Genomic DNA, 57,671 nt, shown 5'->3' with positions numbered 1-57,671 from the left:
TACCGCACGACCGCCGACCGGCTCGACGCCTTGGCGGCGGCCCTGGAGGAGCGCCAGCAGGTGCTGGCGAGCCTGCTCGCCACCGCGGGCCGCACCTTCGAGGAGCTCGCCGGTGCCGTGGCCGACGGTGCCGGTGAGGTCTTCGACGTCGCCGAGGGCTTCGCGCGCGACGTGGCCGGCGCGGGTCGCGACGTGCTCGACTGGGCGGGACTGTGAGGACGCTCGACGAGGCGGCCTGGACCGACCTCGTGCGGGCCACGGGTCTCGACGTCACGACCGCGCCGCTGCGCCCCCTCGGCGACCACACGACAGGCGCCGACCACCCCGAGCCCGCCCTGGTCGAGGCGGCGGCGCTGGCGCTCGGCCGAGCCGACGTGGGGATCACGCTGATGTCCGGCGCGGGGGACCGCGGGGTGCTCGCGCAGCTCGGCTCCGACCGCCAGACGATGGGTGCTGCCGTCAGGGCCGTCGTGCCCGGCGACGCCGGTCCGCTCCCCGTGCCGGGGGTGCGACTCGGCGCCCACCCGTCGAGCGGACTCGTGGACCAGGTCATGCGGCTCGTGCCGCCCGGTGGCGAGGAGCGAGGGCTGCCGCGTGCGCCGGTCGCGCTCGACCAGGAGACGGCCCTCGTGATCGCGCGCACCGCGACCGGCGACCTCGACGTCGCCCTCGCGGCTGCTCGACGAGCGGGACTCGACGACGTCCCGCCCGTTCTGCAGGCCCTGGCGCGCGGCACGTCGGCGAGCGTCACGATGACCGTGTCGACGTCCGCACAGCCGTTGCACGCGGTGCGGCAGTGGCTCCTGACCGACCAGGGCTGGGTCAGCCTCACGGTCCGCGGCAGCCGGGTCGTGCACACCGCGTGCAGCCGCGCCGAGCTGGCAGCGGCCACCACCTCGATGGTCGCCGGTGCGTGGGACGCGGCGCTGGCGGCGCAGGGGCGGGCGTCGTGACCGGCGGCATCGAGGTCTCCGGCGGTGCCGGCGGGGTCGCGGCGAGCTACGAGGACATGCTCTCGCAGGCCGACGTGCTGGACCTGGCCGGCGACGACCTCCGCGACGTCGGCTCGCGGCTCGCGGGGATGATCGGCGAGGGCGACCTGTGGCAGGCGGCTCTCCTGTGCCCCGGCGAGGTCGCGGCCGTGCAGGTGTCGGTCGCCCGTGCGTCGAGCGGCCCCGACGGCGCGCTGTGGGCCGGCGGCGAGGTCGAGATCACGGCGCGCTACCTGCGCGTCGCGGTCGACGTCTACCGGTTCACCGACGCCACGCTCGCGGCCGGCGAGGAGGCCCTATGGACCGTGGGCGGCTGGACGTTCGGGGCGGTGCTGCCGGTCGCCGCAGTCGGTGCCGCGGGGGTGCTGATCACGAACCCGGCCCTGATGGTCCTGCTGCTCGGCGACAAGGACGACCTCCTGAACGAGGTCGAGGAGCTCGTCTACGACGATCCCTGGCTGCTCGAGGCGTTCACCCGGCTCGCGCCGGGAGCGGTGCAGGGCACGAGCTTCACGCTGGCAGCCCTGATTCCCCTCGGCCCGCTCGCGCTCATGGGGCTCACACGCGGCAAGTGGCCGAGTGGCGACTACGAGACCTCCGTCGCCGGGCTGGCGGCGCTGGCCCGCAACCTCGGGCACCTGCGCGACACGGGCGACTTCGGGGTCACGGCGGTCGACGACCCGCTGGGCATCCGGATCGCCCAGGAGCACGCGGTCGAGACGATCTTCGACCAGCAGGGCGTCACGTCGACCCACGACGGTCGGGTGCAGATCATCACGGTGGGAGGTGACTCGCCGTCCTACATCGTGCAGGTCCCCGGCACCCAGGACTGGTCCACGCAGCGCGGCGACAACCCTGTCGACCTCACGACCAACATCGCCCTGATGGCCGGCGACGACACCGTGATGGCCGATCTCGTGGCGGACGCGATGCGCGAGGCCGGCATCCCGCCGGGCGCTCCCGTGATGCTCACGGGGCACAGCCAGGGTGGGATCACCGCCATGGCGATGGCCGCCGACCCCGACCTGCAGCGCGAGTTCTCGATCACGAGCGTCGTGACGGGCGGGTCGCCGGTCGGACGGATCGACGTGCCCGAGGGCGTGTCGGTCCTGTCGCTCGAGCACACCCAGGACGTCGTGCCGATGCTCGACGGCGCCGACAACCCCGACCGGCCGGAGTGGACCACGGTGCGGCGGGAGCTGAGCGACGCCGAGGGCGGCGGAGGGTCCGCGGCCGACCGTGGTCCGGGCGGCGCGCACTCGATCGACAACTACGCCCAGACCGGGGCCGCCGCCGACTCCTCCCACGACTCCTCCCTCGAGCGGTGGCGCGAGAACAACAGCAGCTTCTTCGGCTCCGGGCAGGCCCAGCAGTACCAGATCGGGGCCCTGGCCGGCGGGTGACGCGGGCGGCCGGCCGCGGCGGTCGTCAGGCCCCGCCGACCTCGTCGAGCCACGTGGCGATCGCCCGCCCGATCGCGGGGCCGGCGTCCTCCTGGAGGAAGTGGCCGGCGTTCTCCACGACCTGCAACGGCTGACGCAGCGGCAGGAGCTGCTCCATCTGGCGTCCGGTCGCCTCCAGCGGGAGCACGGCGTCCTGGTCGGCCCACAGCAGCAGGACCGGGCGGGTGTCGGCGCTGAGCGCCTCGACCGCCGCGCGCCCCTCGGCCGCGCCCGGGGCGTCGGGTGTCTGGGGGATCAGCCCGGGGAGAGACCGTGCGCCGCCCTTGGCCTCGACGCTGTCGAACGGGGCCTCGTAGGCGGCCACGACGGCATCAGTCATGGGGGTCGCGACGGCTCCGGTGATGAGCATCCCGATGGGCAGGTCGGGCGTCGCGTCGACGAAGTCGCGGAACGCCTGCCAGGCCGAGCCCATCCGCTGGTGGCCCGTGAACAGCCCCGAGTCCATGACGACCAGCCGCGAGATGCGCTCCGGGATCTCGGTCGTGGCGACCCGAAGGCCCACCGGTCCGCCCCAGTCGTGCACCACGAGCGTCACGTCGCGCAGGTCGAGCTCCTCGAACAGCGACACGACTGAGGCGACCAGCCGGTCGTACGTGAACCAGTCGTCGGACGGCTTGTCCGAGCGGCCGAACCCCGGCAGGTCGGGGGCGATGCACCGGTGCCCGGCCCCGGTCAGCTCGGCGATGACGTGGCGCCACAAGAACGACCACGTCGGCTCGCCGTGCAGCAGCACGATCGGCGACCCGTCGCCCACGTCGACGTGGGCCAGGCGCAGGCCCTCCCAGGTCCGGTAGTGCGGTGGGTGGTCGAAGTCGGGGAGGCCGGTGAAGCGGGCGTCCGGGGTGCGGTGGACGCCGGGCAGCGGGCCGGAGCCGTGGTCGGTGCTCACCGGGTGCTGCTCGACGAGGGGGTCCGTGCGGGGCTGTGCATGCGTCACAAACTAGGTGGGCCGCTCGTCGATGTCGAGGGTTCCGGACGGTCGCGGGGTGGTCAGGGCAGGGCGCGCAGGACCCGCACGTGGCACGTGGCCGGGTCGCCCTGGGCCGACAGGCCGCTGACCGCCAGCGGTGCCGAACCGCCGGGCTGCACGTTCTCGAGCTCGGTGCGGTTCACGGGTCGCTCCTGGCCGTCGGCCGGCCCCACGTAGACGTCGACCGAGAACGACTCGGCCTCGTCGCTGGTGTTCGTGATGGTGCCGCTGGCCGACCACAGGCCGTCTTGCCCCGGGGCGCACGTGAACTCCGACAGGGCCTCCGGCGCCGCTGCGGCGGTGGCCTCGGTGGACGGTGCGGCCGACGGGTCGGGGTCGCTGTCGGACGAACCGCCGCACCCACCCACGCCGACGGCGAGGCCGAGCACCAGGGGAAGCAGGACCGAGCGACGCATGGGCCCATCCCATCACGCGGCGCGTCGGTCCGGGGTGCGCCACGGCCGGTTCGGTCCGGCATGAGAACATGAGGGAAACCTCATGAACGGGAGTCAGCATGTCGGTCGAGCGCGTCGGAGTCATCGGTGGAGGCCTCATGGGCTCCGGGATCGTGGAGGTCAACGCGCGCGCGGGGATCGACGTGGTGCTCGTGGAGGTGTCGGCCGACGCGGCGAAGGCCGCCGAGTCGCGGGTGACGTCGTCGCTCGAGCGGGCGCTGGGTCGCGGCAAGATCTCGCAGGAGGACTTCGACGCCACCGTGGGTCGGATCCGGTTCACCGACGACCTCGAGCAGCTGGCCGACCGCCAGCTCGTGATCGAGGCCGCGAGCGAGCGTGAGGACATCAAGCTCGACCTGTTCCGTCGCTTGGGCCAGATCGTGACCGACGAGTCCGCGATCCTCGCGTCCAACACCTCGTCGATCCCGATCGTGAAGCTCGGCGCCGTCTCAGGCCGTGCGGATCGGGTCATGGGCGTGCACTTCTTCAACCCGGCGCCGGTCATGAAGCTCGTCGAGCTCATCCCGTCGCTGACCTCCAGTCCCGAGACCCTCGAGCGGATGCGCGGGTACGTGACCGGCGGCCTGGGCAAGGAGCCGATCGAGGCCACCGACCGCGCCGGCTTCGTGGTCAACAGCCTGCTCGTGCCATACCTGCTCTCGGCGATCCGCATGTACGAGGCGGGCTACGCCTCGGCGGCCGACATCGATCAGGGCATGGTCCTGGGCTGCGGCCACCCCATGGGCCCGCTGGCGCTGTCGGACCTGATCGGCCTCGACACGATCCGCGCGATCGGCCAGTCGATGTACGAGGAGTTCAAGGAGCCGCTCTACTCGCCGCCGCCGCTGCTGGACCGCATGGTCGACGCCGGGCTGCTCGGCAAGAAGTCCGGCCACGGCTTCTACCCCTACAGCTGACCCCGCGAGGGGCGGTGAGTGTTCCACGTGTGGCCCCGGGGCGGTGAGTGTTCCACCGCACCAAGGTTCAGGCGGTGGATGACTCACCGCCCCACTGGCCGGACATGGCTGTGGGTGGATGACTCACCGCCCAACCCGGGCGACGGAACTCAGCGACGACGGCGACGCAGCATGCTGATCGCGACCGCGGTGCCGACCACCAGCACGGCCGTCGCGACCACGATGATCACCACGGTCGTGTAGTCGCGGTCGGACTCGTTCTCGGGGTCGGCCGGCGTGACGTCGGTGCCTTGGTCCTCGGCCGTGTCGGGGCTGGGCTCGCCCGCGGCGGGCCCGTTGTACGTGAAGTTGACCGACCCCTCGATCGGGTGGCCGTCGGACGACGTGACGCGGTACGAGGCGGTGTAGGTGCCGGGAGCGTCGGCCGCGAACTCGCGCGACACGGTGTCGCCGGCCACCGTGGGGTCGCCGACCGAGACGTCCGCGCCGGAGGGGTCGACCACGGAGATGAACGCGGCTTCCGGGAAGATCTCGCCGCTGAAGCGGAAGGCCGCGAACGGCGGGTCGTCGGGTCCGAGGGCGGACCCCTGTGACGGAGTGGCCTCGATCATCTCGTCGTGGGCCGACGCCGGGAGCGGGCTCAGGGTCAGCAGCAGGACGAGGCCGGAGGCGACGGTCAGGGCAGCAGTGCGGAGGATCGACACGGTTTTCACTGTACGAGGGGGCCCCGCGTCGCCGAGAGGGTGTCCTGCGTCACCCGGCCCCAGTTTGACCTCAACCACGGTTGAGGTCCTAACGTCGGGGCACATGGACGAGGTGACACACGTGAGGGCGCCCGCGCCCGGAGCCGCCTGGCTGCGGCAGGCCTTCCGCCTGTACCCGTCGGGTGTGGCGATCGTGACGGCCATGACCCCGGCCGGCCCGGTGGGCCTGACGGTGTCGAGCCTCGCGTCGGTCTCGGCCGAGCCGCCGGTCGTCTCGTTCTCGGTCTCCACGGCCACTCGGTCGGCCGGAGCACTTCTGGCGGCCTCCGAGGTGGCGGTGCATGTGCTGCCGCTGGATCGGTCGCCGCTGGCTGACGCGTTCGCGCGCAGCGGTGCCCCGCGCTTCACGCCCGAGCAGGGCTGGGTCGTGGCCGCCGACTCGCCGCCCCTACTGCCTGACGCCGTCGTGAGTCTGGTCGGTCCCGTCCGCCAGACCGTCCCGATCGTGGGGTCGACCCTCGTGCTGGTCGACGTCGCGACCACCAGGATCGGCCCGCCGGCCGAGCCGCTGCTGCACCTCGACCGCGCCTACCGCGCGGTCGGGCCCGCGATCGATCGAGAGGATCGACCCCGATGACCTACGTGATCGCCCAGCCGTGCGTGGACGTGAAGGATCGCGCCTGCGTCGACGAGTGTCCGGTCGACTGCATCTACGAGGGCAAGCGCATGCTCTACATCCACCCCGACGAGTGCGTCGACTGTGGTGCGTGCGAGCCGGTCTGCCCGCCGGAGGCGATCTTCTACGAGGACGACACTCCCCAGGAGTGGGCCTCGTACTACGACGCCAACGTGCACTTCTTCGACGAGCTCGGCTCGCCCGGCGGCGCGGCCAAGCTCGGTGTGATCGATCTCGACCACCCGATCATCGCCGAGCTCCCGCCCCAGAACCAGGGCTGACCCGGGGAGCGGTGAGCCAGCAACCTCTCGCACCCTGCTGAAGGTTGCCTGCTCACCGCTGCCCCCTCAGGGCGGTGGGCCAGCAACCTTTTGACCAAGCGGTGAGGTTGCCTGCTCACCGCCTCTCGGTGTCAGCCGTCCGTGCGGCGGCCGAGGCCCTGGTCGGGGCGCAGCCGCAGGAAGAGGGCGTCGGCCTCCGCGCACACGGTCGATCCGTGGCGGATCTCGCCGCGCACGAAGATCTTGCGGTCCTCCACGCGGTCGATCCACGCGGAGACGGCCAGCTCGGTGTCGATCGGCGTGAGGGCGCGGAAGTCGGTGTTCAGGTAGGCCGTGCGCGTGATCGCCTTGGCACTGGCCGAGGCGAGGATGCCGAGCGCCTCGTCGAACAGCAGCGCCACCGCTCCGCCATGGGCCGCCATGCCGCCGCCCATGAACCAGCGGCCGAACGTCACGGTGCCGTCGACGCGCCCGCCGCCGGCGGAGGACACCCGGAACTCGGGCACCATCGCCTGTCCGCGGACCGGCAGGCTGGGGACGCGGCCGTTGGTCTGCTCGGTCTCGGGCCCGGACAGGGGCGCCAGGCGCTTGGTCCACTCCGCGAGGTCGTCGGCGAGCGCGTCGACCGTCTCGCGATCGAAGCGCATCGACGCCACGAGGTCCTGCGCGTCCCGGAGGTTGCGGACCAGGTTCCCGTACGCCGCGGCGTCGTCGGCGTCGAGATTGCTGCTGAAGATCGTCTCCCAGGACATGCCCCGCACCGTACCGACCGCTCGGTGCAGTCCCGCACCCGCTCACCGAACTGGACTGAGGGTTGGGCTGCAACGTGCAGGCAGCCGTCGGCAGGATAGGAATGACGTGAGCCACGCCACTCCCGGAGGTGCCCGTGTTCTACCCCTTGACGATCAGTGACTTCCTCGACCGTGCCGTCACGGTCTACCCCGACCGGATCGCGGTGGTCGACGAGCCGGTGCAGCCGGCGGATTCGTGGGGCGAGATCACGTATGCCGAGCTCGGCCGGCGCGCCCGCGCGCAGGCGGCCACGCTCGACGAGCTCGGGGTGCCGGTCGGCGGGCGCGTCGCGATCGTCTCGCAGAACTCGGCCCGCATGCTGTGCTCGTTCTACGGCGTCTCCGGCTGGGGTCGGGTGCTCGTGCCGGTCAACTTCCGCCTCGCCGTGGCCGAGATCCAGTACATCGTGGAGCACTCCGGAGCCCAGGTCGTGATGGTCGATCCCGACCTGCGCCACCTCAAGGACGAGCTCCGTGTTGGCCAGAGCGGGGTCGACCACGTCTTCGTGCTCGGCGAGGACGACGACAAGATCTGGGGCTCGAAGGCGGATCCGCAGCCGTGGGAGGCCGACGCCGTGGAGAAGGAGAACGCGACCGCCACGATCAACTACACGTCGGGCACCACCGCCCGGCCCAAGGGCGTGCAGCTCACGCACCGCAACAACTGGCTCAACGCCACGGTCTTCGGGTGGCAGGCCAGCGTCAACGATCGCGACGTCTACCTCCACACCCTGCCGATGTTCCCCGCCAACGGCTGGGGCCACCCGTTCGCCGCGACCGGAATGGGGGTGAAGCACGTCGTGATCCGGCAGATCGACGGTGGCGAGATCCTGCGCCGCATCCAGGAGCACGGCGTCACGTACCTCTGCGCGGCCCCGGCCGTGGTGGCCGCCGCCCTGGATGCCGCGAAGGACTGGGACGGCGAGATCCCCGGCCGCGACACCGTGCGCATCATCGTCGCCGGTGCCCCGCCGCCCACGCGCACGATCGAGCGGGTCCGCGAGGAGCTGGGCTGGGAGTTCATCCAGATCTACGGCCTCACCGAGACCTCCCCGCTGCTCACGATGTCGCGCATGCGCGAGGAGTGGGACGACCTGGAGGCCACCGAGCAGGCCCGCCTCCTGGGTCGTGCTGGAGCTCCCGCCGTGGGCGTGCGGGTCATGGTCGACGAGACCGGCGAGGTGCTCGCGCAGTCCAACCACAACCTCGCGTCGTACTGGGAGAACCCCGAGGCCACCGAGGAGGCGCAGAAGGGTGGCTGGTTCCACACCGGCGACGGCGGCACGTTCGAGGACGGCTACGTCACGATCGCCGACCGCAAGAAGGACGTCATCATCACCGGCGGCGAGAACGTCTCCTCGATCGAGGTCGAGGACGCGCTGATGTCGCACGACGCGGTGCGCGAGGTCGCGGTCATCGGCATCCCCGACGAGAAGTGGGGCGAGATGGTCACCGCCTTGGTGGTGCTCGACCCGGACGTCGACGCCCCCTCGCAGGAGGATCTCATCACGCACTGCCGTCAGCACCTCGCCGGCTACAAGTGCCCCAAGCGCATCGAGTTCCGCGAGGAGCTCGTGCGCACCGCCACCGGCAAGCTCCAGAAGTTCAAGCTCCGTCAGGAGTTCTGGAAGGACACCGGCCGCCAGATCAACTAGCCAGCCGCTCCTCGGTCGGCTGATCGAGTCGGTCACGCCGGGAAGGCTTCGAGGCTCACGCCCCAGAGGGCGTTCGCACCTCAACCACCGGTAGTTGAGGTGCGAGGAGCCCTCGGCGACGAGCCTCGAAACCTGGGTCACCTGATGGGTCGCGGTACCCCTTTCGAGGCTCCTCGTTCCTCGTCGCACCTCAAGGGGCGGGGCTTCGCCCGCTCCCGGTGGTTGAGGTGCGAGGAGCCCTCGGCGACGAGCCTCGAAACCTGGGTCACCTGACGGGTCGCGGTACTCCTAGACGTCGCAGCTCGTGGTGGTGCCGTCGTCGTACTCGAGCTCGACCTCGGCATCCGGCGGCAGGCCGGTCGACCCGGCGACCGTCTCGATGATCAGGCACTCCGACGACAGGTACTCGTCGTAGTCATCGTTGATCTGGATCCGCAGGGTCGAGCCGTCGACCTCGTAGCCGTCGACGTTGCCCATCGCCGCCTCGATCGCGTACCCCAGGGTGTCCAGTCCGATCTCGACGTCGGAGAGGGAAGCAGTGTCGGATCCCGAGTCGCCGCCAGACCCGGTCCCGGACTGGGGCGATGAGCCACCCCCCGCGTCGTCGTCACCTCCGCACCCGGCGAGGACGAGCGCGGTCAGGGCAGCGGCGATGCCGAGGGTCGTGCGTTGGAGCGTACGGGTCATGGTGGTGCCTTTCGCGGTGGGTCGAGGATCAGGAGACGGAGTGGGTGGTGCCACGCCGGCGCAGGAGCACGCCGCCGGCGCCGGCGGCCAGGAGGGCGACGACGATTCCGATCAGGTTCGGAGCGGCGCCGACCACGGGAAGCGTGGCGGCGCCCGGCGAGCTGCCGTGGCCCACGCCGTTGCCGGACGTCCCGGCGGCGGGGCCGGTGCCCCGCGACCACTGGGCCGTGGCGAGCACGGGGGAGCTGGCCAAGGGGGCCAGCGCAGCGTCGGCGGTGAGCGGACCGGCAGCGGTCAGCCACCCGCTGAACGTGAACCCGGTGCGGCTCGAGGTGGGCAGGGGCCCGCGGTAGCCGGTGTCCCACGTCGGCGCGAAGACCCGCGTGCTCGCTACCGGCGTGCCTCCGGCGGCGTCGAAGCGGACGTCGAAGTTGTTCGTCGTGACCTCGATCGTGTTGCCGCCCAGCACGAGGTCCTCGGTGAGGGCGATAACGCCCTGGTTCTCGATCCACCCGTCCCCGACGAGCTGGGCGCCCGTGGTCGGGTCGGCCTCGGTGCCAAGGATGCGACCGCCGTGCTCGACCAGGACGTGCGGGACGCCGGGCACGTCGTCGTCGCTCCGCGGGAGCAGCAGCTGTCCCTGCGGAAGGTGGAGCGTCCCGGCGACCTCGAGGATGCCGAAGGGGCCCTCGGGCCAGGCCGATCCGAGCACCGACGGCGATCCGGCTCCGCCGATCGCGGTGACTGTGCTGCCGGCCAGGATCGCGATCTCTCCGCCGATCCCGTCCAGCCCACCACCGATGGCCGTGGCGCCGGCGCCGCCCGTGGCGTGGACGACGTTGCCGCCGGTGCCGACGACGAGGGTCCCACCGGGGCTGTCGCTGCCCCCGCCGATGCCGGACGCGCGGTCCCCACCGACAGCGGTGACGGTGGACGGTCCGAACCCTCCGAGCTCCGGGCCCAGGATCTGGACGTCCCACGCCGTCCCGTTCGGATTGCTGCCGCCGATTCCGGCGCCGTCGCGTCCGCCGTGGGCGACGACGACCGAGTCGTTGACGCTGAGCGGGCCCTGGATGCCGCTGCCGTTCACGCCCCCGGTCGCGTTCAAACTCGTGCTCTCGATCATGATCGCGGGGCCGTAGCGGCCCCCGACCCCGGGATGTCCGCCCCCGCCGTTCGCGGTGACCGTCGCGCCGAGCAGCTCGATGCGGCCACCCACGCCGTCCAAGCGCGGCCCGATCCCCGCGCCGGAGTCCCCGCCCGTGGCCGTGATCGTGCCGCGGTCGACGATGATCAGGCCGGAGTTGTGCGTGGTCCCCGCTCCGATGCCGGATCCGTGCTCGCTGCCGAAGGCGGTGACCCGCGCGTCGTCGACGTAGAACGTGCCGAGGACGTCGACCCCGGCGAGCGGATCGGTCGAGGAGCGCGCGTCGGCGTGCAGCTGCCCGGCGTTGCCGGGACTGGAGTCGGTGAGCGTGAACTGGGTCCCGCTCGCGATGCGCACGCTCTGGACACGGAGCTCGTGGCCCGCGAGGTCGATCCGTGCATCACAGCCGCTGGGGATCACCAGGTCGGCCCCGCCGGAGTCGATGTCGGCGGTGAGGGTCGTCCCGAGAGCGGCCGGAGCGCACGCGGCGAAGCCCGTGCTGAGCGTGGCCCAGTCCGCGACGTCGTCGGCGCCTGCGGGCTGAGCGCTCAGCGCGAGCCCCACGACGGTGGTGGAGGCGACGCCGACGAGTCCTCGGAGGCGGGCGGGGCGCTGGGTCATGAGGGGTCCGTTCGAAAAGAGGATCGGGTCGGGGCGGCGGGGTCAGCCGACGCGGCGGAAGGCCACGTCGGGCGCCTCGGGGTCGTCGGCCGGGTTGGTGACGAACCCGTCGGTGTCGCACGTGACGGTGAGGGTGTCGGACCACGGGCTGCCACTGACGGGCAGCATGTCCGTCGGCAGCGGGTTGCCGTCGATGCTGATCTCCTGGTCGGCCGCCAGCCGACCTCCGTCGCCCGCGGTCAGCGTCAGCGCGGAAGCCGTGGACTCCCAGGTGCCGGACTCAGAGCCGTCGAACGTCATGAACCAGAGCAGCTGGCCGCCAGGGCTCGATCCGCTCGAGGTCGTGCGCTGGTCCTCGCCGGTGACGACGTAGCCGCCGTCGGACTCGAGCGTCACCGTCACGCGTCCGGTCACGTCGACCTGGACGCCGGAGAGGTCCGACGCCGTCAGCACGTCGCCGATGCCGGTGACCCAGACGTCGTCGTCGAGCACGAACTCGCCCACCAGGCAGCCCTGGGTGCGCAGCGCTGGGTCGCTCTCGTCCTGCCAGTCCGCGTCCTCGCCGGAGCTCGCGGACTCCTGCGACGGCGCGGTGGTGGTGTCAGCACCGCTCGACGAGGCCTCGGTCGAGTCATCGCCGCCGCAGGCTGACAGGCAGAGGGCGAGCGCGGCGAGCGCGCTCGGGGCGGACGTCTTCACGGGAGCTCCTCGAGATCGGGTGCGCTCAGGATGGCCAGATCCGAGCGGTGACCCCGTGAGTAGCGACTACTCACACCTGCGTGAGCGGCAGTTCCCCCTCGAGCACGAGCGCCTCCCGCAGGTCGTCACGACCCGAGACGCCGAGCTTGCGGTACACGCGAGCGAGGTGGTTGTCGACGGTGCGCACCGACAGCCCGAGCCGTTCGGCGATCTCCCGGCTGCGAGCACGCCCGGCGGCCAGGCGAGCGACGTCCAGCTCGCGCGGCGTGAGCGCACGGATGCCGTCGACGACCGGCCAGCGTGCGGCCCCGTGGTCCGAGCCCAGGAGCACCGCCCGCTGACGCCACGCGCGCGCCTCGTCCGGGGTTCCGGCAGCGCCGAGCTGTCGAGCGATCACGCCGGCGACGTGGGAGGCGCGACCCACGAAGCCGATGGCCAGAAGTCGGTCGACCCACTCCTCGAGCCGGTCGGTCGAGCCCTCCAGGAGCGCGCCGGCTCGCGCCGCGAGCAGCTGCCCGAGCCCACTCGGCCCGCCTGCGACGGCGAGCTGGGCGAGCTGGTCGACGCGTTGCGGCGTCGGCTCGATCATGACGGCCTCGTCGAGAGCCATGATCGCGAGCTGGCGGTGCATCTGGCCGGCCGCCGACACTGCAGCCTGGGTCAGCGCCGTGGCCGCGGCGGAGGGGTCGCCGGCGCGCAGCAGCGACTCGGCGTCCACCCGAGCAACGTGCAGGGCCACCTTCGGATCGAGCCGCTGTGGCTCGGTGAGGGCCGCGACCACCTGCGCGGCGGCGGAGCTGCGTCCGGCCCGCGCGTGCGCCACGGCGACGAGTGCCGCAGCCGTGGGTCGCAGGCCCGTGAAGTCCCGCCACGCCAGGTGTCGCACGGCGCGCCGGGCGAGCGTGTCCATCTGGCGGGCCTCCCCCCGGTGCAGCGCGGTCTCGGCCGCGGCGTACTCCCACATGCCGAGCGCCGGTGAGGCCGTCGATGCTGCCGCGTCGCGGTGGGCCAGGGCCTCGGCCTCGGCGGCGAGGACGTCCCCGTCGAAGGCGCGCCCCAGGTAGTCCGACAGGCTCAGCAGGTCGGCCACCCATGGCTCGACGTCCGGCACGTCCGGCAGGCAGGCGCGACCGGCCGAGACCGCCGACCTCACCTGCGCGGCAGTGCCGTCCATCGACCCGATCATGGCGGCGATCACGGCCTCGGTCAGTCGCGCTCGCGCCGTGACTCCGGGGTCCGAGGCCAGGCCGGGTGTCTCCTGCCCGGCCATCAACCGCCACTTCACGAGATCGGCCTCCAGGACGCGTCGCTCGTCGGGATCGGTGATGTGCCCCAGCAGACCGGTCACCTCGGTCACGGCCGTCGCCGGGTCCATGCGTCGCACGGCGTGCAGCAGGCCGAGCTCCTGGCCCAGCTGTCGCCGTGCAGCATCGTCGAGGGTCGTCTCGTCGGTGGCGGCCGCGAAGCAGGCCGCTGCCTCGTCCAGCTCGCCGCGGGCGGAGGCGATGCGCCCGCGGAGCAGACTGGTCCGCGGGGTGTCCTCGCCCAGCAGGCCACGGACGATCTCAGCGGCGCGGTCGGCGTCCCCGGTGGCGAGGCACGCCTCGGCGGCCCGGACGACGGTCTCGGCGTCGACCGTGCCGCCGCTCGCGAGGAGCAGGAGTGTCGAGGTCGGCAGCCACTCGGGGTGCGCACGGAGGGCGAGACCGAGGCGCCGGCGGGAGTCGGCGAGCTCGGTCGGTGGCAGGTCGGCGGTGAGCACCAGGGCGTCGAGGCGCCGCGTCGGGCGCACGCCCTCGCCGACCGTCACGTGGCCAGCGACCCGGAGCTCGTGGAGTCCCGTCGGGTCGAGCGCGTCCTCGGGAAGGGCTCCGGCCACGCTGACGTCGCGAAGCACACCCCGAGCGGCGTCGCTGAGGTCCGTCAGGCGTTCGTGCGCCGCGGCCCGGGACCGGTGGCCGGGGCGGAGGTCGACCAGGTCGACCCCGGCGGGACCCGCGGCGTTCGTCGACGCCCGCAGGAGATCGACGACGAGCGCTGGACTTCCCTCGCACAGGCCGATGAGCTGGGCCGCGGACGCCGACGCGAGCTCGTCACCGACCACGCTCGAGGCCAGGGCCAGGACGTCGTCGGGTGCCAGTGGCGTGACGGAGACGGTCACGGAGCGCCGAGCCGCCAGCTCGTCGCGGACCGATCGGCTGATGTCGGCGGGGTCCCGGCAGACCAGCACGACCGCGACCTCGGCGCGGGCAGCCTGTCCCAGCAGGACCCCGGTGGCGCGGTCCAGGTCGGCCACGTCGTCGACGACCAGCACGGCACGACGCTCGCGCAGGATCGCGGGGAGTCGGGAGTAGACCCCGAGGGCGTCAGCGCCCGCGAGACCGACGTCGGCCAGCAGCGGCGCCACCGGTGCCAGGGGAACCCCGGCGACCGCGTCGCCGCCGCGCACGAGGTGTACCGATCGCATCTCCTGGGCCAGCGCCTCCACGACGTCCTCGGCGAGCCGGGTGCGCCCGGAACCGGCGGGCCCCACCACCACGACAGGGCGCCCGGTCCGCACGGCCTCGAGCACGGAGGTCCGAAGACTGCGGCGTCCGCTCAGGTCCATGAGGGGACGGTAGCGGCGGACGATGCGTCCTGGCAGGTGTATTCCGCCCGGATCCTCACGGGCGGGGCGCGGTGAAGGGTCCTGAGTAGAAGTTGCTCAAGGCGCCGGGGTGGCGCAGCGACTTGTCTGGAGCCCCCTGTCGAGAGGAAGCCTCGTGAACCCCATCCGCCGCTGGTCGGCCGTCGTCGTGATCGGCCTCGCCCTGTTCGTCTCGTCCGCCTGTGGATCCGACGGAGTCACCATCCCCACGTCCGACGGCGACGTCACGATCGATCAGGACGAGGGGCAGGTCTCGCTCGACGACGGCGAGGGCAACAGCTTCAGCACCTCCGCCGAGCTGCCCGACGGGTTCCCGGAGGACGACGTCCCGATCGTCGAGGGCACGATCGTCCAAGGTGTGGCGGTCGACCAGGACGGCAGCGCCGGCTTCTCGGTCACGCTGGAGGTCGACGGGTCCGTGGCGGAGGTGTACGACGAGGCCAAGGGTCTCCTGGAGGACGCCGGGTTCACGTCGTCGCTGGACTCCAGTGGCCAGGGTTTCGCGACCGCGGGCTACGACGACGGGACCTGGACCGTGCTGGTCAACGTCGGTGAGATCGGCGACACCTCGAGCGTCTCCTACACCGTGGCGAAGTCAGGCCAGTTCTGAGGGCACTCCCGCTGGTTGAGCCGGCGCGCTCGTTCCTCGCGCTCGCTTCTGCAACTCGCTAGAGCGAGTGGCAGGCGGCTCAGCCTCGCTTCGCTCGGCACGTGGTGACCACCGGTGGTTGAGGTGTGAGTGCCGCCTGCGGCGCGAGCCTCGAAACCTCGGTCGGGTGACGGTGGCGGGGGCCTACCGATCGTCGGGGGAGGGGGCGACGCGCCAGAGCTGCTCGATCGTCGCGAAGCCCTTGAGCCGCGCTTCGCGCACGTCGTCGAAGACGAACTCGGTGGAGTCGATGAGTGCCTCGCGCAGGTCGTTGCTCACGAGCACCTCGCCGCCGGAGGCCTCCGACGCGACCCGCGCGGCGAGCGCGACGTTGCGTCCGAAGTAGTCACCGTCACGCGCCACGACCGCGCCGCGGTGCACGCCGATCCGCACGCGCACGGCGTGGGTGCGCAGGCGCCCGCGGTCGGCCGCGAGCCGGTCCTGGACGTCGAGCGCGGCGCGCAGCGCGTCGGCGGGCCAGCGGAACACGACCATGAAGCCGTCGCCCTGGGTCTTCACGACCTCGCCGTGGTGCTGCTGGATCGTCGAGCGCATGACCTCGTCGTGCCGGGCGAGCACCTTGACGAAGGCGCGGTCACCCAGGGCCACGTTGAGCTCGGTCGAGCTCTCGATGTCGGAGAAGAACATCGTGACGGTGCCGTCCGGCGCGGTGGCGCGCTCCACGACGGCGCGGTCCGCGCGCAGCCACTCGGTGAGGTCCTCGATCGAGCTCGCCACGAGGGCCTGCATACCGTGCGTGCGGAGCAGGTCGGCGGTCTCGGCGACGGCCTTGACGGCGTGCGACGCGCGGCGCAGCGCCCGCGGCGGACGTCGACGGTTCGGGGGAGCCGACACGATGAGCCGCTGCTCCTCGAGCTGCGCGATCGCCTCGCGAGCGTTGCGCAGCCCGGCCCGCATCACGATCGTGACGACGCCGAGCCCGATCGTGCTGGCCACGAAGAGGCCGAGCAGCACCGCGAGCCAGATCACCCGCGCATCGTAGCCCCCCACCCGCCCGACCCAGATTTGCGCTGAGTTGTGCGAAATCGCGCCACGGGTTCTGCGCAACTCGGCGCAAATCTGGGGAGGTCGAGGGTGTTCGAGGTCAGCCGGTATTGCGGAGGCCGGCGGCGATGCCGTTGACCGTCATGAGCAGCGCCCGGCGGAGGGCGTCGTCCATCGAGTCCGGGTCCTTGCGCGAACGGGCCAGGAGGTCGACCTGGGCGTACGACAGCGGCTGGAGGTAGGCGTCGCGCACCTCCAGCGTGCGGCGCAGCGCCGGCTGGTGGTCGAGGAGTCGCTTCGAGCCGGTGATCCGCAGCACCTCCTCGACGGTCACGGAGTGCTCGGCGCGGATCACGTCGAACAGTGGCTGCAGCTCGGTGGGCACGAGCTCGGAGACGTAGTGGCCCGCGATGTCGAGGTCGGTCTTGGCCAGCGTCATCTCGACGTTGGACATGAACGTCGCGAAGAAGTGCCAGTCGGTCAGCATCTCCTTCAGGCGGTCGCCGTGGCCGGCCTTCCGCGCCGCGCGCAGCCCGCTGCCCACGCCGAACCAGCCGGGCACGACCTGGCGCGACTGCGTCCACCCGAAGACCCACGGGATCGCGCGCAGCGCCGTGATGTCGCCGCCCTGGCCCGGACGCTTCGACGGCCGCGAGCCGATGTTGAGGTCGCCCAGCTGCTCGACCGGCGTCGAGTGCACGAAGTAGTCGAACAGGCTCGGGTCCTCCACGAGCTTGCGGTAGGCCGCGTAGGCGGAGTCGCTGACGAGCTCCATCGTGGCGTCCCACTCGGCGAGCTGGTCCGGGCCCTGTCGCGCCTTCGTGTGCAGCGTCGAGGCGGTCAGCACGGCCGCCATCGACAGCTCGAGGTTCTCGCGCGCCAGCACCGGCAGGGCGTACTTGTCGCTGATGACCTCGCCCTGCTCGGTGAACTTGATGTCGCCCGTGAGCACGCCGAACGGCTGGGCGAGGATCGCGTCGTACGTGGGTCCGCCACCGCGACCGACCGTGCCGCCGCGGCCGTGGAACAGCCGCAGTCGCACGCCGTGCCGGGCCGCGACGTCGCGCAGCGCCCGCTGGGCCTGGTGCAGTTCCCACTGGCTCGTCGTGATGCCGCCGGCCTTGTTGGAGTCGGAGTAGCCGAGCATGACCTCCTGCACGTCACCGCGCAGCGCCACGACCTGGCGGTAGCTCGGGTCGCTCAGCAGCTCGTCGAGCACGGTGCCGGCGCGGCGGATCTCCTCGATCGTCTCCAGCAGCGGCGCGAAGTCGAGCCGGGAGAAGGGTTCGGCGCCGTGCAGCTCGACCAGACCGGCCTCGCGGGCGAGCACCACCAGGGCGAGCAGGTCGTCGGCGCCGGTCGTCATCGAGACGATGTAGGTCTCGACGACCTCGGGCCCGTAGGTCGCGTGCAGCTCGCGCACGACCTCGAGCACGCCGTAGGTCTTCGCCCCGTCCTCGTCGAGCACGGGTGGCTGCGGGCTGAGCGGGCGCCGCGACGCGAGCTCGGTCGAGAGCAGCGTGAGCCGTGCGGCGCGGTCGAGCTCGGCGTACGGCCCGGGCTGCTCGCCCACGCGGTCGACGAGCTGGGCCACGGCGTGGTGGTGCGCGTCGGCGTGCTCGCGGATGTCGAGGCTCGCCAGGTGGATGCCGACGAGCGAGACGGTGCGCACGGTGTCGGCGAGCATGCGGTCGGCGATGATCTCGCCGCCGTGCGCGCGCAGCGAGGCGTCGAGCAGGGCGAGGTCGGCCAGGATCTCGGCCCGGTCGGCGTAGTCGTGGCCGGGCCGATGCGGACGGCCGGCGACGATCCGCTGCGCGGTGTGCTCCACCTTGAGCCGCATGCACGAGAGCTTCAGGCGGTAGGGCTCGGCGGCGTTGACCGTCAGCACCCGCGGGTCGAGGTCGGGCAGGGCCTCGCGGTCGGTCTCGAGCGACGCCATGAGCTCCTCGCTCGCGCCCACGAGGTCGGCCGAGATCGACAGCTCGCGGATCACGACGTCGAGGCTCGCGAGCACGAGCCGGGTGGCCACGCGGTTCTGCAGGCGCAGCACCTCGCGCGTCACCTCGGGCGTGACGTTGGGGTTGCCGTCGCGGTCGCCACCGATCCAGGAGCCGAAGGTCAGGGGCCGGGTCGTGGCCGAGGGGCGGACGCCGTGGTCGGCCAGGCTGTCGGCGAGATCGGCCGACAGCGCCGGCATCGTCTCGGTGAGGATGTCGCCGAGGTAGTACACCGCGTGCCGCGCCTCGTCGAGCGGCGTCGGCTTGTTGCGGCGCACCGGATCGGTCTGCCACACCAGGTCGATGAGCTGCGACAGGTTGGCGTCCTGGCGTCGTCGCAGCGGACCCTCGTCGACCGTGGGCTCGGCCAGGATGTCGGCGATCCGGCGCAGCTTGGTCAGCGTCGAGCGACGGCTCACCTCGGTGGGGTGGGCCGTGAAGACGGTGCGGACGTTGAGCGCCTCGATCGCCTCCGCGAGGGCCTCCGGACCCTGCTGGTCGACGATGTCGGCGATCGCCTCGTCGAGCCAGCCCTCGCCGTACGGCCGGGCCTCGACCTCGCGCATGCGGGCGACCTGCTCGGCCATGTTGGCGAGGTTGAAGTACACGCTGAACGCGCGCACGAGCGCGGCGACGGTGTGCGCGGGCTGCTCGTCGAGCAGCGTGCTCACCTCGGCGCGCGCGGCGGCCCGGTCGTCGGCCTCGCCCGACTCGGTGCTGGTGCCCGCGAGCGAGCGGACGCGCTCCACGAGCTCGAGCAGCTCGGCTCCCTCTTGGCGGACGAGGGTCTCGCCGAGCAGGTCGGCGACGCGTCGGACGTCGTGGTGCAGCTGGTCCTCGGTCGAGTCGTTCAACGGGGCCTCCGGAGCAGGATCGGGAACCGGCGCCGTTGCCGTGGTGCCCACCCTACGACCAACCACCGGTGGTTGAGGTGTGAGGAGCGCCAGCGACGAGCCTCGAAGCCTCGGTCACGCTTGGGGGCTGAGGTACCCCTTTCGAGGCTCCTCGTTCCTCGTCGCACCTCAAGGGGCGGACGGATCCCCCGGTGGTTGAGGTGTGAGTGCCGCCTGCGGCGCGAGCCTCGAAACCGTGGTCAGGTGGTGGGTGGGCGGTACCCCTTTTGAGGGGCGGGGCTGCGTCCGCGCCCCCGGTGGTTGAGGTGTGAGTGCCGCCTGCGGCGCGAGCCTCGAAACCGTGGTCAGGTGGTGGGTGGCGGTACCCCTTTCGAGGCTCCTCGTTCCTCGTCGCACCTCAAGGGGCGGGGCTGCGCCCTCAGCCGTGCCTGGTCAGGGCGTGGTGGAGCTCGGGGACGTTGGTCGTGCCGTTGACCTCGAGCTCGGTCAGCGCCCGGCGGGTGCGGCGCATCGTGTGCACGAGGTCGCGGCCACGGAAGGTGAGCGCCGCGACGAGGCGCGAGGTCGAGCGGTGGTGGTCCCCGTCGATGCGCACGCCCGGACCGCCCGGCACCTGCCACCGCGTCCCGGGGCGCCCGGAGTCGGCCGTGACGCGGCACTGGATCGCGTAGCCGCGCACGATGATCGACTCCTGCGTGAGCCCGAGATCGACCAAGCGGGCCCCGTGGGCCAGGTGCAGCTGGGCCTGCACGAGGTCGAGGTTCGTGACCTCCTCCGTCGCGGTGTGCCCGAGCTGCAGACCGGGCAGCACGGCGACGGCGGCGAACGCATCACCGTCGACCTCGAACCGCACCGTGACCGCGCCCGCGAGCCCCAGCTTCTCGACGAGCCGCACGGCCTCCCGGCACAGCCCGTGGCGCACGGCTGTGGCGAGTCGTGGCGCGGGCGCCATGACGACGGCGTCGTCGCCGCCGGTCACCTCGCGCTCGCGCAGGTGCACGACCTCTCCGCCGAGGTCGGCGAGCAGCTGGACGTCGATGCGGCGTCCGTCGCCCGGGTCGGTCACCGCGATGCCGGCGTCGGCGGCCACGGCCTTCCACCGCTCCGGGTCGACGACTGCGGCGAGCGCCTCCACCGAGGCGCCCACGAACCGCAGCCCCATCGCGAGGCAGCCGCGGGCCACCGTCAGCTGCGTCGCCGCGTCGGCGTCGAGGAGGTGGATCGCGTCGGCTCCCGCGTCGAGCGCGTCGCCGAGCGGGTCGCGGGCCGAGACGAACGTCGTCACGACGCCCAGCTCGTGGGCGGCCACGGCGACGCGGCGGGTCAGCGGGCCGTCGTCGACCACGGCGAGAGAGGTGAACATCATCGCGACGCTAGCCACGGGTGGTGTCCTGCAGGTGACGCTCACACGAACGCCCCAGACACCACCCGCGACCAGCCGGGGGTAGGCGGCACCGAGCCGCCCCCACGGTGGTTCGGTGCCTGCGAGAACCGTAGGCCGGGGCGGCGAGGCTGCACAGGGACCGAAACGAGATCGGGACACCTGGACCGTTTTCTTGTCACCCACGTCACAAGAAATCCTTCTGGCACCACCTGGGCCACCCGATTCGCTTGTCCCCGGCTCGGTGCTCGTGGCTGAATCACCATGTCGCCCCCACGACGCACGCAGACCCGGTCTCGGCCGGGTCGACCTGACGGCCCTTGAGGTCGTGGACGGAGGGGACCCATGACGGCAGACCAGCTGTTGCGGCCGGACCACACGGGAGTCTCGGCCGCGTTCGGCCACTCGGGCACCATGGCGCACGGACGCATCGTCCGCGCCATCTCCCGCGTCACCGACGCCCCGATCGACCTGCGCACCCGCAGCCTCGTGGCCGCGTGCTTCGACGAGTTCCTGCGCGCCGAGTGCCGCCCGCGCATCGCCCTGCGCGCCACCGCCCAGCTGATGGACGAGCTCGGCGCCGCTCGCGCCCAGGTGGGCGTCTCGCGCCGCGACATCGACGCCACCTTCGTGCAGGTGCACGACATCGTCATGGGGTCGCTGACCCAGTTCACCCGCGGGCAGGTCGTCGGTGAGCCGATGCTGCGCCTGCGCCGCGACGTCAAGCACTACCTCGGCGGCCTGCACCGCCAGCTCCTCGCGGCGGTCGCCCGCGAGGAGGTGCGCCAGGACCGCGATCAGGCCGAGCGTGCCGCGCTGCAGGGCGGTGTCACCGCTCCCGTGGCCGACGGCCGGGTCCGGATGATCGTCGCGGTCGTCGACGAGCTGCCGCACGAGCTGCTCGGAGACGCTCGCCTCCTGCCGGGACGCTCCTGCTTCGAGGTGCTGGTGCCGGAGGGGGTCGACCCCGCCGAGCTGGAGCGCGTCGTCGGTGGTCAGGTCGTGGTCGGTCCGCTCGTGAGTGGCGCGGAGCTCGAGGACTCCTCGGCCATGGTGTGGCGGGCCGCGGCGCTCCTGCGGGAGGGTCGCGCGGCCGACCAGCGCCGACTCGTCCCGTTCTCCGACCTGCTGGGTGTGCTGCTGATCTGCGGCAACCCGGTCATGGCACGGCTGCTGGCCGACAAGCACCTGGCCCCGCTCGCCCGCCTCACGCCGCACCGTCGCCGCGAGCTCGCCTCGACCCTGCTGGCCTGGCTCGAGCGGGGGGTGGCCGGCAACGTGCTCGCGCGCGAGATCGGGGTGCGCCGCCGCAGACGGTGCACCACCGCCTCAAGCAGTGCCGCGACATCTTCGGCACGGTGCTCGACGAGCCCACCCAGCGGCTCGAGCTCATCGTCGCCCTGCGCGCCTCCCAGCCCGAGTGGGCCGGTCGTCCCCAGGCCTGACCCCACCCCCGGTGGTTGAGGTGTGAGTGCGCTCTGGCGCGCGAGCCTCGAAACCTTGGCCACCTGTGGACACGACTCACCACCCGGTGCCGATCTGCGGTGTCATGCAGCCATGCCTGCCGTCTACATCCTCCGCTGCTCCGACGGGACCTACTACGTCGGCAGCACCCGCAACCTGCAGCATCGGCTCGACCAACACGCTGCCGGACGCGGAGCCGAGTACACCCGGATGCGGCTGCCGGTCGAGCTCGCCTGGGCTCAGGAGACCGGAAGCGTGCGCGAGGCGTATGGCTGGGAGCGCAGGATCCACGGCTGGTCACGGGCCAAGCGTGAGGCGTTGATGCGTGGTGACTTCGAGCTGCTGCCGGAGCTGTCGAGCAGGCGTGCCGGCCGTCCGAGGGAGGACACCTGACCAGGGTTTCGAGGCTCGCGCCGCAGGCGGCACTCGCACCTCAACCACCGGAGCTTTCCGCCCCTTGAGGTGCGAGGAACGAGCCTCGAAAGGGGTACCCCAGCCCGTCGCCTGACCAGGGTTTCGAGGCTCGCGCCGCAGGCGGCACTCGCACCTCAACCACCGGAGCTTTCCGCCCCTTGAGGTGCGAGGAACGAGCCTCGAAAGGGTACCCCAGCCCGTCGCCTGACCAGGGTTTCGAGGCTCGCGCCGCAGGCGGCACTCGCACCTCAACCACCGGGGCTTTCCGCCCCTTGAGGTGCGAGGAACGAGCCTCGAAAGGGGTACCCCAGCCCGTCGGCTGACCAGGGTTTCGAGGCTCGCGCCGCAGGCGGCACTCACACCTCAACCACCGGGGAGTCTGCACCCCCGTGGGCTGCTCGAAACCTCGGTCGGCTCAGGTGCCCGGAGTGGGCGCCGTGGTGGGTAGGTTGCCGGGATGGCGCTGACGATCACCGACGACTTCCGCCGGGCGCTGGAGCTCCTCGAGGCCGGCGAGCACCTCTTCCTCACGGGAAAGGCCGGCACCGGCAAGTCGACGCTCGTCCGCCACTTCCTGGAGACCACCGACCGCCGCGTCGTGGTGGCGGCGCCCACGGGCATCGCGGCGCTCAACGTCGAGGGCTACACGATCCACCGCCTCTTCGGCTTCCAGTCCACGACGCACCTCGACGACGTCCGCTCCGGCACCTACCGCCCGGGCCGGTTCATGAAGACGATCCGGTCGCTCCAGACGCTCGTGATCGACGAGGCGTCGATGGTGCGCGCCGACGTGTTCGACATGGTCGCGGCGGCACTCGAACGCTTCGGCCCGCGCCAGGGGGAGCCGTTCGGTGGCGTGCAGGTCGTGCTCGTGGGTGACCTGCTGCAGCTGCCGCCGGTCGTCGAGGACCGCGCGGCCGAGCACTTCACGACCCACTACGAGACGCCGTACTTCTTCTCGGCCCACGCGTTCGACCGTGAGCGCTTCCCGACCGTCGCGCTCACCACGGTGTTCCGCCAGCTCGGCGACGACCGCCTCACGTCGCTGCTCAACGCCGTGCGCGAGGGCGTGCTGCTCGAGCACGCGCAGGCCGAGCTCAACGCCCGCGTCGATCCCGACTTCGAGCCGCCGGAGGACGAGCTCTGGCTGACCCTCGCGCCGTCGAACACGATCGTCACGGCCCGCAACCGGCAGCGGCTCGAGCGGCTCGAGGGCGAGCTCGTCGAGGTGCACGCGGTCGAGTCCGGCGACGTGTCGGGATTCGACCCGCCCACCGACGCCGTCCTGCGGGTCAAGGTGGGCGCGCAGATCATGATGCTGTCGAACGACCAGGCCGACCGGTGGGTCAACGGCAGCCTGGCCCGCATCACGGCTCTGCGCCCCGACCCGCACACCGGCGAGATCGAGGTCGACGCCGAGCTGGCCGAAGGCTCGCTCGTCACGTTCGGCCCCCACACCTGGGACGTCACCGAGACCGTGGTCGAGGGCGGGTCGCTGCGTCGCGAGGTCGTGGGCCGGTACACGCAGCTGCCGTTCAAGCTGGCGTGGGCGATCACGATCCACAAGAGCCAGGGCCAGACGCTCGACCGGTTGGTCGTCGACCTGACGGGCGGCGTGTTCGCCACGGGCCAGGTCTACGTCGCGCTGAGCCGGGCCACGTCGATGGCGGGCCTGGTGCTCAAGCGCGCCGTGGAGCCGAGGCATCTGCGCACCGACCGCCGCATCCTTCGCTTCCTGCAGGAGGCTGAGGCGGGCTCGGGGGCCGAACGGCACTGCGCGATCGGGGTCGCCTTCGTGGGTGACGAGGGCACGTTCTCACGCCCGCGACCGGTCGAGCTGGCCGTGGTGTTCGACGACGGCACCGAGCTCAGCACCCTGGTCAATCCCGAGCGCGACCTTGCCGACGCCCGAACCGCGTTCGGCATCTCGGCCGACGACGTGCTGCTCGCCCCGACGCTGCCGGCCGCGTGGGCCGTGCTCGCGCCGTTGCTGGCCGGCGCCGTGCCGGTGGGGGTGGGGGTCGACGAGCTGCTGGGCAAGGTCGACTTCGAGCTCAAACGACTCCGACAGGTCGTGGCCGTGCCGCTCGGCGTCGAGATCGGCGCGCGCCGACTGACTCCGGCCGAGCGCGAGGGCCTCCGGGCGCGCACCGCGATCGAACGCGCCCGCGCCGCGATGTCGGCCTTCCAACGCCTGCGCGACGACCTTCCGCCCGGCACGCCCTTCGACGTCCCCGACGGCGAGGTCGAGCCCGCCTATCTCCTCACTCGCGACACCTACGTCCCTGGCCCCGCGGCCGATCGACACCCCACGCTGGCGGCGATCGCTCGCGCCAGCGCCACGATGAGCCAGCTCCTGCTCGGCGACGACCCGGGTGGGGTGGGCGACGAGGTCTCGGCGGTCGCGGCCGCTGCCGTCACGAGCCGTCTTGCGAACGTGGCCACCAAGTCGGCGCGACTTTCACCCGCGCTGGTCGACCGCCTGCGCCTGGTCGAGACCCACCTCGGCACGAGCTTCGTCGACGACGTGCTGGCCGAGCTCGGCGCCGCCGTGCCGCTGATCGACGAGGTGTTCGTGCCCGGCGCGCGCGTGTGCTTCACCGGCACCGCGATGTCGCCGTCCGGTCGCCTGTACGGGCGCGACGAGATGGAGCGCCTCGCCGTCGGGGCAGGGCTGACGCCGGTCGCCAACGTCACCAAGACCCGCTGTGACGTATTGGTGGTGGCCGAGATCGGCACCCAGTCGGGCAAGGCGCGCAAGGCCCGCGACTACAGCAAGCCCGTGCTGACGGCCGAGGAGTTCTTCGCCTGGGTCGGCGTCACCTGACCTATCCGTTGGCTGTCCCCCTACGACTTCGTCGTGGGAGGTGCCCCCAGTGCGAGCGAGGAACGAGCGAGCCTCGAAGCCTCTTGTCCCGTGACAACGCCCTCGGGGTCAGACCTCCATGTCCACCGCGTCGAGCAGGTGGGGGATGCGGCGTTCGAGCGCGGCAAAGACCAAGCGGTCGTCAACCTTGTCCTAGTCGCTGGCGTTGGTCACAGACCCACGATCTCGGTGAGCCCGTGTGTGGTGACCGGTCCTCGAGCGCGGGAGTCGGCCAGGTCCACGGGGAAGGTCAGGAGCGTCTCGAGCTCTTGCTGCAGGGTCAGCAGATCGACGATGTCGTGATGGTCGGAGAACTCGACCAGGAGATCGATGTCGGAGTCGGGTCGGTCGGTCCCTCGTGCGACAGAGCCGAACACCCGCGGCTCGGGCAGGCCGGCACGATCGAACAGGTCACGCACTTCGTGACGCCGAGCCGCCAACGCCGTCGATGGCTGCGTCGTCAGCGCCTGGTCGAGCGCTGCCCGGGCCGAGGCCGAGGGCGTCCGCTTCCCGGACTCGATGGCAGCGATCGTGGGTTGCTTGACCCCGGCGAGGTCAGCGAGTGCCCCTTGCGACAGGCTCAAGATCGAACGCCTGCCCCGCAGGAAGTCCGCGTAGGTGTTGGTCATGACTGGCGTCGTGCGATGACCTGACGGTCAATCGCGGGACCGGGGAACGATGAGTGGGCCGGTCGACTGTCGGGTGGCCAGCGTGTAGACGCGATCGTCGAGCCGGTCGACCACGGTTCGCATCTGGGCGATGTCACTTTTGATCTCGGTGCGCAGGCTGCGGATCGCTGCGAGGATCAGGCCGGCGAGCGACAGGCTGACACCGATCAGGGCCCCGATCGACACCCACGTCTCCAGCGGCACGGTGATCACCTGTCCATTCTCGTCCGCGTCCTCTGACGCTGCAAGCAGCCTAGGCAGCAGCGCCGACATGCGCCACGGCCGAGTCGCCGACCTGTGGATGTGCGGGAGACGCCGACGGCGGACGATCGTTCGATATTCACCCCGTCGGGCTCAGCAGAGCGTGTGACGTGCCAGGACGGACATGGCTCCGATGGTCGAGTCTGAAGGCGGCCGCGATCGAACCAGCGCGTTCACGACGTGCTGTCACGGCGGTCGAGCTCCTGGACGAGTGACTCCACCGCGTGGGTCAGGTGAGAGATCTGGACTTGGAGCTTGCGTAGTCCGTGAGGAATGGGCGGCCTCTCGATCTCCGGGATGGAGGTCATGGCAGTGGCGTCGCCGTTGAACGCAGCGTGGCGGTTCTGAAGGTGGCGGTGGGCGTCGTCCAAGGTCATGGTGGTGGTCCGTCCGGTGGGTCGTGAGTGGGACGGGATCGAACGTAGAACGGACCTCTGACACGCCCCGCCCAGCGCCGCGGCCGTTCCGCCAACCTGTGGACGGCCGGGAAACGCCAATGCGGCTCGCCCTCGAAGAGTGGAAGGTGACTGGGCGGCGGAGGGAGCCCGCCCTCACCCCCAGCGCGCGAGGGGTGCCGTGAGGGCGATGGGCAGCGCGAGCACGGTGATGGTCGTGGCGGCGATGTCAGGCGGGCCGGTCGGCGTGACGATCAGCGCGATGAACCCGACCGCTGCCACGAGCACGATGGCGCGACGCATCGCTCGGAGGCGGCCATGGGCCCCGCGCAGCAGGCGCAGCACCGCGGCGACGTGGTGGATCGCGACGTCGGACATCTCGACGCCGGCGGCGTCGCTCGCCAGCTCGTCGCTGACCATCGGGGTGGCGGCGGCCGAGGTGAACACGGCGGCGCGTCCGCGGCCGACCGCACCGATGTGGCGGCCGTCGCCGAGCAGTTCCTCCACGACCTCGGCGGTGGACCTCTCGGTGGTCGACACGACGGTGGCGTCGGGGACCGCGCCGGCGAGGTGGCGCGCCGCGGCCTCGCCCGGAGCGGTCAGGACAATCTGGTAGCCGTCGCCGACGAGCGCCGTGACAGTGGTGGGTGCCTGCTCGCGCACCGCGTCGGCGACGGTGATCCGCCCCATCGCGCGCCCGTCGACCTCGACGGCGAGGATCTTGCCCCAGCCGTCGTCCTCGGCCTCGACGCCGATCCACTCCGGCGAACCGACGCGCACCGGGTGCCGGTCGACCGTGCCCAGCACGCCCATCCCGGGCAGGCGTTGCACGTTCGTCGCACCGCCGCGCGCGGCGAGCCGGGAGACGGCCTTGGCCACAGGATCGTCCTCGCCGTGCTGGAGTGCTCCGGCGAACCAGCGCAGGCTGCGGTCGTGCTCGGGGTCGATTGGCTCGACCCCCACGACGCGCGGCTCACCGTCGGTGATCGATCCGATCGGGTCGATCACGAGCGTGTCGAGCCGCTCGAACGCTTCAAGAGCGCCCCGGCCGCGCACTCGGGCCTGGTTCTCACCCGACCGCCGAAGGGCCGAGCCGACCACCAGGGGCCGCGCCGACCACCACGCGGCCGCGGCGGCGAGCACGATGACGGCGGCGCCGAGGCTCCCGGTCAGGCTGACGACGTCGTTCATGCGCCGGCCGCCGTCTGGAAGCGTTCGAAGTCGGACTGGTCGCCGGCCTTCCACAGCGGCACGCTGGCCTTGAGGACCATCGTGATCTGCACGATGAACTCCGGTTCGCGCAGCGCGTCGCCGAACAGCTCGTTGATCCGCTTCCAGCGGTAGCGCACCGTCTGCGGGTGGATGCCGAGCTGCGCCGCGATGGCCGGTGCGCTGTCGCGGGTCTCGAGCCAGACGAGGAGCGTCTCGGAGAGGATCTCGCGCGAGTTCGGCGACTCAGCCAGCAGCGGTGCGAGCAGCGACTGCACCAGGGACTGGCGCAGGGCGGGCTCGGCGTGCAACCAGATCTGGGTCAGGTGGCCGGACGCATCGACGACCCGTTGATCGGGGATCACCCCGCGCTGCACGAGGGTCAGCACGCGTCCGCTCCAGCGGAACGCCGCAGGAATCGTTGCCGACGCACTGGCCGTGGCGAGTCCGACCCGCCCGGTGCCGGCTTCCAGCACGGCCTCGAGCACCTCGTCGCGTCGGGCGGCATCGGTGAGGATCACCAGTCGCTGCCCGTGGCGCACGATGAGGCTGGTGCGGGCCACGGCCGAGAGATCCGGGCGCTCGTCGCCGGGCAGCTCGACGACCAGGACGAGCACGACCTCCGGGACGGTCCACCCCGCCGTGTCGAGGTCGGAGAGGGGGGGCCCGCCGAGGAGACTCTCGGCGAGGCGGGCGCGAGCACGCATCGGGTCGTCAGCACGTCGCTGGAGGCCCTCGGCGTGGCCGGCGTCGGCCTCGGCGATGAGGTGGTCGGCGAAGGCGAACACCGCGTCGGCCAGCCCGCTGCGCACCGGGCCGTCGGAGGTGGCCGAGGTGTCGGAGTGCCGCAGGAACTGCCACGAGGCCGAGATGGCGATGTGGACGGCGGCCCGCAGGTCCGACGGCGAGTGGCCCGATCGGGCCTCCGTGCGGCCGAGGGAGCGGAAGAGCTCCTCGACCCCGCGGTCGCGGTGGGGCGCGCCGTCCACGGCGTCCAGGAACCGGTGGATCGCCGTGGACACGGCCTCGTCGATGACGCTCCGCACGGCGGGCGCGTCGTACCTGGGGATGCGGGTGCGCACGGCGAGCGCGATCTCGCTGGCGACCTTCGGGACGTCGCGTCGGACGGCACGGGCTCGTTCGGCCACGAGCTCGGGCGTCGTGCGTGGGGTGGGCGTCACGGTCATGGCGCCTCGCGCCAGGTCGCGCCACTTCTCATGCCCTGCCCCCCAGGTCGACGACGTGTCGTGGGTCACATCATCCACCCCCGGACCGGGGGGTGGTCAATGGCGGGGTCGACGGCAGGAAGGTTTACCGGGAGGCGGGGGCGCGTCATGTTCGCCACCACCCTGCTTCGACGGGATGTCGTGGCGCAGGTGGACGTGCCGCGAGGAGGCCGTTTCGGCCGAAGATTGTCACCCGCATGACAAGTTTCAGGGCGACCCGGGGGTCGTGATCGCCCCGCCCCCGCGCATCTCGTGCGTGCGAGCTCAGGCGGCGTCAGAGCGCCAGCCTGGCGTGACCGACTCGAGGGCCGTGAGCAGGGCCACTGTCTCCGACGGGTCCGAGAGGCGGTCGCCGAACAGCTCCTTGATCCGCCGCAGGCGGTGGCGCACGGTCTGCTGGTGGACGCCCAGGCGGTCGGCGATGGCGGGCACGCTCTCACGGGTCTGGAGCCACATGAGCATGGTGTCGGCCAGGGCTGAGCGACGCTTGGGGGTCTCGGTGAGCAGGGGCGCCAGGACCTCCCGGTCGGTGCAGCGGCGCAGGATGGGGTCGGCGTGCAGGCACAGCTTGGCGCGGTGATCGCCGCACCGGAGAACGCCGTCGGCGGGTGGGGCCACCTGCCCGCTGGCGGCGAGACGGAACAGACGGGCCGACCAGCGTGCGGCATGGTGCACCTCGTCGGGGGTGACACCCCAGCTGAGGGTGACGGGGTCGCTGACCTGCCGTGCGAGGTGCTCGGCGAGCCGCGGTGCGGCTCCGGTGTCGACGATGACGACCAGACGCTTGCCGTTCGAGCCCGCGAGTGCCCCGGTGGTGGCCCCCACGACGGCGCGGGCCTGCGCGCTCATCGTGGTCGTCATGACGGAGACCGATTCCGGCACGGGCCAGCTGACGGTGCTGGCGAGCTCCTCGATGCGGTCGGGACACTCGCCGCGGAGCAGCGCCTCGATCAGCAGCGACCGGGGGCTGTTCCGTGCGCCGCCCCGACGTGCGCGAACCAGGGTGAACCCCTGCGTCGCGTGCTGGAGCAGCTGGTTCTGGAAGTTGAGCAAGGCGTTGGCGAGCTGGCCGACCGCCGTGGCGGGCAGCTCGAGCTCGTGCGAGGCCTCGCGGAGCTCGCTCCAGGTCTCCTGCGTCGCGATCTGGTGGGCGGCGCGCATGGCGTCGAGGTCGTGACCGGCGGCCGCCTCCACGCGTCCGAGCCAGCGGAAGAAGTCGCCCACGGCACGGCCGCGGGTGGGTGCCCCGGCGAGGGCGTCGATGAAGAAGCCCACGGACATCTCGATCGCCTCGGTGATGACGGCGTGCATCGACGGGTCGGCGAACGCAGCGACCTCTGCGTGGATGCGGCCCGAGATCCGGGCGCTCAGACGGTCGGCGCGTTGGCGACAGGCGGCGATGACGTCGTCGTCGAGTGGCGGAAGTGCGTCGAGCAGGGGCGGCGAGGAAGGGCCGGCCGTCTCGGAGGAGCCTGCGGGTCTGGCCGCTCGTGCTCGTTCGATGTCGCCGATCGCTGTTGGCATGCCGAACCTCCCCACCAGTAGAACGCACGCCCGATGTCTCAGGCATGCTCCCTCGAGCGTGAGTCAACGACGAATGCTCACGAAGGTCGAGCCTGGAGCGGTGATCGAACCCGGATCGGGTCGATTCTTGTGATCCGCGTGACAACTTTTGCGCCCGCGTTCGGGCGGGGCTGTGTCAGTCGTGCAGGAGGTCGAGCGGGTCGACGCCAAGGCGTGCCGCGAGCTGCTCGACCGACGCGAGCGTCAGGTTGCGCTCGCCGCGCTCCACCGATCCCAGGTAGGTGCGATGGAATCCGAGGTCGTCGGCGAGGCGTTCCTGACTGAGTCCGAGACGGGTGCGGTGCTCGCGGAGCTTGCGTCCGACGACGACCTGGAGGTGGGAGGGCACGCCCGCACCTTCTCGATCGGACACTCATGGGTCTACAGACTTATCCGTAGCGTCCGCCGATCCCCAGGAGCGTGGCGGTCCGAGACGCATCAGTGGCCCTGGCGGGGGCGTGGAGCGAGAAATTGTCACGTGGGTGACAGGTTTCGGTCTCGTTTCGCCCAATTCGCCATCGACCCCTTGCGGCGCACCAGGGAACTAGCCCGTAATGACCACATCGCCGCGATCGTGTTCCGGGTCACACCGGCTCGGATCGCATCCACATTCGTCATCGCTTAGGGGAATCTCGTGAAAACACTCTCGTCGACCGGCCGCCGGAGCCGCATGTTCCTGGGCGCCGCCGCCCTGTCCCTGTTGGCCCTCACCGCGGCCCCCGCGGTGCAGGCCCAGGAGCCGAACCCCACGCTGACCGTCAAGTACGACGCGGTGGGCTCCAGCTACATCGGCTCGCAGGTCGACTCCACGCTGCCGCTCGGTCCGTCCGAGCTCACGACGACCCTTGACCTCGTCACGGGTGACATCGTCGGCGGCACGCTGCCGATCCCGACCCAGCAGTTGCAGTTCGACGTGTTCGGGATTCCCGCTCGCGCCAACGTCACGCTGACGCAGGTCGGCCAGCTCACCGGTGCGCTGCAGCAGACCGAGGAGCTCGGCAAGGCCCGCCTTGTCTCGAACGTCGCCTACGACATCAAGATCAGCAGCGTCGAGGCCAAGGTCTTCGGCGTCTGGTTCCCGCTGGCGGTCGGCAACAACTGCCACACGATCAGCCCGGCGAACATCACCGCCAGCACGCCCGAGGGTGAGTTCTTCACCGTCAACGAGGGTGGCCGCGTCACGTCGACCTACACGATCGGCAAGTTCACGGGCTGCACGCCGCTGAACTTCTTCAACATCCCGGGCTTCTTCCCGTGGTTCGGCTCGGTGCCGATCAACGCCCTGGTGCCCGGCAGCAACAACACGCTCGACCTGACGATCTCCAACCCGCGCTACGGCGGCTGAGCTCGACGCCGCTCTGCGGGGCGCACCCCGTGCGCCCCGCAGAGCCGGCAGGAGCTCGCGCTCCCCCCATCACGTGTGACCACTGACCATCGCCGCAGGAACACCCCGAAAGGACGCACCGTGAAGACTCTCGCCAAGCGACTCGCCAGCTCCATGATCGCCTTCACCGCGACCCTCGCCCTGGCAGTGGCCATGTCCTCCCCGGCCTCCGCGGCCACGACCTACACGCCCGGCGGTGGTCCGAACGTCAACTTCGTCGGCTCGAACGTCAGTTTCACGTTCATCCAGGCGAATCAGACGTGGACGTGCCAGACGTTCAATCTGGCGGGAAGTATCGCGAGTCCTGGATTGAGTCGAGCGATTGGCTGGAACGCGGCGAACGTCGGAACTCTGACCTCTGCTGGCTGTTCGAACGTCATCATGGGCCCAACCACGATCACGCCAACTGGCACTTGGGGCATGACGGTCACGGGTGACGCCCTGGGGTCGACGTGGCCCGTGCGGATCACGAACGTGAATGCGACCTTCTCGATGAATGGATGCTCCTTCCAGATCGGGGGCGTCGCCAATGGCACCTTCGACGTCGCGACCCAGCGGTTCACCCCAGTTGGGCCTGCCTCGGGACTCAAGATCGTGAGCACTCCGGCGGGCTTCATCTGCCCGATTATCGGCGTGGCCAAGGATCAGGACATCAAGATCGGGGGCACGTGGACCAACACGCCTCCGGCCGGCAGCGGCCCGCTCACGATTGCGGTCCCGTGACCATCGCGCCGCTCGGGTACCGAGCCTTCTCGCAGCGCCTCGCGCGCATCCTTCGGTCGCCGATGGCGACCGACCCTCAGACCCCTGGCCGTGGGGCTCGTTCGATCCGAGCCCCGCGACCAGAGGAAGCAGTATCCCACCCGGTGGCTCTCGCCGCCATTGACATCCCTGAAGGGGGAATCATGAAGTTGTTCAACAAGCGCAAGACGTCCGGCCTGGTCGCCGCTGCGGCACTCGTCCTCACCACCCTGGCCATGGGCTCGCCGGCTCACGCCGCCACGACCTTCACGCCGAGCGGTGGACCGAACGTCAACTTCGTCGGCAGCAGCGTCAGCTTCAAGGCCATCCAGGCCAACCAGACGCTCACGTGTTCGACGTTCAACCTCGCCGGTTCTGTCGTGAACCCGGGCACCAGCCGCGCCATCGGCGCCAACGCAGGCAACCTGGGCTCGCTGACGTCCAGCGGTTGCACCAACCCGATCGCCGGTGCCACCACGGTCACCCCGACCGGCACGTGGGGTGTCACGATCACGGGCGACGAGGTCAGCTCGGTGTCGCCCGCGCGTCTCACCAGCGTTGCGGCGACGGTGACGGCCGCCGGCTGCACGTTCCCGGTGGGCGGCACGGTTGCCGGTACCTTCAACGACTCGACCCAGAAGTTCACCCCGGCCACCGGCGCCTCGGGCCTGAAGATCACCGGTGTTCCCTCCGGTTTCCTCTGCGGGATCCTGGGTCTGGCCAACGGCCAGGACATCGAGGTCGGCGGTTCGTGGACCAACACCCCGCCCGCGGGCAGCACGAACCTCCTCATCGCAACTGCGTGATGCTCGAGGTATGACGGACCTCTGTGCCGGTGACGCTTCAGTGTCGCCGGCACAGAGCCGTGTCAAGATCAGCGCATGTGAGAGGAACCACCGTGGTGCCCAGTCCGTTCAGTCGATTCGCTGCAGACGCCAGACGGGTAGCGGCTGTACTTGCCGTGCTCGTCGGCACCGCAGTCGTGATGCCTGCGAGCGCTGATCCTGGGGCGAGAGGTGTCGCTCAGGGTGCGGAAGAGTTGCCGAGTGGATCGGGGTACGAGACCTCCGGTGTGGTCATGGCGACCCAGGGGCTTGTTGCGCGATCATCGAAGATGTACATCACGATCGGGCCCGACAATCCCATCATCGCCGCACTCCGGTACGGGCGGGCTAACGAACCGATCGAGAACCCCACCGGGTACTCCGCGGCGAACCGCGTGGCGTGGCCGTTCGACGCGCCTGCGTGCGCCACGGTGCCTCCAGACGAATTCGGTCTCGTGCAGTACGTGCTCTCGGACTTCACAGCCTTGTCGATCACGCCAGATGGCAAGCTCGACGAGGTCGGCGTGCTGCCAAGCGTGCGCGTTAACCTGCTGGCCTTCGGTAGCCTGCCGGCGACCGCGACGATCAGTCTGGCGATGACGCGGTCTGGCGGCGAGGTGACTCCCTGGGCGGTCCACGTGTGGGCTCCGGGATCGTCGGACATCCCAGGCTGCGCGAACGGGACGGAATTCTACCGTGCGATGGTCGAGGGTCAGGCGGACGTTCGAATCCACGACCTCGAGATCGACGGGGTGCCGGTCGACCTCGGACCGAGTTGTCAGACGGAACGCCCTGTCGATCTTCGGCTCTGGGGCGAGGAGGGTTACCAGGCCCTGCGCACGGGCAATCTTGCTCAGTTCGACGGCCTGGCGACCGGCACCCGAATCCCGCTCGACTCGCCCTACTACTTCGAGCACAACGGCCGCGGACTGATCCCCGACTCGACGGGCGTGGACATCCCACCCTTCGTTGGCTGTGCGTCCGAGGGCGACGACCTGAGTTCCATCGTCACGGCGATGGCCTCGGGCCCGAACAATCCCGTGCGCGTCAGCCAGGCGCAGCCGATGTACAGCGGGGTTGACCCGGACGACATCTTCAAGTGCGACGCTCCCGGTTTCTGCCCGGCTCCGCCGACGTCCGCGCCGCCCATGCCGCCGCTGCCGGAGGGTGAGGCGCCCTGAGGACACCTCGGGTGCAGCACGTATTCACCCTGCTGACGATGACACCGCACAACTCGATCTGATTCGAAAGGTCCCTACGTCATGGGACTTCTGCAAATCGTCCTGGCTGCTCTGCTCACCGCGGGTGGCCTGGGCACAACGACTGCGGCTTCCGGTACCTTCACCCCGGGCGGTGGCCCGGCAGTGAACTTCGTCGGGAGCGACATCAGCTTCACGGACGTTCAGGCGAACCAGACGTTGACCTGTGCGCAGGTGAACTTCGCCGGCACGGTCATCGATCCCGCGTCGAGCCGAGCTCTGGGCGAGAACGCGGGAACCCTGGACAACCTGAGCACCAGCAACTGCACCAACCCCCTTGGCGGCCTGACGAACGTCACGCTGCTGGGCACTCCCAAGGTCTCGATCACCGGGCAACCCGCTGGCACGCGGTGGCCGGCGGAGCTGGCGGACGTCTCCGCCCAGATCACGGTCGCGGGCTGTTCATTCACGGTGGAGGGTGACGTCACCGGTGTCTTCGACACCGCCACCCAGACAGTCACTCCGACGGCGAACAGCCTGAAGATCATCGGCGATCCAGTGGGCTACTTGTGCCCGATCCCCGGACTCGCGAAGGACCAGACGTTCAGGGTGAGCGGTTCGTGGACCAACGTTCCACCGGCGGGCAGTGACCCTCTCACCTTCACCAGCCCCTGAATTCGCCACCCGATCGAGCGCTGACTCGGCGGGTGCCACCTGACGTTGTCGGCCTGGCGCAAGCGAAGCGGGCGCCGTGTCCTCTGCGCACCTTCGATGTTGCACGACGTCGCGCGGGATGGGACCTCGGAGAAAAGTTGTCAGGTGGGTGACAAGAAATCACCCCAAGTCGTCGAAATCGCTCCTGTTTCCGCCATGTTGCTGGCGGGGTGACGTGGGTTACACCTAGCGTCGCCGCATCGCCGGGATCTGGGCTGTCGCCCGTCCGGTGCAGAACCCCCCGATTCTCGAGGAGCCATTCATGAAGCATCTCCGCCGTTCTCCGCGCCGACGTGGCAGGAGGGTCGCCGCCGGTCTGGTAGCGGGTGTGCTGGTCAGTGGCCTGATCTCCATGGCCAACACCGCCACCGCTGCGGAACCCATCACGGACGGGCAGATCTACGGCTGGGGTATGAGCGGCACGTACGACCCGATCGTGCCGTTCACTTTGAACTTTCCCCAGGATCAGGCGCCCTTCGTGGATGTCGCCGTTGCGGGGAGCGGGGGTACGGGTCACACCACGTTGGGTGTGGCCGCGAATGGTGCTCTTGTGACGCAGGGCAACGCCGGCGGCATCGTGTCCTTGATCCCGTCCTCGCTGAAGACCAAGCGTGTGGCGGCCGTCGAGACGTACAGCGGCATGGCGGCCGCTGTGACGGATCTCGGTGAGATCGTCACCTGGGCGAATGCGCCGGCGGCCCCCGCTGCGTACCGAAGCCCGGCGGTAGCGACCGGCGTGGTCGATGTGCAGCTGGGCGGGCGGAACGCTTCAACGGCCTTCGGTGTCCTGCTGAAGAGTGACGGGACGATTGAGTCCTGGGGCCTCGACGGGTTCGCCGCCAACACCCCGGACCTCGACGACGTGGTGCAGATCGAGGCCAACGCCGCGATGGCCGTGGCTCGCACCGCTGACGGGAATCTGCACTTCTGGGATGACAACTCGAGCAACCGTGTCCAGTTCAACTTCGACGCTGTCCGCGACGCGTCGATCGTGGACGTTTCGCTGACGCAGCGCGCCCACTACGCGCTCACGGACGAGGGAGAGGTGCTTGCCTTTGGTGCCGACGACCGCGGCATCCCTGAGGGACAACAGGTCCCTGCGGACGTAGCGTCCGAGCGGGTGGTGGCCCTGTCGTCCAGCAACGGTCTCGGCGACGAGGGGCAGGTGGCCTTGAAGGCGAATGGTGAGTTCGCGACCTGGGGCTACTCCTTCCTGTCGTTTAACACCCTGATGAATCCGCCGCCGGTGGACCTGGAGGGCCATGAGGTCGTCGCGATGGAGACGGGGCCGAACACCCACACGGCGATGATCTTTGGTCCGGAGGATGCGGGGCCGGAGCCCGGCGTGGTGAGCCCGCCGCAGGTCGAGGGTCTGCCGGTCGTCGGCACGTCCGTGACGGGTACGGCTGCCGAGTTCAACTTCGAGACCACGTCCGAGACCAGCGCGTGGTACCGCGCACCGTCGGCGGACACGCCGGCTGCCGAGTGGACGCTGATCGGTGACACGAACCCGTTGCCGCTGACTGCTGAGCTCCAGGGTCAGTACGTCGCCTACCGCACGACGGTGGAGGACGCCGAAGGCACCACGTGGACCGCCGACTCCAACCTGGTCGGACCGATCGACTCCGGCTCGACCGGTGTCGTGGAGGCAGCGAAGATCGAAGGCGTCCCGGTGCTGAACTCCGACGTCATCGGCATCGCGGCGCAGTTCAGCTTCACGCCCGAGACCGAGTCGAGCGCCTGGTACCGGGCCGACACGGCCGACGCGCCTGCTGACAGCTACGAGCTGGTCAGCGACGCGAACCCGTTGACGCTGGGTGCGGAGAACGAGGGCAAGTTCCTCGTGTACCGCTCGACGGCGACCGACGAGGAAGGTGCGACGTTCACCTCGGACTCCACTCCGATCGGTCCGGTCGTGCAGTTCAGCTCGACGGCCTCGAGCATTACGGGCGATCCGGTGGTGGGTGGCACCCTGACTGGCGTCCCAGGTGACTTCTCGTACCCGCCGGAGACGGTGACGTACTTCTGGCTCGTCGGGTCGAGCGGAGTCATCCCGGTCCCGCCGGGCGGTTCCCTGGACCTGCCGGTGCTTGACGCGTATGTCGGCCAGACCGTGCAGTTCTTCGCGCGGGGCGATGTCGCAGGTCAGTCCTCGACCTCGATCGCGCCGGCCGTCGGGCCTGTCACCACCCCGCCTCTGGTCGCTTCCGAAGCGCCTCAGGTGGAGGGCGTACCGGTGCTGAACTCGGACGTGATCGGCATCCCGGCGGTATTCAACCGGGCCCCGGAGTCCGAGACGAGTGCCTGGTACCGGGCCGACACGGCCGATGCGCCGGCGGAGAGCTACGAGCTCGTCACTGACGCGAACCCGTTGACGCTGGGTGCGGAGAACGAGGGCAAGTTCCTCGTGTACCGCACGACGGCAACCGACGAGACGGGTGCGACGGTCACGTCGGACTCGGCACCCATCGGCCCGATCGTCCAGTTCGCCGCGACGCCGGCGACCATCACGGGCGACCTGCTCGTGGGCAGCACGATCACCGGCGTTCCGGGCACGTTCTCGTACCCGCCGGAGTCCGTGATCTACGCGTTCCTGATCGGCTCGCGATACGTCGCGATCCCGCCAGGTGGGGTTCCGGAGGTCACCCTGCTCGCCGAGGACCTCGGACAGACGGTGCGATTCTTCGCGACCGGCAACGTCGCGGGGCAGTTCGCGAACTCGGCGTCCGAGAACCTCGGACCGATCGAGATGCCGCCGCTGGAGATCGTCGGTCAGCCGACCGTCACGGGTCAGCCGTTCATCGGCCAGACGCTGACGGCCACCCCGGTGGCGGACCCCGAGGGCGTCACGTCGACGCTCCAGTGGTTCGCCGGGAGCGGTGAGACCTTCACCGCGATCGAGGGTGCGACCGGCGGGACGCTGGAGCTCACCGAGGCGCAGCGCGGTCAGCAGGTCAAGGTCGTCCAGACCGCGACCCGCGCCATCGACGAGGCGACGGACACGGCTGAGTCGGTGCCCACGGGCGCCGTCACGGACGCCCCGGTCGACCTGGTCGTCACGACCGAGGCCACCCTCACGGGCACCCCGCGGGTTGGGCAGACGCTGACCGGCACGCCGGCGACCTTCTCGACCACCGAGGACGTCACGATCGCCAACTACTGGTTGATCGGCGGCCAGGAGGTCGTGGCCGAGGGCACCACCCTGGTGCTCACGACCGATCACGTCGGCCAGAACATCCAGTTCAAGTCCGTCGCCACCCGTGGCGAGGAGGCCGTCCCGTCGGTCTCGACCGCGGTCGGACCGGTGCTCGTGGTCCTCGCGGCCACGACCGAGCCGACGGTCACCGGCACCCCCAAGGTCGGGCAGACGCTCACCGGCACGCCGGCGACGTTCAACGACACCCAGGGCGTTACGGTCGTCAACCAGTGGCTGGCCGACGGTGAGCCGATCGAGGGAGCGACGACCACGTCCCTCGCGCTGACCGAGGACCACCTCGGCGCCGAGATCTCGTTCGCCTCGACCGCCACGCGTGGCGATGAGGCGGCTGTGGTCTCGAAGTCCGATCCGACGGCTCCGGTGGGTCCGAAGGACACGACCCCGCCGACCGGTGAGGTCATCATCGACCTCGACGGTCCGACCGCACCCGGCGCGACCATCACGGTGCAGGTGGGGACGGCGTTCGCCGGCCAGGAGGTGCAGGTCTACCTGTCGAACCTGGATCGCCTGCTCGCCCCGGCCACGGTGGCTGCGGACGGGACCATCCAGGTCCTGGTCCCCGGTGACATCCCGCTCGGCACGCACCGCCTCGCGGTGTACTCCGGTGGGTCGTTGGTCGGTTGGGACGACTTCGCGGTGACGCTGGTCCGCCCGGAGGACCCGGCGTTCAAGGACCTGATCTCGGTCAGCCCGAACCCGGTCAAGGCCGGCGACCAGGTCACGATCCAGGTCGGCGCCGACCGTGTGGGTCAGCGGGTGCGAGTCGTGCTGTTCTCGTCGCCGCGTGACCTCGGGTTCGTCACCGTCGCCGCGGACGGGACCGTCAAGGTCACCATCCCGGCAGACATGGCAGCAGGGGTGCACCGTGTCGCGATCTACGACGAGGCCGGCGCCCTGATCGGCTGGCAGGACATCACTGTCGCCGGTGACGGGGCGAATGGCAGCGGCGGCCGCAACGGGATCCTTCCGGGTACCGGCGCGGGCGACGTGGGACCGATGATCCCGCTGGGTCTGACGTTCCTGCTCGCCGGCCTGGGGCTGCTCGCCTACCGAGCGCGAGGACGCCACCAGCTGAGCTGACGCTCAGCGGCTGAACGACGGTGGGTGGGGAGCCGACAGGCTCCCCACCCACCGTCGTCGTGTGGAGCCAGGTCGATGCTCAGCGGCTCGGCGGCACCAGCAGCTCGAGCACATCGACGCCGAGGCGCTCAGCCAGGGCCACGACGGTGTCGAGCGTCAGATTGCGCTCGCCGCGCTCGAGCGACCCGATGTAGGTGCGGTCGAAGCCGAGCTCATCGGCGAACGCCTGCTGACTCAGACCGCGCGCCCGACGGATCTCGCGGATCTTGAGACCGATGGTCTCCCTCGGGTGCTGAGCCACTCGTGCACTCTCGCTCGATGCTACGGATAAGTCGACGGACTCATCAGTAGCATCGATGCAGTTCAACCGCTGCCGGACGCGAGTCGCAGGATCTCGTGGGCCACGCGGACGGCACCCTCACGGCTCAGCGACAGGTGGTGGCCATCGCGCTCGGGCTGGCCGACGAACACCCACTCGCCGGCGTCGCCGGACCGGCGCGACATGAGGATCAGGAGCTCGGTGGTGGCCTGCTCGCCCTCGAGTGGCCCGCCCAGCACCGCTGGCGTGTAACGGCCCGCACTGTCGTGGACGCGGTCGGCAAGCAGGTCGGCCTCGTCGTGCTCGACGACGCACCACGCGGGGCACGGATCGTGCTGCCACGGCGGGCGAGAACGGGAGGGATCGATCATGGGCACCTTTCCGAGAGGTGGGCGAGACCGACCGTAGGTCGACCCTCTGACGCCCTCCGGATCTCGTCGACGAGCCTGTGGACGACCAGGTTCGCGAGGGAGCGGATGCGCGACCCCGGCGCCTCGGGGCCGCGCCTCCACGGTCGTCTTCCGCGACAGGGGTGCGTGGCGCAACCGGCTCGCACCGGTCCGCGCCCCCGCGTGGTCGATCAAGACGACACGGCTGCCGAGAGCGGGCGGGGAATCGGTGCCCGTCCCGGCCTCTCCAGCATGCTACTGATCCGTCTCATTGGCGATGCTCCTCGGCAACTATCGGCAGAAGTTGTGAGGCAGGTGACAAAAAACCGTCCAGATCGACGACATCGCTCCTTGGGGGTAGCGCCGTGACGTGGGGCACACCTAGGTTCACGGTGGCGCCGACCACTCGGGGGTCGTGCGCCGCGTCAGGCCGACGGAGTCGGCGGACCACGGAGGAGGGCACCGCATGGGCGGCACGGTCGAGGTCGAGGGCCTCAGCAAGACGTACGGCAGCCAGAACATCTGGAACGACGTCACGCTGACGCTTCCCGCCGGCGAGATCACTGCACTGCTGGGCCCCTCGGGCACCGGCAAGTCGGTGTTCCTGAAGTCGGTCATGGGCCTCGTGCAGCCGGAGGCGGGCTCGATCCTGATCGACGGCACCGACATGGTGCGCGCCACCGAGGCCATGCGCCTGGAGATGCGCAAGCGCTTCGGCGTGCTGTTCCAGGACGGCGCGCTCTTCGGCTCGATGAATGTCTACGACAACGTCGCCTTCCCGCTGCGCGAGCACACCCGCAAGAACGAGAACGAGATCCGCGAGATCGTCATGGAGAAGCTCGACATGGTCGGGCTCGTGGGCCAGGAGCACAAGGTGCCCGGCGAGATCTCCGGCGGCATGAAGAAGCGCGCCGGCCTGGCCCGTTCGCTCGTGACTGATCCCGAGATCATCCTGATCGACGAGCCGGACTCCGGCCTCGACCCCGTGCGCACCTCGAACCTCGCCCAGCTGCTCGTGGAGGTCAACGCCGCCACCGACGCCACGATGCTGGTGGTCACCCACAACATCGAGCTCGCCCGCACGATGCCCGACAACCTCGGCATGCTCTACCGCCGCGAGCTCGTGATGTTCGGCCCGCGCGAGGACTTCCTGCTCACCGACCACCCCGTCGTCAGCCAGTTCATGAGCGGCGACCCCGAGGGGCCCATCGGCATGAGCGAGGAGACCGACCACCGCCGCGAGCAGCCGGTCGAGCTTGACCCGGTCTACCCCGGCGGCACCTCGGTGCTCTCGCGTCACGCCGGTGCCCGGCCGGTCGAGGTGCTGCCGCGCCAGCTGATGCCCAAGTCGGGGCAGCCCCGCGCGGCCAACGAGCGGCACCGCCAGCGGGTCGCCAGTGGGGCGGCGCAGCTCTACATCGCGCCCGACGACGAAGCTGATCGAGCACGTCCCCTTCCCAAGCGCGGGATCGCCACGCGGGCCCTGACCTCGGTCGGCGACCTCATGGCGCTGGGCCTGGACGCCGTCCGCTCGACCTTCCGCCGGCCGTTCGCCTGGCGCGAGGTGCTGGAGCAGTTCTGGTTCGTCGTCAGCGTCAGCTGGGTGCCGGCGATGCTCGTGGCCATCCCGTTCGGCGCGGTCATCGCGCTGCAGCTCGGCACCCTCACGGTGCAGGTCGGTGCCCAGTCGTTCACGGGTGCCGCCAGCGTCCTGGCCGTCGTGCAACAGGCGGCACCCATCGTCACCACGCTCGTCATCGCTGGCGCCGGTGGTGCGGCGATCTGTGCCGACCTCGGCTCACGCCGCATCAAGGACGAGATCGACGCGATGCGCGTCATGGGCATCGACCCCGTGCGGCGGCTCGTCGTGCCACGCGTCATCGCCTGTGTCATGGCCGCGGTGCTGCTGAACGGCCTCGTCTCGGTCGTCGGCGTGATCGGCGGCTACGTCTTCAACGTCATCGTGCAGGGCGGAACGCCGGGCGCCTACCTCGCCTCGTTCACGGCCCTCGCGCAGATCTCCGACCTCTGGGTCGGCGAGATCAAGGCCGTCGTGTTCGGCTTCGTGGCCGGTGTCATCGCCTGCTACCGCGGGCTCAACACCGCGCCCGGCCCGAAGGGCGTGGGCGACGCGGTCAACCAGTCGGTCGTCGTGACGTTCCTGATGCTCTTCTTCGTCAACTTCGTGATCACCACGCTGTACCTCCAGCTCGTCCCGGGCAAGGGAGCCTGACATGAACGAGCGAAGCGAGAGAAACATGGGAGTTGTCATGTCGGCACCGCCTACCGTGCGTTCTTCAAAGGCGGTGTCGTCATGACTGCCACCCAACCCCAGCCGCAGCCGCACGCGCAGCCGCAGTTTCCGCCGCCCGCGCGGCCGAAGCGCGACTCGATCGCCAAGCGCGCCGCGAAGGCGCCGGCCGACCGGCTCGCCAGCCTCGGCGCCGGCCTGCGCTTCCACATCGGCGTGCTCACGGCGATCCCCCAGGCGATCCGCTTCCACCCCAAGGAGATCGCGCGACTGCTGTCCGAGGTCAGCTTCGGCACCGGTGCCCTGGCGGTCATCGGCGGCACGATCGGCGTGATGCTCGGCATGACCCTGTTCGTCGGCACCGTGGTCGGCATGCAGGGCTACGCCGCCCTCGACCAGATCGGCACCGCCACCCTCAACGGCTTCATCTCGGCGTACTTCAACACCCGCGAGATCGCGCCCCTGGTGGCGGCACTCGCACTGTCAGCCACGGTCGGCTCGGGCTTCACCGCCCAGCTCGGCGCGATGCGCATCAACGAGGAGGTCGACGCCCTCGACGTCATGGCCGTGGCCAGCCGCCGCTACCTCGTCACGACGCGCGTCGTCGCCGGATTCGTCGCGATCATCCCGCTGTACGTGATCGGCCTGCTCACCTCGTACGCCGGCTCCCGCATCGTCACGGTCTACTTCTACGGCCAGTCCGCGGGAACCTACGACCACTACTTCACGCTGTTCCTGCCGCCGATCGACATCCTGCTGTCGTTCGTCAAGGTGCTCGTGTTCGCCGTCATCATCATCCTGATCCACTGCCGCCTCGGCTTCACCGCGCACGGCGGCCCGGCGGGCGTCGGCATCGCGGTCGGCACGGCCGTGCGGCGCAGCATCGTCACTGTCGCGGTGCTCGACCTCGTGCTCTCGCTCGCCCTGTGGGGCACGAGCACGACCGTCAGGATCGCCGGATGAGCGGGCCCGTGGTGGTGCGGAGCACCCGTCCCCTCGACCTGGTGTTCGGTGTCGTGTTCATCGGCATCATCGTCACCGGCCTGATCGTCGCGGTGCTGATGTACAACAAGGCGTTCTCGCCCCGCACCGAGATCCAGCTCACGACCGGCAGCGTCGGCAACGCGATGCAGCCCGGCTCCGACGTCAAGCTCAACGGCGTCCCGGTCGGCGAGGTCAAGCGCATCGAGTCCACCGACGACGGCGCCGTGCTCACGCTGGCGCTCAAGCCGGGCATCGCCGAGCGTCTGCCGTCCGACACCGTCGCGCGGCTCCTGCCCAAGACCCTGTTCGGCGAGCGCTACGTGCAGCTGCAGGCCGACGGCGCCACGAGCGGCGACGGGCTCGAGGCCGGCGCCACGATCCGCCAGGACGCCTCCGACGAGGCCGTCGAGCTCGAGGAGGTCCTCGACGAGATGCTGCCCGTGCTCGAGGCCCTGCAGCCCGACAAGCTCGCGGCCGCGCTCGGCGAGCTCAGCCTGATGCTCTCGGGCCGCGGCGACGACATCGGCGTGGCCATGGAGGAGTGGGGCACCTACCTCACCCAGCTCCAGCCGTACGTGCCGCAGATGGCCGACGACCTGGTCAAGCTCGGCGAGGTCGCCCGCACCTACGACGTCGCAGCACCCGACCTTCTGGACGCGCTCGACGACCTCACGGTCACGGCCGACACGATCGTGGCCGAGAGCCAGACGCTCACCAACCTGTTCGCCACGGTCATCACGACCTCGAACACGACGCAGGCGTTCCTGGAGGCCAACCAGGGCAACATCATCACGCTCTCGGCGGCCAGCCGCGACGCCCTCGGCGCCGCTGCGCCGTACGCCACGCAGTTCCCGTGCCTGTTCAAGGCCGTCAGCGACTTCATCCCGGTCATGGACGAGGTGCTCGGCGCCAACTCGGGCGAGCCCGGCATCCACGTCACGCTGAACGTCGTGCCGAGCCGCGGCGCCTACCAGTACGGCACCGACAGCCCGCAGTTCCAGTCCGGTGGCGGACCCCGCTGCCCGTACCAGACCGGTGCGGTCACGAACCCGGCCTCCGCCGACACGCCCCCGGTCGTCGCGCCCCCGCCGAGCCCGCTCGTCGCGGCGCAGCTCAGCGACGCCATGGGCCTGGGTGAGGTCAACTCCCCGGCCGAGAACCAGCTCATCGCCGAGCTGATGGCAGGGGGCCAGAACCTCCCGCCCGACGAGTACCCGGCCTGGTCCAGCCTGCTGCTCGGCCCCACGCTCCGCGGAACGGTGGTGACGGTCCAGTGAGGATCATCCTGATCAAGAGCATCGCGTTCACGCTCCTGACGGTGCTCGCCACGGCGGCCCTCGCCGCCACGATCCGGAACTCCAGCGGACCGGGCGAGACGTACACGGCCGTGTACACCGACGCCACGAGCCTCAACAAGGGCGACGACGTGCGCATGGCCGGCGTCAAGGTCGGCACGGTCGCGAAGATCGGACTCGACGACGACGCCAACGCGGTCGTGGAGTTCACGGTGGCCGACGGCACGACTGTCGAGAAGGGCACCGTGGCGCAGCTCAAGTTCCGCAACCTCGTGGGACAGCGGTACATCTCGCTCGAGCCGCCGGAGCGCAAGGGCGACGCACTCGAGCCCGGGCACACGTTCAGCCTCGACGAGACCGCACCCGCGCTCGACCTCACGCTGCTGTTCAACGGCTTCCAGCCGCTGCTGCAGGCGCTCGACCCCGACGACGTCAACGCGCTGAGCTCCGACATCATCGCGGTGTTCCAGGGTGACGGCGCCTCCGTCGACACCCTGCTCGCCAGCACCGGAAACCTCACCTCGACCCTGGCCGAGAAGGACGCCGTGATCGGCGAGCTCATCACGAGCCTCAGCTCGGTGCTCACCACGATCAACGGCCGTACCGACCAGGTCGACGCCGTCATCACCACGATGTCGCAGCTCGTCTCCGGCCTGGCGTCCGACCGCGAGACGATCGGCAGCACCCTCGACGGGCTCAGCGGCCTGTCGGTCAGCGTCGCCGACCTCCTCGAGGAAGGCCGCGCGCCGCTCAAGAACGACATCGCGGCGCTGCAGACCCTCGCCGGCAACCTGTCGGACGCCGAGGGCACGCTCAACGAGTTCTTCACGATGCTGCCCACCAAGCTCGACGCGATCGGCACGATCGGCAGCTACGGCTCGTGGCTCAACTTCTACGTCTGCCAGATCGGCGGCGTCATCCCGAACCCCGAGGGCTACTTCGGCGACGTCGGCGTCCAGTCCAACTCCGCGAGGTGCGCCGCATGAGCACGTTCGTTGCTGACTCAGCCCGTCGCGTGACCGAGGTTTCGAGGCTCGTCGCTAGCGCTCCTCGCACCTCAACCACCGGTGGTGCGGGCGAAGCCCCGCCCCTTGAGGTGCGACGAGGAACGAGGAGCCTCGAAAGGGGTTCCTCAGCCCGTCGCGTGACCGAGGTTTCGAGGCTCGTCGCTGGCGCTCCTCGCACCTCAACCACCGGTGCTCACCCCCGGTGGTTGAGGTGCGACGGCGCTCTGGCGCCGGAGCCTCGAAACCTCGGTCAGTCAACCACCGGTGCTCACGAGGGGGTGTCCGCATGAGCAGGTACGGGAAGGCGTTCGCCGAACGCAACCGCGTCACGATCGCGGTCATCGGTCTCCTGAGCCTCACGCTGATCTTCTTCGCGACGTTCAACGCGGACCGCCTGCCGATCATCGGCGAGGGCCGCGAGTACTCCGCGCACTTCGCCGAGGCCGGTGGACTCAAGACCGGTACCGAGGTCCGGGTGTCCGGCGTCAAGGTCGGCAGCGTCACGGGCATCGAGCTCGAGAAGGGCGAGGTCGTCGTGACCTTCACGGCCAAGGACGTCCGCCTCGGCTCGCAGACCACCGCGGCGGTCAAGGTCAAGACGCTCCTGGGCCAGAAGTACCTGTCGGTCGACCCGGGTGGTCGCGAGGAGCTCGACGAGGCCATCCCGCTCGAGCGCACCACGACCCCGTACGACGTCACGGCCGCGTTCTCCGACCTCTCCGACAACATCGGCGAGATCGACACCCAGCAGCTCGAGGCCAGCTTCACGGCCCTGGCCGACGCGTTCCGCGACACCCCCGAGTCGGTGCAGACCACGGTCGCCGGCCTCACGGACCTGTCGCGCACGATCTCGACACGCGACGAGGAGCTCGCGGCGCTGCTGGAGTCCACCAGCACCGTCACCGAGACGTTCGCCAACCGCAATGACGAGCTCGCCGCGCTGATCAGCGACGGCAGCCTGCTGCTCACCGAGCTCGAGAACCGGCGCGAGACCGTCCAGGCCCTGCTCGAGAGCACGTCCTCGCTCGGCATCCAGCTGCAGGGACTCGTGAGCGACAACGAGGAGCAGCTCCAGCCGGCGCTGGCCGAGCTCGACCAGGTCGCGCAGATCCTCACCAACAACCAGGCCAACCTCGACTCGGCGCTGGCCAAGCTCGGTCCGTACTACCGGGTCCTGTCCTCGGCCAGCGGCCAGGGTCGCTGGATCGACGCGTACCTGTGCGGCCTGTTCGGCCCTGACGGCGCGCCGCAGCTGACCAACGACATCGTGCGGGACTGTTCTCCCGCGAGCGGAGGAGGAGCATGAACGAGCGCCAGCGAGTGACCATGTCGGGTGAACTCATGACGCCAGCGCCGATCGTTGCTCTTTCACAGGCGGTGGCGTCATGAGCTCGCGAATCAGGTCCGTCGCACCGGTGGTGCTGTTCGCGCTCGTGGCGGCGCTGCTGTGGTTCGGCTACGCCTGGTGGTCAGAGCGCGACCGTGTCGAGCTCACTGCCGAGTTCACCGAGACCGTCGGCCTGTACCCGGGCTCCGACGTGCAGGTGCTGGGCGTGTCGGTCGGCGAGGTCACCTCGGTCGAGCCCGACGGCCCGATCGTGCGGGTCGGCATGAAGCTCGACTCCGGCGTGGAGGTCGCGGCCGACACCGATGCGGTGATCGTTGCTCCCACCCTGGTCTCGGACCGGTTCGTGCAGCTCACCGAGCCGTTCATCGAGGGCGATGCCCTCGCCGACGGCGCGCTGATCAAGGTCGACGACACGGCCGTGCCGGTCGAGGTCGACGAGCTCTACGCGGGCCTGGAGGACATCAGCACCCAGCTCGGCCCCGAGGGAGCCAACGCCGACGGTGCGCTGTCGGACCTGCTCGACGTCGCCGCCGCCAACCTCGACGGCACGGGCCTCGACATCAACCGCACGATCAGCAGCTTCAGCGAGGCGTCCACGACGCTCGCCGGGGTCGACGACGACCTGTTCGCGACGATCGGCAACCTGGCCGACCTGTCGGACATGTTGGTCGAGAACGACGCCGCGGTCTCGTCGGCCAACTCCCAGTTCGCCGAGGTCACCGACTACCTCGCTGCCGACCGCACCGACCTCGCGTCGGCCATCACGAACCTCGGTGACGCCATGGCCGTGCTCGACGACTTCATCCGCGACAACCGGGGCAACCTGCAGACCAGCGTGCAGAACCTGATCGGCCCGACGCAGACCTTGGTGAACCAGCAGGCGTCGCTCGACGAGTCGGTGCGGCTCATCCCGCTGCTCCTGCAGAACTTCCTCGGCGCCTACAACCCCGCCTACGGCACGCTCGACGGTCGCGGCAATCTCAACGAGGCCACGATCTGGAGCCCCACGGGCAACAGCGGCACGACCGGACCCACCGCGCCCCCGGTGCTCCTGCCCGGCGTGGAGGTGGCCCCGTGATGCGCACCATGACCCGTTCACGCCTGGCTCGCACGGCGGCCGCTGCGGCAGCCGGTGCCCTGCTGCTGATCGGCGGCTGCGGCATCACCGACCGCGGCGTCTACGACACCCCGCTGCCTGGCGGCGCCGACCTCGGCGGCGACCCGGTCACCCTGACGGCCGAGTTCGACGACGTGCTCGACCTCGTGCCGCAGTCGTCGGTGCGGGCCGACAACGTGCCGGTCGGACGGGTCTCCAAGATCGAGCTGGCCGACGACGGTCGCTCGGCCGTCGTCGAGCTCCTCGTCAACGGCGACACCAACCTGCCCGAGGGCACCACCGCCCGCGTCGAGCAGTCGTCGCTGTTGGGCGAGAAGTACGTCGCGCTCGTGCGCCCCGACGCCGACGACGTGCGGGCGGGTGACGCCCAGCTCTCCTCCGGCACGCGTCTCGGCCTTGACGACACCGACCGTGCCGCGCAGGTCGAGCAGGTGCTCGGTGCGCTGTCGCTCGTGCTCAACGGCGGCGACGTCCAGGAGTTCAAGAACATCTCCCGCGAGCTGCAGGACATCTCGGCCGGCGACCCGGAGCGGGTCCGCACCTTCCTGACCCAGCTCGAGGGCTTCGTCACCACGGTCGACGCCCGCAGCGCCGACATCGCGGTGACCCTCGACAGCCTGGCGTCGCTCTCGACCACGCTCGACGGTGAGAGCGACAAGATCGTCTCGGCGCTCGACGGGCTCGCGCCCGGCCTGGCCGAGCTCGAGGCCCAGCGCCCGCAGTTTGTCGCGATGCTGGAGGCGCTCGACGGCCTCTCCGGCGTGGCGGTCGAGACGCTCGACGCCGCCCAGGCCGACATCGTCGCCGACCTGAAGCTGCTCGAGCCGATCCTGACCCAGCTCGCCGCCTCGGGCCAGGACCTGCCGGACGCGCTCGAGATTCTCCTGACCTACCCGTTCCCCGACTCGGTCCTGCCGGCGATCAAGGGCGACTACCTCAACGTCTTCGTCACGACGAACTTCCGCACGCTGCCCACCGACTGCACCGCGATCGGCTGCGTCTGGGAGCAGCCGACCGAGCCCTGCGCGATTTGCGGGGGAAGTGGCTCGACGGCACCGATGATCCTGCCGCCCACGAGCTCGCCGATGCCGGGTATCGCCACCCCGACGATCCCGCTGCCCCCGACCGGGCTGCCGGATCCGTCGCCGACCCTGCCCACGCCGGGTCCGGGGCTGCCGCCCACGACGCTGCCGACGCCCCCGTCGACCGCGCCGACGTCACCGTCGCCCACCCCCGACCCCGAGGAGGAGGGCCAGTGATCACCACGTCCGTCCGCAACAAGCTCATCGCGTTCGTCGTCATCGCGCTGCTCGGCACGAGCTACCTCGGTGCGAAGTACGTGGGCATCGATCCGTTCGCCCGCAGCTACCAGCTGCAGGTCGAGCTGCCCAACGCCGGCGGCCTGTTCGTCAACAGCGAGGTCACCTACCGCGGGGTCCAGGTGGGCCGGGTCACCGACATGACCGTGACCGACGACGGCATGGTCGCGACGCTCGAGATCGAGTCGGACGCGCCCGACATCCCGACCGACGCCGAGGCCACGGTCACGAACCGCTCGGCGATCGGCGAGCAGTACCTCGACCTGAAGAGCGACGCCACCGGTGGCACCAACCTCGCCGACGGTGACCGCATCAACGGCGACGACGACTCCCTCCCCCCGGCGTTCGACGACGTCCTGCGCTCGGGTCGCGACTTCGTCGCCTCGGTCCCGGAGGACTCGCTGCGCACCGTGATCGACGAGACCTACAGCGCCACGCGGGGTGTCGGCGACGACTTCGGCGTGCTGCTGGACACCTCGCTCGACTTCGCCCGCACGGCGCAGGAGAACTTCCTCAACACGACCCGGCTCATCGAGAGCTCCAGCACGGTGCTCGACACCCAGATCGCCTCGAGCGACGACATCACGTCCTTCAGCCGCGACCTCGCGCTCATCACGCAGACCCTGCGCACGAGCGACGCCGACCTGCGCACGCTCATCACGCAGTCGCCGGCCGCCATGGTCGAGGTCAACGCCCTCTTCGCCGAGGTGGGCCAGCCGCTGGGGATGCTGCTGGGCAACCTGGTCTCGACCGCGCAGGTCTTCGGCGTCAACGCGCTGGGCGTCGAGGACGCGCTGATCCGCGTGCCCGACGCCGTCAGCATCGGGTGGCTCGTGGCGGGCAGCGGTTCGCTCAACCTGGGCCTGTCGACCTCCTTCACGAAGCCGTTGCCCTGCACCACCGGCTACGGCGGCACCACGCCCCGTCCGGGCACCGACACCAGCCCTGGCGACGCCTTCAACACGGGCGCCGGTTGTGCCGTCGATCCGGCCACCGGGGTCAACGTCCGCGGGCCCCAGGCCGTGCCCGGTCAGAATCCGGCGGCGCAGTACCTGGCCACGGAGCAGCTCAACACGGGAGGATCGGCCATGCCGAACCCGACCGGCGTCGTGCTGTACGACGTCGACGACCTGTCCGATCTCCTGGGGGGAAACCAATGAGACAACAGATCCAGACCGCAGGCGAGATCGCCGCGGACCAGACCGAGCCGGACGGCACCCTCATGCTGGACGACTCGACGGGCACGTCGACCGACGTGTCCGAGGCCGACCCCGCCCCCGACACCTCCCTCCCGTCGGGGGCGGGGACCGGTGACGCCGGTTCACCCGGCCGTGGGCGGCCTGCGCTCGGCATGCTGGCCCTGATCCTGGGCAGCGTCATCGCGGTCGTCGGTTCGTGGTGGTGGTGGGAGGCGGCGCACGACGACCAGCTCGCCGTCGCGCAGGACCGCGACTCCGCCCTGATCGCGGGCACCGAGGGCATCGAGACCATCAACACCCTCGACTACCGCGATACCGACACCGACCTCGCCGCCTGGGAGGAGGTCACGACCGGGCAGTTCCAGGACGGCATCGCCGGCATCGACGAGGGCCAGCGCCAGCTCCTGATCGACGAGCAGAAGATCGCCACGGCCGAGGTCGTCGACGCGGCCGTGCTGAGCATCGACGGCGAGGAGGCCACCGTCGTGGCCGCCGTGGAGATCACGGTGATCGACGACGCGGCCCCCGACAGCGAGCCGACCCTCAAGCGCAACCGCTTCTCCGCCCAGATGACGCTGGTCGAGGGCGAGTGGAAGATCGAGAACCTCCAGCAAGTGGCGGTGAGCCTGTCATGACCCGTGTCCGCTCCCTCCTCACCGCGCGACTCGCGCCCTTCGTGCTCGCCGGCGTCCTGGCCCTCGTGGGCGTCTTCGGCCTGTTCCAGGCGAACGAGCTGCGCTCCACGACCGCCGCCGAGAACCTGGCCGTCGTCGACGCCACCCTGACGGCCGAGATCCAGTCCTTCGTGACCACCGGGCTCAACCAGGTGCTCACCTACGACTTCGCCGACCCCGAGGCCACGACGGCGGCCGCCGACCAGGTGCTGGCCGGCGACGCGCGTGAGGAGTACGACACGCTCTTCGTCGACCTGCAGGAGAAGGCGCCCGGTCAGCAGCTGACCCTGACGGCCGCAGTGCAGTCGGTGGCGGTCAAGGAGGCGACGGAGGACTCGGCCGTCGTGCTCGTGTTCCTCGACCAGACCAGCCAGCGCGCCACCGACAACCAGGGCAGCGTCTCCGCGGCCCAGCTGTCGGTCACGGTCGAGAAGTCCGGCGACACCTGGACCATCACCGAGCTCCAGCCCCTCTGACCCCCCGCTGGTTGAGGTGCGAGGAGCGCCAGCGACGAGCCTCGAAGCCTCGGTCAGGTTCTGGGCTCGGGTACCCCTTTCGAGGCTCGTTCCTCGCACCTCAAGGGGCGGAAAGCCCCGGTGGTTGAGCCGGCGCGCTCGTTCCTCGCGCTCGCTTCTGCAACTCGCTAGAGCGAGTCGCAGGCGGCTCAGCCTCGCTTCGCTCGGCACGTGGTCACTCCGGTGGTTGAGGTGTGAGTGCCGCCTGCGGCGCGAGCCTCGAAACCTCGGTCAGGTTCTGGGTTGCGGTACCCCTTTCGAGGCTCGTTCCTCGCACCTCAAGGGGCGGAAAGCTCCGGTGGTGAGCCGGCGCGCTCGTTCCTCGCGCTCGCTTCTGCAACTCGCTAGAGCGAGTGGCAGGCGGCTCAGCCTCGCTTCGCTCGGCACGTGGTGAACACCGGTGGTTGAGGTGTGAGTGCCGCTTGCGGCGCGAGCCTCGAAACCTCGGTCAGGTTCTGGGCTCGGGTACCCCTTTCGAGGCTCATTCCTCGCACCTCAAGGGGCGGAAAGGCCCGGTGGTTGAGCCGGCGCGCTCGTTCCTCGCGCTCGCTTCTGCAACTCGCTAGAGCGAGTGGCAGGCGGCTCAGCCTCGCTTCGCTCGGCACGTGGTGACCACCGGTGGTTGAGGTGTGAGTGCCGCCTGCGGCGCGAGCCTCGAAACCTCGGTCAGGACGTGGGCTCGGGTACCCCTTTCGAGGCTCGTTCCTCGCACCTCAAGGGGCGGAAAGCTCCGGTGGTTGAGCCGGCGCGCTCGTTCCTCGCGCTCGCTTCTGCAACTCGCTAGAGCGAGTGGCAGGCGGCTCAGCCTCGCTTCGCTCGGCACGTGGTGACCACCGGTGGTTGAGGTGTGAGGAGCGCCAGCGACGAGCCTCGAAACCTCGGTCAGGACGTGGGCTCGGGTACCCCTTTCGAGGCTCGTTCCTCGCACCTCAAGGGGCGGCCTGCGCCCGTGGCGGGAGGCGGTGCAGCTCGACGTCGGTCAGGCGGCCGTCGTCGACGATCGCCGTCAGGTAGGTGCAGTGCGGCTGGCGACGACGGTCGGTGGGGGAGCCGGGGTTGAGCAGGCGCAGCTCGGTGCCGTCGTCCTTCGTCGCCACGGTGTCCCAGGGGATGTGGCTGTGCCCGAACACCAGCACGTCGAGATCGGGGTAGTCACGCGCGCAGCGCTTCTCGCGGCCCGTCGAGGCGCCGGTCTCGTGCACGACCCCGATCCGCAGGCCCTCGATCTCGACCCGCGCCACCTCGGGCAGGCGCTCGCGCAGCTCCCCGTGGTCGTTGTTGCCGAAGACCGCCACGAGTCGCTCCGACCGCTGCTCCAGCTCGTCGAGCAGGGCGACGTCGACCCAGTCGCCGGCATGCACCACCACGTCGGCGGCCTCGACCGCGGTCCAGACCTGCTGCGGCAGCACCTTGGCACGCTTCGGCAGGTGGGTGTCGGCGATGAGGAGGAGTCGCGTGGCCACGACTCCAGTCAACCCGATGGACGCTCGAGGTGCTCCTGACGGCCGTGCCCGGGGGCTAGCGTGGAGGGGTGGAACGCGTCGTGGTGGTGGGGGCCGGGCTGGCCGGGCTCACGTTCGCCGTGGCGATGCGCCGCGCGGGCCTGGAGGTCGAGCTGCGCGACGAGCGCGGGTGGCTCGGTGGCGGTGCCGGGCTGACGATTTGGCCCAACGCGCTGGCCGCCCTCGACGCACTCGACCTCGGCGACGCGGTCCGCGACCTCGGTGAGCCGGTCGCATCGGCGCTGATCCGCCGGGCCGACGGCTCGCTGGTGCGTCGTCTCGACCCGGTCGCGACCGTGCGGGCGCTGGGGGAGCCGGCCCGCGTCGTCGACCGCGGCGAGCTGCAGGCCCTGCTCGCCGGGCACGCCGGTCCGGTGACGCTCGACGCCGGCGTCACCGATCCCTCGGCGATCGACGCCGACCTCGTGGTGGGCGCCGACGGCTTCCGGTCCGTCGTCGCGCGGCACCTCGACCCGTCCCTGCGCGAGCGGCCGGCCGGCTACGTCGCGTGGCGGGGCGTCGCGCCGATCGCCGTCGACCCCTCGTACGCGGGGGTCGTCTGGGGCGACCGCGCCGAGGCCGGGGTGATGCCGATGACGGGTGGCCGCACGTACTGGTTCGCGACCCGCGCCGGCGGCGCCGACGTGTGGCGCCCGGACGCCGACCTCTGGCCCGCGCCGGTGCCGGAGCTGATCGCCGCGACTCCGGCGAGCTCGGTGCTGCAGCACGAGATGCTCGATCGAGCCCAGCCACGGCACTGGTTCGACGACCGGTGCGTCGTGATCGGCGACGCGGCGCACGCGATGCAGCCGGGGCTCGGCCAGGGCGGGTGCCTCGCGATCGAGGACGCCGTGGTGCTCGCCGCGCTGTGGGCGGAGCGCGGCGGCGGGCGCGCGACGTTCGCAGCGTTCGAGCGGCTGCGCCGGCCCCGCGTCACGGCCGCCGTCCGCATGTCGCGCACGGCCGGTCGCGCGCTGCACGGCCGATCCGGTCGCGCGCTCGCCACGGTCGCGCGGCGCACCCCCGAGCCGATCGCGATGCGCGGCGCCGCCCGCTTCGCCAGCCGTGCCGCCGGCCTCCGCGCCCTGTCCGCCCCCGAGCGGTGACTTAGCGACCTGTTCCGCCCCCGGGCGGTGAGCCAGCGACCTCTCGAGTGAGGTGAGAGGTCGCTAGCTCACCGCTCCCAGCGGGACAGGTCGCTCACTCACCGCCCGCTCAGGTGGGAGGGGGGTCAGTCGTGGCGGGCGAGGAAGTCGGCGACCCGCGGGGCGACGGTGGCAGGGACCTCGAGGGCGACGAGGTGGGCGGCGTCCTCGACGACCCACATCTCGGCACCGGGGATCGCGTCGGCCATCGCCCGGGTCTCCGCCACGGGGAACGTCGCGTCCTCGCGGCCGGCCACGACGAGCACGGGCCGGTCGATCTGGGCGAGCAGGGAGCGCTGGTCCGGGCGGTCGGGCACGACGCTGCGCACCGCGAACGAGGCCGAGTCGAGATCGACCGCCTGCACCGAGTCGCGCACGTGCTGCACGACGTCCGGCCGCTCGCGCAGTGTCGTCGGGCCGAGGAACGCCTTCACCACCGAGCGCGTCAGCGGTGGCCGGACACCGCCGAGCAGGCGGCCCAGGCCGAGCATCGCGCCGAACTCGAGCCGCTGTCGGCGCCCGGCCGCGGACCCGGTCGCGTTCATGAGCACCGCCGCCCCGAGCCGGTCACCGTGCCGGGCGGCGAACGTCGCCCCGACCATCCCGCCCCACGAGTTGCCGATGACGTGCGCCGTCTCGACCTCCGCGTGGTCGACCACGTCGAGCAGCGCACCGGCGCACTCGTCGAGCGTGAAGCTGCGGCGCAGCGGCTCGCTGTGGCCGTGGCCCGGCGGGTCGAGCGCGAGCGTCGTCCACCGCTTCGCGAGCTGCGCCGTGACGCCGTCCCAGAGCGTGCCGTCCATCAGCAGGCTCGGCCACAGGACCACGAGCGGACCATCGCCCCGAAGCCGTGCGTGGAGCGTGCCGAGACGGGTCGGGATGGACAGCTGCTCGGTCTCCACGCCGCCACGCTAGGCGACCGGGCGCGCGCTCGCTAGCGTGACGCCATGACCACCGCCGTCGTGATCGGGTCGGGGCCCAACGGGCTCGCTGCCGCCATCGTGCTGGCGCGCGCGGGCCTGGACGTCACGGTCGTCGAGGCGGAGGACGAGCCGGGCGGCGGCATGCGGTCCGCGGAGCTCACGGTGCCCGGCGTGGTCCACGACCTGTGCTCGGCCGCGCACCCGACCGGCGTCGCCTCCCCCTTCTTCTCGTCGCTCGACCTGCAGGACCACGGGCTCACGTGGCGCTGGGCCGACGTCGAGGCGGGCCACCCGCTCGACGGCGGCCGCGGCTCAGCCCTGCGGCGCGACATCGACGCCACCGCCGCGACCCTCGGCGCCGACGGCGACGCCTGGCGACGCACGTTCACCCCGCTCGTGGAGCGCGCCGACCAGATCACCGCGAGCACGCTCGCACCGCTGGTCGGCATCCCGCGGCACCCCCTCGTGATGGCCCGCTTCGGCGCCATGGGCCTCGTGCCGTCGAACGTCGTGGCGAGGCGGTTCGAGACCGAGGAGGCTCGCGCGCTGCTGGCCGGACTCACGGCGCACTCCATCGCCCCGCACACCCGGTGGGCCACCGGCGCGCTCGGGCTGATGTTCGGCCTGATGGGCCACGCGCGCGGCTGGCCCGTCGCCGAGGGCGGCTCGGCGTCGATCGCCCGCGCGCTGGTCTCGGTGCTCGAGGAGTCGGGCGGCACGGTCGTCACGGGGGAGCGGGTCACCGCGGTGCCCGACGCGGACGTCGTCATGTTCGACACCGGCGTCGACCAGCCGCTCGCGATGCTCGGCGACCGCCTGCCGCGCCGGGTCAGCCGGGCGCTGCAGCGCTGGCGGCCGGGCCCGGGAATGTTCAAGATCGACCTCGCCGTCGACGGCGGCATCCCGTGGACGCATCCCGACATGGCCCTCGCCGGCACGGTGCACGTCGGCGGCACGCTGGAGGAGATCCACGCCGCCGACTCGGCTGTGAGCGCCGGGCGGGTGGCGGAGCGCCCGTTCGTCATGGTCTGCCAGCAGTACGTGGCCGACCCGGCACGCTCGAACGGCTCGATCCACCCCGTGCTCGCCTACGCGCACGTGCCGCACGGGTACACCGGCGACGCCACCGAAGCGATCCTCGACCAGCTCGAGCGCTTCGCCCCCGGCACGCGTGACCGCATCGTCGGCCGAGCCGTCACCAGCACGGCCGACCTGCAGGCCCACAACGCCAACTACCTGGGCGGCGACGTCACGGGCGGGGAGATGACGCTGCGCCAGACCGTGGCCCGCCCACGCCTGTCGCTCGACCCGTACTGGCTCGGGGTCCCGGGGATGTACCTGTGCTCGGCGTCGACACCCCCCGGCGGTGGCGTCCACGGCATGGCAGGGTTTCACGCAGCGACACGGGCTGTGGCCCGGCTGTGAGTCCGATGTCGCCGGGAACCGTTCGCGTCCCGCGTCCGTTGCACTGATTGACGTTTCCACCACCTGCGATCCCAGGAGCTGAGACCGGTGACCCTCCCCCGGACCACGAAGATGGTGCTGACCGGCGCCGCCGCCTCGATGCTGCTGCTCACCGCGGCGTGCGGGAGCGAGTCCGACGACAGCGCCTCGGACTCCGGCTCCTCCGGCGAGTCGACGAGCGGTCAGGCCGAGGACACCTCCAACGACGTGCCGACGACGTTCGCGGCCGGCGACTACGCCGCCGAGGGCAGCTACCAGACCCCCGGCGGTCAGCAGTCCGTCGAGGTCGACCTGACCCTCGCGGAGGACGGCACGATCAGCGCCGTCACCGTGACCCCGCAGGCCGACGGCGGCAACTCCGAGCAGTTCCAGAAGAAGTTCGCCGGCGGCATCGCCGACGA

General features: G+C 70.9%; 52 protein-coding genes (2 of these 52 only partly in view). 30 read left to right on the top strand and 22 right to left on the bottom strand.

Annotation, left to right across the window (positions count from 1 at the left end; all coding sequences use genetic code 11):
- The 3 genes in view from V6S66_RS16025 to V6S66_RS16015 are tightly spaced (each overlapping or abutting the next) and all read left to right on the top strand, a layout consistent with a single transcriptional unit that may run on beyond the window.
- On the top strand, window positions 1-216 hold the 3' portion of the coding sequence (locus tag V6S66_RS16025; protein ID WP_334207787.1) for a hypothetical protein. 192 nt of this gene lie to the left of the window's left edge; the window shows 216 of its 408 coding nt (coding positions 193-408); its start codon lies off the left edge, out of view; the stop codon is at window positions 214-216.
- Window positions 213-953: a hypothetical protein gene (locus V6S66_RS16020; protein WP_334207786.1), complete on the top strand. Its 741-nt coding sequence runs from the start codon at window positions 213-215 to the stop codon at window positions 951-953. The genes V6S66_RS16025 and V6S66_RS16020 overlap by 4 nt, the downstream gene beginning before the upstream one ends.
- Window positions 914-2,395, top strand: a complete 1,482-nt coding sequence (locus V6S66_RS16015; protein ID WP_334207785.1) for a hypothetical protein — start codon at window positions 914-916, stop codon at window positions 2,393-2,395. The genes V6S66_RS16020 and V6S66_RS16015 overlap by 40 nt, the downstream gene beginning before the upstream one ends.
- A gap of 25 nt (window positions 2,396-2,420) precedes the next feature.
- Here V6S66_RS16015 and V6S66_RS16010 read toward each other — a convergent pair whose 3' ends face one another.
- Both V6S66_RS16010 and V6S66_RS16005 read right to left on the bottom strand, forming a co-directional pair.
- Complete coding sequence (locus tag V6S66_RS16010) at window positions 2,421-3,344, bottom strand: haloalkane dehalogenase (RefSeq protein ID WP_334207784.1); 924 nt, start codon at window positions 3,342-3,344, stop codon at window positions 2,421-2,423.
- Between the two features lie 101 nt (window positions 3,345-3,445).
- Window positions 3,446-3,841 carry a hypothetical protein gene (locus V6S66_RS16005; RefSeq protein WP_334207783.1) on the bottom strand — a complete coding sequence of 132 codons (396 nt, stop codon included), beginning with the start codon at window positions 3,839-3,841 and terminating at the stop codon, window positions 3,446-3,448.
- Window positions 3,842-3,939: 98 nt separating this feature from the next.
- Between V6S66_RS16005 and V6S66_RS16000 the strand changes: the two genes are divergently transcribed.
- Complete coding sequence (locus V6S66_RS16000) at window positions 3,940-4,797, top strand: 3-hydroxybutyryl-CoA dehydrogenase (RefSeq protein WP_334207782.1); 858 nt, start codon at window positions 3,940-3,942, stop codon at window positions 4,795-4,797.
- A 149-nt stretch (window positions 4,798-4,946) separates the two neighbouring features.
- On the opposite strand, the gene V6S66_RS15995 is transcribed toward V6S66_RS16000, so the two are convergent.
- Window positions 4,947-5,501: a copper resistance CopC family protein gene (locus V6S66_RS15995; RefSeq protein ID WP_334207781.1), complete on the bottom strand. Its 555-nt coding sequence runs from the start codon at window positions 5,499-5,501 to the stop codon at window positions 4,947-4,949.
- 121 nt (window positions 5,502-5,622) lie between these two features.
- Here V6S66_RS15995 and V6S66_RS15990 point away from each other — a divergent pair, with 121 nt between their 5' ends.
- Both V6S66_RS15990 and fdxA read left to right on the top strand, forming a co-directional pair.
- On the top strand, window positions 5,623-6,138 hold the full coding sequence (locus V6S66_RS15990) for a flavin reductase family protein (RefSeq protein ID WP_334207780.1): 516 nt from the start codon (window positions 5,623-5,625) through the stop codon (window positions 6,136-6,138).
- Complete coding sequence (fdxA, locus tag V6S66_RS15985; RefSeq protein ID WP_334207779.1) at window positions 6,135-6,458, top strand: ferredoxin; 324 nt, start codon at window positions 6,135-6,137, stop codon at window positions 6,456-6,458. Before V6S66_RS15990 ends, fdxA begins: the two co-directional genes overlap by 4 nt.
- 131 nt (window positions 6,459-6,589) lie before the next feature.
- Here fdxA and V6S66_RS15980 read toward each other — a convergent pair whose 3' ends face one another.
- Window positions 6,590-7,210: a hotdog domain-containing protein gene (locus V6S66_RS15980; protein WP_334207778.1), complete on the bottom strand. Its 621-nt coding sequence runs from the start codon at window positions 7,208-7,210 to the stop codon at window positions 6,590-6,592.
- A gap of 134 nt (window positions 7,211-7,344) precedes the next feature.
- Here V6S66_RS15980 and V6S66_RS15975 point away from each other — a divergent pair, with 134 nt between their 5' ends.
- Window positions 7,345-8,904 (top strand): AMP-binding protein, encoded by a 1,560-nt coding sequence (locus V6S66_RS15975; RefSeq protein WP_334207777.1) that lies wholly within the window; start codon window positions 7,345-7,347, stop codon window positions 8,902-8,904.
- Between the two features lie 288 nt (window positions 8,905-9,192).
- On the opposite strand, the gene V6S66_RS15970 is transcribed toward V6S66_RS15975, so the two are convergent.
- The 4 genes from V6S66_RS15970 to V6S66_RS15955 form a co-directional block, all read right to left on the bottom strand.
- Window positions 9,193-9,591 (bottom strand): hypothetical protein, encoded by a 399-nt coding sequence (locus tag V6S66_RS15970; RefSeq protein ID WP_334207776.1) that lies wholly within the window; start codon window positions 9,589-9,591, stop codon window positions 9,193-9,195.
- Window positions 9,592-9,619: 28 nt separating this feature from the next.
- Complete coding sequence (locus V6S66_RS15965; protein WP_334207775.1) at window positions 9,620-11,359, bottom strand: hypothetical protein; 1,740 nt, start codon at window positions 11,357-11,359, stop codon at window positions 9,620-9,622.
- Window positions 11,360-11,401: 42 nt separating this feature from the next.
- On the bottom strand, window positions 11,402-12,058 hold the full coding sequence (locus tag V6S66_RS15960) for a hypothetical protein (RefSeq protein WP_334207774.1): 657 nt from the start codon (window positions 12,056-12,058) through the stop codon (window positions 11,402-11,404).
- A 70-nt stretch (window positions 12,059-12,128) separates the two neighbouring features.
- Window positions 12,129-14,666, bottom strand: a complete 2,538-nt coding sequence (locus V6S66_RS15955) for a LuxR C-terminal-related transcriptional regulator (protein ID WP_334207773.1) — start codon at window positions 14,664-14,666, stop codon at window positions 12,129-12,131.
- A gap of 154 nt (window positions 14,667-14,820) precedes the next feature.
- Here V6S66_RS15955 and V6S66_RS15950 point away from each other — a divergent pair, with 154 nt between their 5' ends.
- A complete protein-coding gene (locus tag V6S66_RS15950; RefSeq protein ID WP_334207772.1) occupies window positions 14,821-15,315 on the top strand; it encodes a hypothetical protein in 495 nt (164 codons plus the stop codon).
- Between the two features lie 183 nt (window positions 15,316-15,498).
- Here V6S66_RS15950 and V6S66_RS15945 read toward each other — a convergent pair whose 3' ends face one another.
- From V6S66_RS15945 to V6S66_RS15935, 3 genes are all read right to left on the bottom strand, one after another.
- Window positions 15,499-16,344 (bottom strand): adenylate/guanylate cyclase domain-containing protein, encoded by an 846-nt coding sequence (locus V6S66_RS15945; protein WP_334207771.1) that lies wholly within the window; start codon window positions 16,342-16,344, stop codon window positions 15,499-15,501.
- A 115-nt stretch (window positions 16,345-16,459) separates the two neighbouring features.
- The gene (gene ppc, locus V6S66_RS15940; RefSeq protein ID WP_334207770.1) at window positions 16,460-19,264 is read right to left on the bottom strand and encodes a phosphoenolpyruvate carboxylase; all 2,805 of its coding nucleotides are present in this window, start codon (window positions 19,262-19,264) and stop codon (window positions 16,460-16,462) included.
- Between the two features lie 367 nt (window positions 19,265-19,631).
- Entirely contained in the window at window positions 19,632-20,576 is a 945-nt protein-coding gene (locus tag V6S66_RS15935) for an ATP-binding protein (RefSeq protein ID WP_334207769.1), read from the bottom strand.
- 1,073 nt (window positions 20,577-21,649) lie between these two features.
- On the opposite strand from V6S66_RS15935, the gene V6S66_RS17075 reads away from it, so the two are divergent.
- The 3 genes from V6S66_RS17075 (at window position 21,650) to V6S66_RS15920 (ending at window position 25,299) form a co-directional block, all read left to right on the top strand.
- Window positions 21,650-22,039: a helix-turn-helix domain-containing protein gene (locus V6S66_RS17075; protein WP_442885951.1), complete on the top strand. Its 390-nt coding sequence runs from the start codon at window positions 21,650-21,652 to the stop codon at window positions 22,037-22,039.
- Window positions 22,040-22,151: 112 nt separating this feature from the next.
- A complete protein-coding gene (locus V6S66_RS15925) occupies window positions 22,152-22,451 on the top strand; it encodes a GIY-YIG nuclease family protein (protein ID WP_334207767.1) in 300 nt (99 codons plus the stop codon).
- Window positions 22,452-22,929: 478 nt separating this feature from the next.
- Complete coding sequence (locus V6S66_RS15920; protein WP_334207766.1) at window positions 22,930-25,299, top strand: AAA family ATPase; 2,370 nt, start codon at window positions 22,930-22,932, stop codon at window positions 25,297-25,299.
- A gap of 209 nt (window positions 25,300-25,508) precedes the next feature.
- Here V6S66_RS15920 and V6S66_RS15915 read toward each other — a convergent pair whose 3' ends face one another.
- From V6S66_RS15915 to V6S66_RS15885, 7 genes are all read right to left on the bottom strand, one after another.
- On the bottom strand, window positions 25,509-25,967 hold the full coding sequence (locus V6S66_RS15915) for a nucleotidyltransferase domain-containing protein (RefSeq protein ID WP_334207765.1): 459 nt from the start codon (window positions 25,965-25,967) through the stop codon (window positions 25,509-25,511).
- Window positions 25,968-25,994: 27 nt separating this feature from the next.
- Window positions 25,995-26,279, bottom strand: a complete 285-nt coding sequence (locus tag V6S66_RS15910) for a hypothetical protein (protein WP_334207764.1) — start codon at window positions 26,277-26,279, stop codon at window positions 25,995-25,997.
- A gap of 161 nt (window positions 26,280-26,440) precedes the next feature.
- Window positions 26,441-26,644 carry a hypothetical protein gene (locus V6S66_RS15905; protein WP_334207763.1) on the bottom strand — a complete coding sequence of 68 codons (204 nt, stop codon included), beginning with the start codon at window positions 26,642-26,644 and terminating at the stop codon, window positions 26,441-26,443.
- Window positions 26,645-26,818: 174 nt separating this feature from the next.
- The gene (locus V6S66_RS15900) at window positions 26,819-27,853 is read right to left on the bottom strand and encodes a hypothetical protein (protein WP_334207762.1); all 1,035 of its coding nucleotides are present in this window, start codon (window positions 27,851-27,853) and stop codon (window positions 26,819-26,821) included.
- Window positions 27,850-29,058 carry a helix-turn-helix domain-containing protein gene (locus tag V6S66_RS15895; protein WP_334207761.1) on the bottom strand — a complete coding sequence of 403 codons (1,209 nt, stop codon included), beginning with the start codon at window positions 29,056-29,058 and terminating at the stop codon, window positions 27,850-27,852. The genes V6S66_RS15900 and V6S66_RS15895 overlap by 4 nt, the downstream gene beginning before the upstream one ends.
- Window positions 29,059-29,361: 303 nt before the next feature.
- Window positions 29,362-30,621, bottom strand: coding sequence for a helix-turn-helix domain-containing protein (locus V6S66_RS15890; RefSeq protein ID WP_334207760.1), 1,260 nt, complete (start codon window positions 30,619-30,621; stop codon window positions 29,362-29,364).
- A gap of 175 nt (window positions 30,622-30,796) precedes the next feature.
- Entirely contained in the window at window positions 30,797-31,009 is a 213-nt protein-coding gene (locus tag V6S66_RS15885; protein WP_334207759.1) for a helix-turn-helix domain-containing protein, read from the bottom strand.
- Between the two features lie 285 nt (window positions 31,010-31,294).
- On the opposite strand from V6S66_RS15885, the gene V6S66_RS15880 reads away from it, so the two are divergent.
- The 6 genes from V6S66_RS15880 to V6S66_RS15855 all read left to right on the top strand — a co-directional run bounded on the left by V6S66_RS15880 (window position 31,295) and on the right by V6S66_RS15855 (window position 39,819).
- Entirely contained in the window at window positions 31,295-32,005 is a 711-nt protein-coding gene (locus tag V6S66_RS15880) for a hypothetical protein (RefSeq protein WP_334207758.1), read from the top strand.
- A gap of 120 nt (window positions 32,006-32,125) precedes the next feature.
- On the top strand, window positions 32,126-32,767 hold the full coding sequence (locus tag V6S66_RS15875; protein WP_334207757.1) for a hypothetical protein: 642 nt from the start codon (window positions 32,126-32,128) through the stop codon (window positions 32,765-32,767).
- A gap of 182 nt (window positions 32,768-32,949) precedes the next feature.
- Window positions 32,950-33,591, top strand: coding sequence for a hypothetical protein (locus tag V6S66_RS15870; RefSeq protein WP_334207756.1), 642 nt, complete (start codon window positions 32,950-32,952; stop codon window positions 33,589-33,591).
- Window positions 33,592-33,863: 272 nt separating this feature from the next.
- The gene (locus V6S66_RS15865; RefSeq protein WP_334207755.1) at window positions 33,864-34,790 is read left to right on the top strand and encodes a hypothetical protein; all 927 of its coding nucleotides are present in this window, start codon (window positions 33,864-33,866) and stop codon (window positions 34,788-34,790) included.
- An 81-nt stretch (window positions 34,791-34,871) separates the two neighbouring features.
- On the top strand, window positions 34,872-35,483 hold the full coding sequence (locus V6S66_RS15860; protein ID WP_334207754.1) for a hypothetical protein: 612 nt from the start codon (window positions 34,872-34,874) through the stop codon (window positions 35,481-35,483).
- A 391-nt stretch (window positions 35,484-35,874) separates the two neighbouring features.
- On the top strand, window positions 35,875-39,819 hold the full coding sequence (locus tag V6S66_RS15855) for a hypothetical protein (RefSeq protein WP_334207753.1): 3,945 nt from the start codon (window positions 35,875-35,877) through the stop codon (window positions 39,817-39,819).
- Window positions 39,820-39,898: 79 nt separating this feature from the next.
- On the opposite strand, the gene V6S66_RS15850 is transcribed toward V6S66_RS15855, so the two are convergent.
- Both V6S66_RS15850 and V6S66_RS15845 read right to left on the bottom strand, forming a co-directional pair.
- Window positions 39,899-40,120, bottom strand: coding sequence for a helix-turn-helix domain-containing protein (locus tag V6S66_RS15850; RefSeq protein WP_334207752.1), 222 nt, complete (start codon window positions 40,118-40,120; stop codon window positions 39,899-39,901).
- 62 nt (window positions 40,121-40,182) lie between these two features.
- Window positions 40,183-40,509, bottom strand: a complete 327-nt coding sequence (locus V6S66_RS15845) for a DUF6907 domain-containing protein (protein WP_334207751.1) — start codon at window positions 40,507-40,509, stop codon at window positions 40,183-40,185.
- 484 nt (window positions 40,510-40,993) lie between these two features.
- Between V6S66_RS15845 and V6S66_RS17070 the strand changes: the two genes are divergently transcribed.
- The 10 genes from V6S66_RS17070 (at window position 40,994) to V6S66_RS15790 (ending at window position 52,197) form a co-directional block, all read left to right on the top strand.
- A complete protein-coding gene (locus tag V6S66_RS17070; protein ID WP_442885945.1) occupies window positions 40,994-42,760 on the top strand; it encodes an ABC transporter permease in 1,767 nt (588 codons plus the stop codon).
- Between the two features lie 81 nt (window positions 42,761-42,841).
- Window positions 42,842-43,741: an MlaE family ABC transporter permease gene (locus V6S66_RS15830; RefSeq protein WP_334207750.1), complete on the top strand. Its 900-nt coding sequence runs from the start codon at window positions 42,842-42,844 to the stop codon at window positions 43,739-43,741.
- Window positions 43,738-45,039, top strand: a complete 1,302-nt coding sequence (locus V6S66_RS15825; RefSeq protein ID WP_334207749.1) for an MCE family protein — start codon at window positions 43,738-43,740, stop codon at window positions 45,037-45,039. The genes V6S66_RS15830 and V6S66_RS15825 overlap by 4 nt, the downstream gene beginning before the upstream one ends.
- Window positions 45,036-46,043 carry an MlaD family protein gene (locus tag V6S66_RS15820; protein WP_334207748.1) on the top strand — a complete coding sequence of 336 codons (1,008 nt, stop codon included), beginning with the start codon at window positions 45,036-45,038 and terminating at the stop codon, window positions 46,041-46,043. Before V6S66_RS15825 ends, V6S66_RS15820 begins: the two co-directional genes overlap by 4 nt.
- 307 nt (window positions 46,044-46,350) lie before the next feature.
- Window positions 46,351-47,370: an MCE family protein gene (locus V6S66_RS15815; protein WP_334207747.1), complete on the top strand. Its 1,020-nt coding sequence runs from the start codon at window positions 46,351-46,353 to the stop codon at window positions 47,368-47,370.
- A gap of 79 nt (window positions 47,371-47,449) precedes the next feature.
- Window positions 47,450-48,490, top strand: a complete 1,041-nt coding sequence (locus V6S66_RS15810) for an MCE family protein (RefSeq protein WP_334207746.1) — start codon at window positions 47,450-47,452, stop codon at window positions 48,488-48,490.
- Window positions 48,491-48,498: 8 nt separating this feature from the next.
- Window positions 48,499-49,788, top strand: coding sequence for an MCE family protein (locus tag V6S66_RS15805; RefSeq protein WP_334207745.1), 1,290 nt, complete (start codon window positions 48,499-48,501; stop codon window positions 49,786-49,788).
- On the top strand, window positions 49,785-51,008 hold the full coding sequence (locus V6S66_RS15800; protein WP_334207744.1) for an MlaD family protein: 1,224 nt from the start codon (window positions 49,785-49,787) through the stop codon (window positions 51,006-51,008). Before V6S66_RS15805 ends, V6S66_RS15800 begins: the two co-directional genes overlap by 4 nt.
- Window positions 51,005-51,682, top strand: a complete 678-nt coding sequence (locus V6S66_RS15795) for a hypothetical protein (protein WP_334207743.1) — start codon at window positions 51,005-51,007, stop codon at window positions 51,680-51,682. The genes V6S66_RS15800 and V6S66_RS15795 overlap by 4 nt, the downstream gene beginning before the upstream one ends.
- Window positions 51,679-52,197, top strand: coding sequence for a hypothetical protein (locus tag V6S66_RS15790; RefSeq protein ID WP_334207742.1), 519 nt, complete (start codon window positions 51,679-51,681; stop codon window positions 52,195-52,197). The genes V6S66_RS15795 and V6S66_RS15790 overlap by 4 nt, the downstream gene beginning before the upstream one ends.
- 968 nt (window positions 52,198-53,165) lie before the next feature.
- Here the strand turns inward: V6S66_RS15790 and V6S66_RS15785 are convergent.
- Entirely contained in the window at window positions 53,166-53,699 is a 534-nt protein-coding gene (locus V6S66_RS15785) for a metallophosphoesterase family protein (RefSeq protein ID WP_334207741.1), read from the bottom strand.
- 68 nt (window positions 53,700-53,767) lie between these two features.
- Between V6S66_RS15785 and V6S66_RS15780 the strand changes: the two genes are divergently transcribed.
- Complete coding sequence (locus V6S66_RS15780) at window positions 53,768-54,844, top strand: FAD-dependent monooxygenase (RefSeq protein WP_334207740.1); 1,077 nt, start codon at window positions 53,768-53,770, stop codon at window positions 54,842-54,844.
- A 125-nt stretch (window positions 54,845-54,969) separates the two neighbouring features.
- On the opposite strand, the gene V6S66_RS15775 is transcribed toward V6S66_RS15780, so the two are convergent.
- Window positions 54,970-55,785: an alpha/beta fold hydrolase gene (locus V6S66_RS15775; RefSeq protein ID WP_334207739.1), complete on the bottom strand. Its 816-nt coding sequence runs from the start codon at window positions 55,783-55,785 to the stop codon at window positions 54,970-54,972.
- Between the two features lie 45 nt (window positions 55,786-55,830).
- Between V6S66_RS15775 and V6S66_RS15770 the strand changes: the two genes are divergently transcribed.
- Window positions 55,831-57,231, top strand: a complete 1,401-nt coding sequence (locus tag V6S66_RS15770) for a phytoene desaturase family protein (RefSeq protein WP_334207738.1) — start codon at window positions 55,831-55,833, stop codon at window positions 57,229-57,231.
- Between the two features lie 87 nt (window positions 57,232-57,318).
- Window positions 57,319-57,671, top strand: the 5' portion of a protein-coding gene (locus tag V6S66_RS15765; RefSeq protein WP_334207737.1) for an FMN-binding protein. The gene runs 115 nt beyond the window's last position; the window shows 353 of its 468 coding nt (coding positions 1-353); it begins with the start codon at window positions 57,319-57,321; the stop codon falls past the right edge of the window.

Source organism: Aeromicrobium sp. Sec7.5, assembly GCF_036867135.1.
Classification (GTDB): Bacteria; Actinomycetota; Actinomycetes; order Propionibacteriales; family Nocardioidaceae; genus Aeromicrobium.
This window is presented reverse-complemented; position numbering and strand designations above follow the sequence as displayed.

Bases quoted from the DNA above. Each gene is read 5' to 3' on its own strand.
- V6S66_RS16005 (WP_334207783.1), bottom strand. From the start codon at position 3,841: ATGCGTCGCTCGGTCCTGCTTCCCCTGGTGCTCGGCCTCGCCGTCGGC.
- V6S66_RS16000 (WP_334207782.1), top strand. From the start codon at position 3,940: ATGTCGGTCGAGCGCGTCGGAGTCATCGGTGGAGGCCTCATGGGCTCC.
- fdxA (WP_334207779.1), top strand. From the start codon at position 6,135: ATGACCTACGTGATCGCCCAGCCGTGCGTGGACGTGAAGGATCGCGCC.
- V6S66_RS15980 (WP_334207778.1), bottom strand. From the start codon at position 7,210: ATGTCCTGGGAGACGATCTTCAGCAGCAATCTCGACGCCGACGACGCC.
- V6S66_RS15970 (WP_334207776.1), bottom strand. From the start codon at position 9,591: ATGACCCGTACGCTCCAACGCACGACCCTCGGCATCGCCGCTGCCCTG.
- V6S66_RS15965 (WP_334207775.1), bottom strand. From the start codon at position 11,359: ATGACCCAGCGCCCCGCCCGCCTCCGAGGACTCGTCGGCGTCGCCTCC.
- V6S66_RS15955 (WP_334207773.1), bottom strand. From the start codon at position 14,666: ATGGACCTGAGCGGACGCCGCAGTCTTCGGACCTCCGTGCTCGAGGCC.
- V6S66_RS15935 (WP_334207769.1), bottom strand. From the start codon at position 20,576: ATGTTCACCTCTCTCGCCGTGGTCGACGACGGCCCGCTGACCCGCCGC.
- V6S66_RS15925 (WP_334207767.1), top strand. From the start codon at position 22,152: ATGCCTGCCGTCTACATCCTCCGCTGCTCCGACGGGACCTACTACGTC.
- V6S66_RS15920 (WP_334207766.1), top strand. From the start codon at position 22,930: ATGGCGCTGACGATCACCGACGACTTCCGCCGGGCGCTGGAGCTCCTC.
- V6S66_RS15915 (WP_334207765.1), bottom strand. From the start codon at position 25,967: ATGACCAACACCTACGCGGACTTCCTGCGGGGCAGGCGTTCGATCTTG.
- V6S66_RS15910 (WP_334207764.1), bottom strand. From the start codon at position 26,279: ATGTCGGCGCTGCTGCCTAGGCTGCTTGCAGCGTCAGAGGACGCGGAC.
- V6S66_RS15905 (WP_334207763.1), bottom strand. From the start codon at position 26,644: ATGACCTTGGACGACGCCCACCGCCACCTTCAGAACCGCCACGCTGCG.
- V6S66_RS15900 (WP_334207762.1), bottom strand. From the start codon at position 27,853: ATGAACGACGTCGTCAGCCTGACCGGGAGCCTCGGCGCCGCCGTCATC.
- V6S66_RS15895 (WP_334207761.1), bottom strand. From the start codon at position 29,058: ATGACCGTGACGCCCACCCCACGCACGACGCCCGAGCTCGTGGCCGAA.
- V6S66_RS15890 (WP_334207760.1), bottom strand. From the start codon at position 30,621: ATGCCAACAGCGATCGGCGACATCGAACGAGCACGAGCGGCCAGACCC.
- V6S66_RS15870 (WP_334207756.1), top strand. From the start codon at position 32,950: ATGAAGTTGTTCAACAAGCGCAAGACGTCCGGCCTGGTCGCCGCTGCG.
- V6S66_RS15865 (WP_334207755.1), top strand. From the start codon at position 33,864: ATGGCGACCCAGGGGCTTGTTGCGCGATCATCGAAGATGTACATCACG.
- V6S66_RS15860 (WP_334207754.1), top strand. From the start codon at position 34,872: ATGGGACTTCTGCAAATCGTCCTGGCTGCTCTGCTCACCGCGGGTGGC.
- V6S66_RS15855 (WP_334207753.1), top strand. From the start codon at position 35,875: ATGGCCAACACCGCCACCGCTGCGGAACCCATCACGGACGGGCAGATC.
- V6S66_RS15845 (WP_334207751.1), bottom strand. From the start codon at position 40,509: ATGATCGATCCCTCCCGTTCTCGCCCGCCGTGGCAGCACGATCCGTGC.
- V6S66_RS17070 (WP_442885945.1), top strand. From the start codon at position 40,994: ATGGGCGGCACGGTCGAGGTCGAGGGCCTCAGCAAGACGTACGGCAGC.
- V6S66_RS15830 (WP_334207750.1), top strand. From the start codon at position 42,842: ATGACTGCCACCCAACCCCAGCCGCAGCCGCACGCGCAGCCGCAGTTT.
- V6S66_RS15825 (WP_334207749.1), top strand. From the start codon at position 43,738: ATGAGCGGGCCCGTGGTGGTGCGGAGCACCCGTCCCCTCGACCTGGTG.
- V6S66_RS15815 (WP_334207747.1), top strand. From the start codon at position 46,351: ATGAGCAGGTACGGGAAGGCGTTCGCCGAACGCAACCGCGTCACGATC.
- V6S66_RS15810 (WP_334207746.1), top strand. From the start codon at position 47,450: ATGAGCTCGCGAATCAGGTCCGTCGCACCGGTGGTGCTGTTCGCGCTC.
- V6S66_RS15805 (WP_334207745.1), top strand. From the start codon at position 48,499: ATGACCCGTTCACGCCTGGCTCGCACGGCGGCCGCTGCGGCAGCCGGT.
- V6S66_RS15795 (WP_334207743.1), top strand. From the start codon at position 51,005: ATGAGACAACAGATCCAGACCGCAGGCGAGATCGCCGCGGACCAGACC.
- V6S66_RS15790 (WP_334207742.1), top strand. From the start codon at position 51,679: ATGACCCGTGTCCGCTCCCTCCTCACCGCGCGACTCGCGCCCTTCGTG.
- V6S66_RS15770 (WP_334207738.1), top strand. From the start codon at position 55,831: ATGACCACCGCCGTCGTGATCGGGTCGGGGCCCAACGGGCTCGCTGCC.